Genomic DNA, 54,539 nt, shown 5'->3' with positions numbered 1-54,539 from the left:
CGGGCCGAGATCGGGAACGGGCCGGGCAGGACGGCGCCCGGGAGCACGACCACGACCTTGTCGCCGACCGCGAAGTTGGTCGCACCGCAGACGATCTCCTGCGGCTCGCCGGTGCCGTTGGCGTCGCCGACGTTGACGAAGCAGTGCCGGATCGGCTTCTTGAAGCCGGACAGCTCTTCGATGGACAGCACCTCGCCGACCACCAGCGGGCCCTTGAGGTCGACGCCGATCTGCTCGACGGTCTCGACCTCCAGGCCGGCCCGGACCAGCCGCTCGGCCACGTCACGGCCGGTCTCGCCCGCGGGCAGATCGACGTACTCGCGCAGCCAGGAAAGCGGGACGCGCATCAGATCTCCATCCCGAACGGGAGGGTGAAACGCACGTCACCCTCGACCATGTCGCGCATGTCGGCGACGTTGTGACGATTCATCAGGATCCGCTCCAGGCCGAGGCCGAAGGCGAAGCCGCTGTAGCGGTTCGGGTCCACGCCGCAGGCGACCAGCACCCGGGGGTTGACCACGCCGCAGCCGCCGAGCTCGATCCAGCCCTCGGAGGAGCAGGTGCGGCACGGGCGGTCCGGGTTGCCGACGCTCTCGCCGCGGCACACGAAGCACTGCAGGTCGATCTCGGCGCTCGGCTCGGTGAACGGGAAGTACGACGGGCGCCAGCGCAGCTCCAGGCCGCCGCCGATCAGCTTCTCGACCAGCACCTCGATGGTGCCCTTGAGGTCGGCGAAGGTGATGCCCTCGTCGACGGCGAGGCCCTCGACCTGGCGGAACACCGGGGTGTGGGTGGCGTCCAGCTCGTCGGTCCGGTAGACCCGGCCCGGGCAGACCACGTAGACGGGGGGCTCGCGGTCGAGCATGGTGCGGGCCTGGACCGGGGAGGTCTGGGTGCGCAGCACCACGCCGGAGTCGGCGGAACCGTCCGGGGCCTGGACGAAGAAGGTGTCCTGCATCGAGCGGGCCGGGTGGTCCGGGCCCAGGTTGAGGGCGTCGAAGTTCAGCCACTCGGCCTCGACCTCGGGGCCCTCGGCGACCTGGTAGCCCATCGCGACGAAGGTGTCCTCGATGCGCTCGGCCAGCGTGGTCAGCGGGTGCCGGGCGCCGCGCGGGGCGCGGTCGTAGGGCAGGGTGACGTCCACCGCCTCCTCGACCAGCACGCGGGCGTCCCGCTCCGCCTCCAGCTCGCCCTGCCGCTTGGCCAGGGCCTGGTTGACGGCTCCGCGGGCCTGGCCGATCAGCTTGCCCGCGGCGGCCTTGGCGTGCGGCGGGAGGGCGCCGATCTCGCGGTTGGCGAGCGAGAGCGCGGAGCGGTCGCCGGTGTGGGCGACCTTGGCCTGCTTCAGCTCGTCGAGCGTGGTGGCGGCGGCGAAGGCGGCGACGGCCTCGTCCCGCGCCTGCTCCACCACCTCGGGCTTGAGGGCCTCGACCTCGACCGGGTCGTACGACTTGTTGGGTGCCGACATCTCTATCTTTCCCGTGCTCCTGCTCGTCCGTGCTCAGGTGTGTGGGCTCGCCTTCGCGTCACGCCCGGCGGGGCCGGGGCACGGGCAGCCCGTCTCCGTACTGACGGGGAGGGGTGTCCGCGGCTCAGCCGCGCAGGGCGTTGCGCAACGCCAAAGGTCGAGTGTAGTCGCAGCGCGTAGCGCGGCTGCCGTCAAGCCCGTCCGGACCCCGACCCCGGCATGCCCAGAGCATGCCGGGTCTGTCGTTCATCCTCATTCAGAGCATGAAGTCGGGCACCCCGGCGGGCAGGATAAATCGGAACCGGGCCCCGCCGCCGGGCGCGCGGTCGACCCTGATCGAGCCGCCGTGGGCCTCCACGATGCCCTTCACGATGTAGAGCCCCAGGCCGGTGCCACCGCGCTTGGAGCCCCGCCAGAAGCGGGTGAAGACGCGCGGCATCGACTCCTCGGGGATGCCGCTTCCTTCGTCGCTCACGGTGACCGCTGTGCCTTCCACGATGCGGGGCGGGGTGCCGGAGCGCTCCCAGACGGGCGCCTCGACGACCTCCTTGGCCGGTGCCACCTCGATGGTGACAGTTCCCTCGCCGTGCCGCACCGCGTTTTCCAGCAGGTTGGCCAGTACCTGGTCGATCTTGTCCGGGTCCGCCCACAGCACGGTCAGCGGCTCGGTGATCCGGATGTCGAAGCGCTCCTCGGGGATGCCGGTGGCCACCTTGCGCTCGACGTGCCGGCGCACCGCGGCCGCCAGGTCCACGACCTGCTTGCGCAGCTCCAGCCGCCCGGCGTCGATCCGCGAGATGTCCAGCAGCTCGGCGATCAGCCGGGTGACCCGGTCGGCGTCGGCGTCCACCGTCTCCAGCATCAGCCGCTTCTGCCCGTCGGTGAACCGCTCCCACTTGGCCAGCAGCGTCGCCGTGAAGCCCTTGACGCTGGTCAGCGGGGAGCGCAGCTCGTGCGCGACCGTGGCGATCAGCTCGGCGTGGCTGCGCTCGGTACGGCGCCGGGCCTCGGTGCCGCGCAGGGCGATCACCAGGCGCTCCACCGGCCCCAGCGGCACCGCCCGGACGTACCGGGCGGAGACCAGCACCTCCCGGCCGCCGGGCAGCAGCAGGTTGCGCTCGGGCTGGCGGGTGCGGATCGCCAGGCCGCCGTACGGATCGGTCAGTTGCCACCAGCGGCGGCCGTCCAGGTCCTCCAGCGGCAGGACGTCCTCCAGCGCGCTGCCGAGCGCGGCTTCCGGGAGCACGCCGGTGAGCCGGGCCGCGGCCCGGTTGAAGCGGACCACCCGGCCCGTCGCGTCGGCGACCACCAGGCCGTCCGGCAGGTCGTCCGGGTCGAGCTCGGCTCCGCTGCCGACCATGGGTTGCCTCCCCGATTACCCACCGTGCCGTTCCCCCCACAGAGGCAGACCCTAGCGCCTCCCAGGCCCCGGCAGTAGGGCTTGCAACGTGGTGATCCCGGCGCGCCCGGGAGCGTGTCGGCCGTCGGACGGGGCACTCGGCCGCCGCCGTCGGGCGGGGCGTGTCAGCCGTTCGAGCGGCAGCCGCCGGGCGAGCGCTGCGCCCGGGCCGAGGCGTACAGGCAGACGGCCGCTGCGGTGGCCAGGTTGAGGCTCTCCGCGTGCCCGTGGATCGGGACGCGCACGACCTCGTCGGTGAGCGCGCGGGTCTCCTCCGGGAGCCCCCACGCCTCGTTGCCGAACACCCACGCGCCCGGCGCGCCCAGGGTGCCCTCGTCCAGCTCCTGGTCGAGGTCGCGCTCCCCCGCGCCGTCCGCGGCGAGCACCCGGACCCCGGCCGCGCGCAGCTGCCCGACCGCCTCCTCGACCGGCACCCCGACCGCCACCGGCAGGTGGAACAGGCTGCCGACGGAAGCCCGGACGGCCTTGGGGTTGTACAGGTCCACCGAGGCGTCGGTGAGCACCACGGCGTCCGCGCCGGCCGCGTCGGCGGTGCGCAGCACGGTGCCGGCGTTCCCGGGGTCGCGCACGTGGGCGAGGATCGCCACCAGCTTCGGCCGGGCCGCGAGCACCTCGGCGAACGGGGTGTCGATGAAGCGGCACAGCGCCACGATCCCCTGCGGGGTCACCGTGTCGCAGATGTCGGCGATCACCTCGTCGGTGGCGGTCAGCACCGGCAGTCCCTCGGCCAGCGCGGCCTCGACGATGTCCGCGTGCCGCTCGGCGGCCTCCAGGCCCACGTACACCTCGACCACGGCGTGCTCGGCCGTCCCCGGCAGCTTGCCGAAGGAGATGGCCTCCCGGACGGCCTGCGGGCCCTCGGCCAGGAAGCGGCGCTCCTTGGTGCGCTGGTTCCGCTTGGCGAGCCGACGGGCGGCGACGACGCGCGGCGAGCGCAGGGAGGTGAGCAGGGGGGTCTCGGTGCTCGGCATGGTCTCGTTCTCTGGAGGCGCTGACTCGGGCTGACTCTGGCGGTGCTGGGGGGTGGAACGCAGAACCGGACCCGCAGGAGAGCCTGCGGGTCCGGTCGGAGCTCAACCGATCTCGGAAGATCAGGCGGCGTCGGCGGCAGCCTTCGGGGCGTTCACGTCGGCCGGCAGCGCCTTCTGGGCGACCTCGACCAGGGAGGCGAACGCACCCGGGTCGTTGACGGCCAGGTCGGCCAGCATCTTGCGGTCGATCTCGACGCTGGCGGCCTTCAGGCCCTGCACGAAGCGGTTGTAGGTGATGCCGTTGGCACGGGCCGCAGCGTTGATGCGCTGGATCCACAGCTGACGGAAGTCGCCCTTGCGCTTCTTGCGGTCGTTGAAGTTGTAGACCAGCGAGTGGGTGACCTGCTCCTTGGCCTTGCGGTACAGGCGCGAGCGCTGGCCACGGTAGCCGCTGGCGCGCTCCAGGATGACCCGGCGCTTCTTGTGGGCGTTGACTGCCCGCTTGACGCGTGCCACTTGATTACTCCTTGGGTTGGACCACGGACTACTTCACGTGGTCCGTCATTCGAATGGGTCGGGAAGGATCAGCTGCCCCGCACACGGCTCGCGCCGGGCGGGAGGGCGATCACTTGCCGAGAAGCTTCTTGATCTTCTTGGCGTCAGCGGGGGCCATCTCGATCGTCCCGGCCAGCTTGCGGGTCAGCGTCGAGGGCTTGTGCTCCAGGAGGTGGCGGCGGCCGGCGCGCTCGCGCAGCACCTTGCCAGAGCCACTGATCTTGAAGCGCTTGCTGGCGCCACTGTGCGTCTTCTGCTTCGGCATTTCGCCGTATCTCCTCGTCGGTCCCGTTCACGCCCGCGCGGCCTGCGCCACGCGGGCGTGAACTGGATGGATCTGCGGTGACCGGGCGGGTGCCCCGTCACCGTGGGGGCCGACCCCGGACTGCCGTGAGCCTCGCGGCTCAGGCGCCCTGGGGAGCGGCCGGCTGCTCGACCGGAGCCTCGGCCTCGGGGGCCTCGGCCTCGGCCGGAGCGTCCTGCGCCTCGGCCACGGCGTCCTCGGTCACGACGTCCTCGTCCTCGGCGGCGGCGTCGGCGTCGGAACCGGTGGTCCGACCCAGCCGCTCGGCCTTGCGGGCGTCCGCGAGGGCGCGGGCCTCGGCCATCGCCTCGGTCTTCTTCTTGTGCGGGCCAAGAACCATGATCATGTTCCGGCCGTCCTGCTTCGGCGAGGACTCGACGAAGCCCAGGTCCTGGACGTCGTCGGCGAGCCGCTGCAGCAGACGGAAGCCCAGCTCGGGGCGGGACTGCTCACGACCACGGAACATGATCGTGATCTTGACCTTGTCACCCTGCTTGAGGAACCGGACGACGTGACCCTTCTTGGTGTCGTAGTCGTGCGGGTCGATCTTCGGCCGGAGCTTCATCTCCTTGATGACCGTGTGCGCCTGGTTCTTGCGCGCCTCACGGGCCTTCATGGCCGACTCGTACTTGAACTTGCCGTAGTCCATGAGCTTGCACACCGGCGGCCGGGCGGTCGCCGCGACCTCGACCAGGTCGAGGTCGTACTCCTGCGCGAGCTCCAGCGCCTTGGCAAGCGGCACGATGCCGACCTGCTCGCCGCTGGGACCGACGAGTCGCACCTCCGGGACGCGAATCCGGTCGTTGATGCGGGGCTCGGTGCTGATGGGGCCTCCTCGGTTGCACCTTCTGCGATGCGGCCGTCGGACGGCGGTCGCACGTAGTGGACTCGACCACTGGGCGGGGCTTCATTCGTGCTGCGCTGCCCGGTGCTGGTTTCGACACCATGTGCACCGCGACACGAAAAAAGCCCCGCTCGGTACAAGCGGGGCTCCACACAACCGGGGGCGGCGTCCGGTGAGGGACGCTGCGGGCGACTCGACGCCGTGGCGTCCGTCGCGGACCGGACCCGTCGACCGCGAGGCCGATCAGGTGGGAGACTTTCGCGGTTGCCCTCTCGGGCCTCCTGTGGTGGAGCCTCCACTTGCTGGCCAGGTGCCCATGAGGGATCCCGGCCGGTCAGTCTCGAAGCTTACAGCGTCGCGCGGTCGAACGCTATTCCGCCCCGGCGCACCGGTTTCGCGGCGCACTGCCCTCCCGGCCGCTCCGGGGCCCCCTTGTACGCTCCACGTGTACCCACACCGCACGACGGAACGAGCCACCCTTGAGCAGCGAGCCCACCCAGAACCCCGGCGCGGACGACGACGCGATCGGCTTCGACGACCTCACCCGCGACATCGCCGAGGTCCCGGCCGTCGAGGTGATCACCACCGTCGCGGTGCACCTGATGAGCGCGGCCGCGGTCAAGTGCGGACTGGCCGAGGGCGGCGAGAAGGACAAGGACCTCGACGAGGCCCGCAAGCTGATCACCGCGCTCGCCGGGCTCGTCACCGCGGGCGCCCCGGAGATCAGCAACTTCCACGCGGCCCCGCTGCGGGACGGGCTGCGCTCGCTGCAGCTGGCCTTCCGCGAGGCCTCGCTGGTGCCGGACGCGCCGGGCGCGGGGCCGGGCGAGAAGTTCACCGGGCCGGTCTACAGCTGAGCCGTTCCCGCAGCGGGGACCTCAGGTACGACATTTCGTACCTGAGGTCCCCGTTCGCTTCCTCACCGCCGGTAGAGCGGCTCCCCCGGCAGCTGCGCACTCGCCGGCAGCACCGCGAGGTCCAGCCCCCGGTCCAGCCGCACCCGCAGCACCGGATCCCCGGCCACCGCCCGGCCGACCCGCTGCGCGGCCGCCTGCAGCCCCGGCTGGTCCAGCGCCGGGTCGAACACCACCGCGAGCACCCCGTCCGAGTCCTCCGACGGCGCCAGCAGTCCGCTCAGCACCTGCGGCTCGGCCGCCAGCAGCGCCCGGACCGCCTCCCGCACCTCCGGGTCGCGCACCGGCGGCAGGTACGGGCGGTTCTCCGCCAGCGCCCGCAGCCGGGCGCCGCTCAGCAGGAAGGGCACCGGGCCGGCCGGGTCGATCAGCAGGGTGTCGGCACGCTCGGAGAAGGCCACCATCGCGGCCTGCGGGGCCGCCGTCGGCGCCGGACGGGCGTCGGCCCGCCAGCGGGTGAGCGACTCCAGCGAGGTGAAGGCCGGCAGCGCGCGGCGCCCGTCCGGGGCCTCCAGCACCGGGACGGCCATGTCGCTGCTCTTGTCGTGCTTGTGCCCGTGGTCGTCCACCTCGACCTCGCCGAGGATGGCGACGATCGGCACCATCAGCCGGGTCGGGGGCAGCGCCGCCAGCACCTCCGGCTCGGCCGCGCGGTCCTGCGACCAGCGGGCGAGGGCCTCGGTCAGTGCCGGGTCCGCCGTGCCGTCGTCGTCGGAGAAGCCGGGATTCGGGATGCTCTTGCCGACGAACGCCGGGTTGGAGAAGTCTTTGCGGTCCACCCGGCCGACCCTATGCCACCTCGGACCACCGCCCCCATTTCCCCGCACGCGCCCCCTACCCAGCGGTAGCCCCCTGTGGCACCCTGCGCGCATGGTCATCCTCGTAACCCGCACTCCGGTATCCGACCGGCACCGGTACGACCGGGCCACCGCCCACCTGGACGGGCCGGTGGCCGTGGTGGACCTCGCCGCCTTCGACGCCAACGCCGCCGACCTGGTGCGCCGGGCGGGCGGCAAGCCGATCCGGGTGGCCAGCAAGTCGCTGCGCTGCCGCGCGCTGCTGGACCGGGTGCTGGCCATGGAGGGCTTCGCCGGGGCGATGGGCTTCACCCTGGACGAGTCGCTCTGGCTGGCCCGCACCGGTGTGCGCGACGTGCTGCTCGCCTACCCCTCCACCGACCGGGCCGGCTACGCCGAGCTGACGGCCGATCCCGAGCTGGCCCGCCGGGTCACCGTCGTGCTGGACGACCCGGCCCAGCTGGACCTGATCGACAGGGCCCGCTCCGGCGACGCCGAGGTCCGGGTCTGCCTGGAGCTGGACACCGCGCTGCACCTGCTCGGCGGGCGGGTCCGGGTGGGCGCGCGGCGCTCGCCGCTGCGCACCCCGGAGGAGCTGGGCGCCTTCGCCGAACTCGTCCAGCGGCGCCGGGGTTTCCGGGTGGTCGGCCTGATGGCGTACGAGGGGCACGTCGCCGGGGTGGGCGACCGGGTGCCGGGGCGGCCGGTGCGCTCACAGCTGATCCGGCTGATGCAGGCGAGGTCCCGGACCGAGCTGGCCGAGCGGCGCGCGGCGGTGGTCCGGCGGCTGCGGCAGGTGGCCGAGCTGGAGTTCGTCAACGGCGGCGGCACCGGCAGCGTGGAGTCCACCGTGGCCGAGCGCGCCGTCACCGAGGTGGCCGCCGGCTCCGGGCTCTACGCGCCGCGGCTCTTCGACAACTACCGCTCCTTCCGGGGCCGTCCGGCCGCGCTGTTCGGGCAGCCGGTGGTGCGACGCCCCGGCGTCGGGGTGGTGACGGTGCTCGGCGGCGGCTACCCGGCGTCCGGCGCCGCCGGGCCGGACCGCTCGCCGGTGCCGTACCTGCCGCCGGGGCTGCACTACGACCCGATGGAGGGCGCGGGCGAGGTGCAGACCCCGCTGATCGGCCCGGCCGCCGACGACCTGCTGATCGGCGACCGGGTCTGGTTCCGGCACGCCAAGGCGGGCGAGCTGTGCGAGCGCTTCGCCGAACTGCACCTGATCGAGGGGGACCGGGTCGTCCGGAGCGTCCCCACCTACCGGGGTGAGGGAAGGACGTTCCTCTGACCGACCGTCGGACCGTGCCCTACCGTGGAGTCGACAACGCGGTAGCGACGAGGGAGCGTTATGGAAGCCGAGTTGGTGGAGCTTGCGACCAGGGGCGCGACCACGGTGGTCGGCCTGATGGCCACCGAGGCCTGGGCACAGCTCAAGCCGCGCTTCGCCGCCCTGTTCGGACGGGGCCAGGAGGAGGAGGTGGCGCAGGAGCTGGACGAGATCCAGGCCGAGATCGTCGAGGATCCGGAGAGCCTCGACGCCCATGTGCCGGAGTGGCAGGCTCGGTTGCGCCGGCTGCTGCGGAACAACCCGGAGGCGGTCGCCCAACTCCGTGACCTCCTGGACGAGTTCACGCCGAAGTCGCCGTCCCGGGCAGCCAACGTGCTCCACAACCAGCTCAGCGACATGACGGTCCACGGCGATGTCATCCAGGGCGGCAAGGTCGTCCGGGCGGAGACGATCAACGGCAACCTGAACTTCTGAGCCCGACCTTTCGACAGCCTTAAGCAGGCCCGATGGAACACCTAACCCGGGTGTCCCGTCGGGCCTTTGCGCTGCTCGGAGCCGATGCTCCGTCAACAATGGCCACATGCAGGGCTATTGCCTTCTGGTCCAGACCAATCCTACGCTCTGGCCGGGGGTCCGCGATCCGGGCCGGCGGCCCCCGAACGGGCAGGCGTGTCCGCTCCCCCACACCCGCCCGGAACGACGGCCGAGGAGTCCCCACCCCATGTCCATCAAGCGAAGCGCCCTGTCCGTCGGCGTGGTCGGCGCCGCGGTCCTCGCGGTGGCCGCGACCACCGCCGGTACCGCGAGCGCCCACGGCACCATGACCGGCCCGGTCAGCCGGATCGCCGCCTGCTACGCCGAGGGCCCCGAGCACCCGGTGTCCCAGGTCTGCAAGGACCTCGTCGCCGCCGGCGGCACCCAGCCGCTGTACGACTGGAACGAGGTCAACATCGCCAACGCCGACGGCAACCACCAGGCGCTGATCCCGGACGGTCGGCTCTGCTCGGCCAACCGCGACAAGTACGCGGCCCTGGACTGGCCGCGCACCGACTGGCCGGCCACCCCGGTCGGCGCGGGCAGGTTCACCTTCCAGTTCCGCACCACCGCGCCGCACGTGGGCACCCAGACCGTCTACATCACCAAGCCCAGCTACGACCCCGCCAAGCCGCTGAAGTGGTCCGACCTCGACCCGACCCCGGTGGCCCAGGTGCAGGTCGACCGCACCGCGGTCAACGGGTACTACACCTACTCGGGCACCCTGCCGCAGCGCACCGGCCGCCAGCTGCTCTACACGATCTGGCAGCGCAGCGACAGCCCGGAGGCCTTCTACAGCTGCTCCGACGTCGACTTCGGCACGCCCGGAACCGCCGCCGGCGCCCCGGCCGTCTCCTCGCTCGCCGCCCCGGCCGCCCCCGCCGACGCCCAGATCGCCGCCGACGCCTCCAGGTCGACGGTCGCCCACCACGGCCACGGCGGGGACCCGAACGCCCCGGCCGGGCAACCGCTCCCGACCAGTTCCGCGGCCGTGGTCGGCACCTCCGCCACCGGTCCGCTGCTGCTCGCCGGTGCCGCCGCGCTCGGCGTCGGCTGGGCCGGCATGGTGCTCCGGCGCCGTCGCGTCGAGGCTGTTCGACGCGACTCCTGACGCCGGACGACGCGGGGCCGGGCCGGTCCACCCCCGTCCGGTCCGGTTCCGCGGCTCCCACGCCCTGACGAACGGAGACGGCCCGCCCGGGAGGATCCCTCCCGGGTGGGCCGTCGCGGTGTGAGGAGCCGGGGGGCTCAGGTGTTCTCGGTCCCGGAGCCGTCGGGGCCGCTGCCACCGGAACCCGAACCGCCGCCGGCGCCGGAACCGGAACCGGAACCGGAACCGCCAGAGCCCGGCATGCCCGGCATCCCCGGAATCTTGCCCTTGAAGTCGGCGATGCCCTTGACGATGGTGTCCATCACCCCGATGTCCGGCGCCTTGTCGGCGATGTCGAAGCCGAAGTGCACCGAGATCAGGTTCTTGCCGTCGCCGGACGGGAAAACCACGGTCTCCACGTAGCCGTTGTTGCCCTTGGCGACGTCGACCTTCCAGCGGACCAGGTAGCCGTCCTGGCCGTTGACCTTCACGGCCTCGGACTTGAGCTCCTGGTGGCCGGTGATGTCGCCGTAGGCGGCCTTGGCGGCCTTGTCGATGTCGGCCTTCGCCGCCGCCTGGGCGTCCGTGCCCCCGCCGTCGATCCGGCCGGTGTTCACCCCGCCGAGGGTGCACTTGTCGGAGCCGTCCGGGCACTTGTAGTCGCCGACGGTCAGCGCGGCGTAGCCGTCGCCGGTGGTGCCGGCCCGCCAGCCGGAGGGCACGGGCAGGGTGAGGCCGTTCACCATGTCGATCGCCTTGTTGGCGCCCGGCTTGGCCTTGCCGCTGCCACCGCCGCTGCCACCGCCGTTGCCGCCGCCGCCCTTGCCCTTGCCGCCGCCGAGGCCCGGGAAGCCGAACAGCCCGTCGCCGCCGTCGTTCGGCGCCGGCTGGGGCCGGGCGGCGCTGCGCTGCGATCCGCCGTCGTGCTTCCCGTCCATCGCCAGGTAGGTGATCCCCGAGCCGGCACCCAGCCCCAGCACGGCGGCCACGGCGGTGGCCACGACCAGCCGGGAGGGCTTGCGCCAGGCCTTGCGCGGCGGGCCGCCGGGCGCGCCGTACGCGGTGCCGAAGGGCGGAGGCTCCGGGTAGCGGACCGTCGGCCCGCTGTCCAGGACCTCGCCCTCCAGCACCCTGGGCTGTTCCGCCGTCTCCGGCCCCGGGGCCGCGGCGGCCGGGGCGTCCGGCCGCGGGGCGTCCGAGGGTGCGGGCCGGGTGTCGGCCGTCCAGCCCTTGCCGTCCCACCAGCGCTGCGGTCTCGGGTCGCCGGTGTTCTTCGGGTCCGGGTACCACCCGGCGGGGATCTGCTCACTCACAGCAAAGAATCTAAAGGTAGCCGGATAAACGCGAAATCAGCGCAGCCGGGGATTCCTCCGGTTTTCGATGAAATTACGGTGAGAAGCCCCCGGCGGCCCGGTGCGGCCCCCGGCGGCGCCCTCACGCCCCGCCCCTACAGCGGGGTGACGTACGCCCCGGAGATGCCGCCGTCCACCAGGAACTCGCTCGCGGTGATGAACGAGGAGTCGTCGCTCGCCAGGAAGGCCACCGCGGCGGCGATCTCCTCGGCCCTGGCGAACCGGCCGAGCGGGATGTGCACCAGCCGGCGGGCCGCACGCTCCGGGTCCTCGGCGAACAGCTCGCGCAGCAGCGGGGTGTCCACCGGCCCGGGCGACAGGGCGTTCACCCGGATCCCCTCCCGGGCGAACTGGACGCCCAGCTCGCGGGACATCGCCAGCACCCCGCCCTTGGAGGCGGTGTACGAGATCTGCGAGGTGGCCGCGCCCATCCGGGCCACGAAGCTCGCGGTGTTGATGATCGAGCCGCGCCCGTGCCGGCGCATGTAGGGCAGCGCGGCCTTGCAGCACAGGAAGACCGAGGTCAGGTTGACCTCCTGGACCTTGTGCCAGGCGTCCAGGCCGGTGGTCAGGATCGAGTCGTCCTCCGGGGGCGAGATGCCCGCGTTGTTGAAGGCGACGTCCACGCTGCCGCAGGTCTCGTACGCCTCGTCGAACAGCGCCTCGACCATGTACGGGTCGGTGACGTCGGTGTGCACGAACAGTCCGCCGACCTCCTTGGCGGCCGCCCGCCCGGTCTCCTCGTCCAGATCCGCGCAGACCACCTTGGCGCCCTCGGAGGCGAGCCGGCGGGCGGCCGCCAGGCCGATCCCGCTGCCCGCGCCGGTGACCACGGCGGTGCGGCCGACCAGGCGGCGGCAGACGAGGTCGTTGCCGCTCATCGGACTGGCGCTCATCGGACTGTCACTCCTCGCTGGGGATGAAGACGTTCTTGGTCTCGGCGAAGTGGCGGGGTAGCGGAGTTGCGGGGTAGCGGACGGCGCTCCCCGGCGAGTCCACGCCTCACATCCGTTCGAAGGACCGGTAGCGCTCCCAGTCGGTGACGGCGCCGTCGTAGGCGGCCTGCTCGACCCGGGCCATGTTGAGGTAGTGCTCGACCACGTCGTCGCCGAAGGCCGTCCGGGCCAGCTCACTGCTCTCCCACAACTCGGCGGCCTCGCGCAGCGATCCGGGCACCCGCGGGTACTCCTCGACCGCGTAGGCGTTGCCCAGGCAGGGCGTGGGCAGGTCGAGCTTGTGCTGCAGGCCGTACAGCCCGGCCGCGATCATCCCGGCCACCGCGAGGTACGGGTTGACGTCGCCGCCGGGCACCCGGTTCTCCATCCGCAGCGCCGGCCCGTGGCCGACCACCCGGTAGGCGCAGGTGCGGTTGTCCCGGCCCCAGGCGACGGCCGTCGGGGCGAAGGAGCCGGGGCGGTAGCGCTTGTAGGAGTTGATGTTCGGCGCGTACAGCAGGCTGAACTCGCGCAGTGCGACGAGCTGTCCGGCCAGGAAGTGCCGCATGGTGTCGGTCATCCGGCCGTCCCGGTCGGCGAAGGCGGGGGCGCCGACCGCGTCGCGCAGCGACAGGTGGATGTGGCAGCTGTTGCCCTCGCGCTCGTCGTACTTGGCCATGAAGGTGAGCGCGCAGCCCTGTTGGGCGGCGATCTCCTTGGCGCCGGTCTTGTAGACACTGTGCTGGTCGCAGGTGGTGAGGGCGTCGGCGTAGCGGAAGGCGATCTCGTGCTGGCCGAGGTTGCACTCGCCCTTGGCGGACTCGACGGTCAGCCCGGCGCCGGCCATCTCGTTGCGGATCCGGGACAGCAGCGGCTCGACCCGGGCGGTGCCGAGCATCGAGTAGTCGACGTTGTAGAGGTTGGCCGGGGTCAGGCCGCGGTAGCCGCCCAGCCAGGCCTGCTCGTAGGTGTCCCGGAAGACCAGGAACTCCAGTTCGGTGCCGATGTCCGCGGCCAGGCCGTACTCGGCGAGCCGGGCGATCTGGCGGCGCAGCAGCTGGCGCGGGGCGGCGTCCACCGGGTGGCCGCCGTGCCGGGCCAGGTCGGCGGTGACCTGGGCGGTGCCGGGCTGCCAGGGGGTCAGCCGCAGGGTGCCGAGGTCGGGGCGCATCGCGAAGTCGCCGTAGCCGGTGGCCCAGGAGGAGAAGGCGTAGCCGTCCACGGTGTTGAGGTCCACGTCCACGGCCAGCAGGTAGTCGCAGGCTTCGGCGCCGTTCTCCGCCACCTCGTCGAGGAAGAAGCGGGCGGCGAACCGTTTCCCCTGCAGGCGGCCCTGCATGTCGGTGAAGGCGAGCGCGACGGTGTGCACCTCGCCCGCGTCCACCAGGGTGCGCAGCTCGTCCAGGGTCAGTGGCGGCCGGGGCCGCGATCCCGCGGCGGCGTTCTCGGGCATGCCGGAACCCTCCTCCTCGATCACTCTTCGAGATCAAGCGGTCACAGCGAACCGTACGGCCTGCGGCTCGCGGGGCGGAAGAGGGCGGGCGGGTGTGGCGCGCCGACGCGCGCGATTGACGGGACATCAGACGGTCCGGGAGGAGAATGCCCGCCATGGATCGCAGGCCTTTCATCGGTGTCAGCACCTACCTGGTGGACGCGAGTTGGAACGACTGGCGGGGCCGTCGCGTCGCCCTGCTGCCGGAGCGGTACACCGCGTACGTCCAGGCGTCCGGCGGCATCGCCGTCCTGCTGCCGCCGGACGCCCCCGAGCGCGCGCCCGAGGTGCTCGCTCGGCTCGACGCCCTCGTCATCGCCGGCGGGCCGGACATCGACCCGGCCTACTACGGGGAGCCGGCCCACCCGTTGACCGACGTGTCCTCGCCGGAGCGGGACGTCTGGGAGGTCGCCCTGCTGCGCGGCGCCCTGGCGGCCGGCATGCCGGTGCTGGGCATCTGCCGGGGGATGCAGGTGCTCAACGTGGTGTGCGGCGGGACGCTGGTGCAGCACCTGCCGGACGTCGTGGAGGTCGACGTCCACGGCGGTTCGCCGGGCTGCTACGGCGCCCACGTGGTGCGGCCGGTGCCCGGGACGCTGGTGGGCGGGCTGCTGCCGGAGAGCGAGCTGGAGGTGCCGACCTTCCACCACCAGGCGATCGGCCGGCTCGGCGCGGGCCTGCGGGTGAGCGCCCTCGCCCCGGACGGAACGGTGGAGGCCGTCGAGGGGCCGGGGTTCACCGTGGGGGTGCAGTGGCACCCGGAACAGGGCCACGACCTGCGGGTGATGCAGGCCCTCGTCCAGGCCGCCACCGCGGCGGTGCTGGAGGCGGTGGCACTCGGCTGAGCGGGGCCGCGGCGCTCGGCGCGTTGGCATCGCGGCGCTCGGGTTAGCGACACCGCGGCGGTGGGTTGAGCGGCAACGACAACGGTCACCAGTACAGCCTTTGGATCTTTGTCGATTCTGCGGTTCACTTCGAGTGCGGGGCGATCGCGCCCGCCACCTCCCACCCGTGCGTCCAGAGAGGACTTCGATGGCCGGGCACGAGCATTCCCACGATGATCATGCGCATGACCACCAGAACGCGCCCGGCCGCAGCCACAGCCACAGCCACAGCCACGGGCACGGGGGTCACGGCGGGCACTCGCACGGCGTCGCCGCGGATGCCGACCGCCGCTGGCTGGTCACCGCCCTCGCCCTGATCGTCGTCTTCATGGCCGGCGAGGTCGCGGTCGGCTTCGCCGCCCGGTCGCTGGCCCTGATCTCCGACGCGGCGCACATGCTCACCGACGCCGCATCGATCGTGCTCGCCCTGGTCGCCATGCGGCTCGCCGCCCGCCCGGCCCGCGGCGGCTACACGTACGGGCTCAAGCGCGCCGAGATCCTCTCCGCCCAGGCCAACGGCGTGACACTGCTGGTGCTGTCGGCCTGGCTGGGCTACGAGGCGATCACCCGGCTGATCGAGCCGCCCGAGGTGACCGGCTCGCTGGTGCTGGTCACCGCGCTGGTCGGGATCGTGGTCAACCTCGCCGCCGCCTGGTGCATGTCGAAGGCCAACCGCAGCTCGCTGAACGTGGAGGGCGCCTTCCAGCACGTGCTCACCGACCTCTACGCCTTCATCGCCACCGCCGTGGCCGGTGCGGTCATGCTGACCACCGGCTTCGTCCGGGCGGACGCCATCGCCTCGCTGATCGTGGTCGCGCTGATGCTCAAGGCGGGCGTCGGACTGGTCCGGGACTCCGGGCGGATCTTCCTGGAGGCCGCGCCCGCCGGGATCGACCCGGACGCGGTGGCCGACCGGCTGGTCACCCAGCCGCTGGTCGAGGAGATCCACGACCTGCACATCTGGGAGATCACCTCCAACCAGCCGGCCCTGTCCGCGCACATCCTGGTCACCCCCGGCGGCGACTGCCACGCCGTCCGGCGCGAACTGCAGCGCCGGCTGGCCGCGGAGTACGGCATCACCCACAGCACCCTCCAGGTCGACCACGTCGGCGAGGACGAGACGGGCGCGCTGCTGCAGATCGCCGGCCCCGGCGAGCCACCGGCCGAACACTGCGCCGACGCCCACGGCCCGGTGCACCGCGCCGGACCGCACGAGCACTGAGAACCGGGCCTCCGTCGGCGCGGTGCGGCATGATCTGAGGCGTGACCGCACCGCGACTGATGCTGCTCGACTCCGCCAGCCTGTACTTCCGGGCCTACTTCGGCGTACCGGACACCCTGCGCTCGCCGCAGGGTGAGCCGGTCAACGCCGTCCGCGGCCTGCTGGACTTCATCGCCCGGCTGGTCCACGACCACCGGCCCGACGAACTCGTCGCCTGCATGGACGCCGACTGGCGCCCCCAGTGGCGGGTGGACCTCGTCCCCTCCTACAAGACCCACCGGGTCGCCGAGACGGCCGTCGAGGGCGAGGAGGAGGTACCGGACACCCTCGCCCCGCAGGTCCCGGTGATCGAGCAGGTGCTCGACGCCCTCGGCATCGCCCGGGTCGGCTCCCCCGGCTACGAGGCCGACGACGTCATCGGCACCCTCACCGCCCGCGCCAAGGGCCCGGTGCAGATCGTCACCGGCGACCGCGACCTCTTCCAACTGGTCGACGACGCACGGCAGATCACCGTGCTCTACCCGGTCAAGGGCATGGGCAACCTGCAGACCACCGACGACGCCCTGCTGCTGGAGAAGTACGGCGTGCGCGGCGCCCAGTACGCCGACATGGCCGCCCTGCGCGGCGACCCGTCCGACGGCCTGCCCGGCGTCAAGGGCATCGGCGAGAAAACCGCCGCCCAGCTGATCAACGAGTACGGCGACCTCGCCGCCGTTCGCGCCGCCGCCCTGGACGCGGGCTCCAAGCTCACCCCGGCCCGCCGCCGCAACATCGTCGAGGGCGCCGCCTACCTCGACGTCGCCCCCACCGTCGTCCGCGTCGCCACCGACGCCCCCCTCCCCGACTTCGACCCCGCCCTCCCCCGCGAGCCGTTGGACCCGATGACTCTCGAACACCTCGCCACCCGCTGGGGCCTTGGCACCTCCCTCGACCGCCTCCTGGAATCCCTCGCCACCCGCTGAGCCCGCACACGCGGAAGGGGCCCGCGCGTTCGCGTCGAACGTGCGGGCCCCGTCGGTCCCCGGGGTCAGCCCACGGAGGAGTAGGCGATGATGCCGCGGCGGAGGCCGTCGACGGCCTTTCGGGCGGTCTTGCGGAGTTCGGGGTCCTGGGCGGCGGCGTCCTGGATCTGGCCGAGGACGTCGATCAGTTGCTTGGTCCAGCGGACGAAGTCGCCGGCCGGCATGTCGGCGTCGCGCAGGACCTGGTCGAGGTTGTGGCCGAGGGCCCAGCGGTAGGCGGCCCAGGCGAAGCCGAGGTCGGGTTCGCGCTGTCCGACACCTTCGGCGGTGTTGATCCGGTGCTGCTCCTCCAGGGCGTCGAGGTGGCCCCAGATGCGGACCATCTGGCCGAGCGCCTCCTTGGCCGCGCCCTCCGGCACCCGGGGGGCGCCGGCGTCGTCGGACTGGCGCGACTCGTAGACCAACGCCGAGGCGCAGGCGGCGAGTTCGGCGGCGGCCAGGCCGCTCCAGACGCCCTCGCGGATGCACTCGGAGGCGAGCAGGTCGAGTTCGCCGTAGAGCCGCCCGAGGCGCTTGCCGTCGTCGGTGACGGTGTCGCCCTGGAGGTAGCCGAGGTCGGTGAGCAGCGCGCAGACCCGGTCGAAGGTGCGGGCGATGGTGTGGGTGCGGGAGCGCATCCGGCGTTCCAGCAGTTCGGTGTCGCGGTGCAGCCGGTGGTAGCGCTCGGCCCAGCGGGCGTGGTCCTCGCGGTCGGTGCAGCCGTGGCACGGGTGCCGGCGCAGTTCGGTGCGCAGCCGGGTGATCTCCGGGTCGTCGGCGGCGGCCGCGCGGCCGCGCCGGAACCGCTCGGGTTCGAGGTGGCCGGCCTTGGTGCGCAGCGCGGAGGCGAGGTCGCGCCGGGACTGGGGGCTGCGGGGGTTGAAGGACTTGGGGATGCGCACCCGCTCGATCGCGGCGACCGGGTGCGGGAAGTCGATCATCGCGAGCCGCTTGACCTGCCGTTCGGCGGTGAGCACCACCGGGCGCGGGCCGTCCTGGAAGTCGGGGTGGCGCGGGCCGCCCCGGCCGGAGCGGCTGACCGGCGGCAGGCCCGGGTCGAGGACCAGCGCGAGGCCGGCGAACTTGCCGGTGGGGACGTGGATGACGTCGCCCGGCTTGAGCTGCTCGATCGACTCGACGGCGGCGGCCCGGCGCTGGCTGGTGCCCTCGCGGGCCAGCTCGTTCTCGCGGTCCTTGAGCCGGCGGCGCAGCTCCATGTACTCGTCGAAGTCGCCGAGGTGGCAGGTCATCGACTCGCGGTAGCCCTCCAGCCCCTCCTCGTTGCGCTGCACCTGGCGGGCGATGCCGACCACCGAGCGGTCCGCCTGGAACTGGGCGAAGGAAGTTTCCAGCAGCTCGCGCGAGCGGTGCCGGCCGAACTGGGAGACCAGGTTGACGGCCATGTTGTACGACGGCCGGAACGAGGACTTGAGCGGGTAGGTGCGGGTGCCCGCCAGACCGGCCAGGGCCTCCGGCTCGAGGCCGCGCTGCCAGAGCACCACGGCGTGGCCCTCGACGTCGATGCCGCGCCGCCCGGCCCGGCCGGTGAGCTGGGTGTACTCGCCGGGGGTGATGTCGGCGTGGGTCTCGCCGTTCCACTTGACCAGCTTCTCCATGACCACCGAGCGGGCGGGCATGTTGATGCCGAGGGCCAGGGTCTCGGTCGCGAAGACGGCCTTGACCAGGCCCTTCACGAAGAGCTCCTCGACGACCTCCTTGAACCGCGGCAGCATCCCGGCGTGGTGGGCGGCGATGCCGCGCTCCAGCCCGTCCAGCCACTCGAAGTAGCCGAGGACGTGCAGGTCCTCGTCCGGGATGTCGGCGCAGCGCTCCTCGACGATGGCGCGGACCAGGGCGCGGTCGGCGTCCTTGTTGAGGCGCAGGCCGGAGCTCAGGCACTGCTGGACGGCGGCCTCGCAGCCGGCCCGGCTGAAGATGAAGGTGATCGCGGGCAGCAGGCCCTCGGCGTCGAGCCGGTCGATGACGTCGACTCGGCCCGGCGTCCAGACCCGGCCGGGACGGCCGTTGGGCATCGAGCGGCCCCGGCCGCGGCCGAAGCGGTCCCGCGGGTTGCGGTCGAGCTCGGAGCGGGCGAGCCGGACCAGTTCGGGGTTGACGGCCTTGCCGGGGTTCTTGAGGCTGTTCTTGGGGCGGCCGTCCCGGTCGGGGTTGGCGAACAGGTCGTACATCCGGTTGCCGGCCATCACGTGCTGCCACAGCGGCACCGGGCGGGTCTCGGAGACGATCACCTTGGTGCCGCCGCGGACGGTGTCCAGCCAGTCGCCGAACTCCTCGGCGTTGGAGACGGTCGCGGAGAGCGAGACGAGGGTGACCGACTCGGGGAGGTGGATGATGACCTCCTCCCACACGGCGCCGCGGAAGCGGTCGGCGAGGTAGTGCACCTCGTCCATGACGACGTAGCCGAGGCCGTCGAGGGTGCTGGAGCCCGCGTAGAGCATGTTGCGCAGCACCTCGGTGGTCATGACCACCACGGGGGCGTCGCCGTTGACGGTGTTGTCGCCGGTGAGCAGGCCGACCTTGGCGGCGCCGTAGCGCTTGACCAGGTCGCCGTACTTCTGGTTGGACAGCGCCTTGATCGGCGTGGTGTAGAAGCACTTGCGGCCCGCGGCGAGGGCCAGGTGCACGGCGAACTCGCCGACGATGGTCTTCCCGGAGCCGGTGGGGGCGGCGACCAGCACGCCGGATCCGGCCTCCAGCGTCTCGCAGGCCTCCAACTGGAAGTCGTCCAGCGGGAAGTCGTACAGCTGCTGGAAGCCGTACAGGGCGGAGGCCTGCTCCTTGGCCCGGCGACGGCTGGCCGCGTACGCCTCGGCGGGGCTGAGCTCCCGGTCTTCCTGGAGCTCTGGATCGGGGGTGTTCATCGCCGTCCGGGTGTGGTTGGTGTGATCTCGCATCTCAGCGAGAGGTTACCCGGGTGGAGTGACATCGATAGCACCGTTTTCCGCGCCAGGAGATCACTCCTCTCCCAAATCCATAGTTGCAAATGTCTTCAACTGATCAGAAGGGCACCAGATCCGAACGTCTCCGGTCATCTGCGGTGGAAGGCGGGGATCGCTCCCTACCTTCGAGGCCATGGCACCCGCGGGTGCCCCGGTCACCGACTCACGGGAGGACAGCCACGATGGCAAACCTGGAGATGTCCCTCAAGGAAGCCATGGCGATCGACGGCGCGATCGGCGTCGCCCTGGTCGACTACGGCAGCGGGATGGCCCTCGGCAGCCTCGGCGACGGCGGCGAGATGGACCTCAACGTCGCCGCGGCCGGCAACACGGACGTGGTCCGCGCCAAGATGCGGGCGATGGAGATGCTCAACCTGCACGACAACGAGATCGAGGACATCCTGATCAGCCTGACCAACCAGTACCACCTGGTCCGGCCGATCACGACGCCCAGCGGGCGGGGTCTGTTCCTGTTCCTCGCCCTCAACCGCAGCCGCTCCAACCTCGCGATGGCCCGCCACCAGCTGAAGCGGATCGAACTCTCGCTGGAGATCTGAGCCCGCCGACACCAGGGAAGGGGGGCCTCGTGACGGTAGCGATCTACCAGGCGAAGGCCGAGTTCTTCCGGATGCTCGGCCATCCCGTCCGGATCCGGGTGCTGGAGCTGCTCCAGGCCGGACCGACGCCCGTCCGCTGTCTGCTCGCCGAGCTGGGGGTCGAGCCCTCCAGCCTGTCCCAGCAGCTCGCGGTGCTGCGCCGGTCCGGCATCGTCACCGCCACCCGGGAGGGCAGCACGGTGGTCTACGCGCTGGCCGGCGGCGACGTCACCGACCTGCTGCGGGCAGCCCGGCGGATCCTCACCGGGCTGCTCGCCGACCGGGACGTCCTGCTAGCAGAGCTGCGGGCGGCCGGCGACCAGGACAGACCCTAAATCTTCAGAACCTCCGCCAGCCCGTCCGCGAGCCGTTCGTACTCCGCCGCCCGGTTGTACAGCTGGGCGCTGACCCGCAGCACCCCGCCGCCGGCCCACGGCCGGACCGCCACCCGGACTCCGAGCCGCTGCCACACCCCGGTCACCAGCGCCCGGGCGGACTCCTCGGTCTCGAACCGGCCCTCCGGCAGCCGTACGGAGCGCATCCACACCCCGGGCGTCGCGGGCAGCGCCCGCAATCCCGCGCGCTCGACCAGCGCCCGCTGACCGTACGCGGCGAGCGAGGAGTTGTGTACGGCGACCGCCTCCGTGCCCAGTTCGCGCAGCAGCTCGAATCCGGCCGGGGCGGCCAGCCAGGGGGTGTAGTCGACGGTGCCGCGCCACTCGACGCTGTACGGGAAGCCCCGGTGGTGCTCCCAGGACAGGGTGAGCGGGCGCACCCGCGCCGTCCACTCGGGGCGGACGGACAGCACGCCGGTGGCCCGCGGGGCGAAGGCCCACTTGTGCAGGTTGCCGAACCAGAAGTCGGCGTTCGGGTCGACCGGATCGGGCAGCATGCCGGGCGCGTGGGCGCCGTCGACCAGGGTGGTCACCCCGCGCTCGCGCAGCTCGGCGACCAGGGCCGGGGAGGCGACCGCACGGGCGGTGGGCGAGGTGATCCGGTCCAGGACCGCGACGGTGGTGCGCCCGTCCACCGCGGCGAGCACCGCCTCCCGGACGGCCTGCTCGTCCGGGGCGTCCACCGGCAGCTCGGCCACCACCAGTTCGGCGCCGGTCTCGGCGGCCTTGCGGGCGGCGGCCCGGGTGACGGCGCCGTAGCCGTGGTCGGTGACCAGGATCCGGTCGCCGGGGGCGAAGGGGACGCTGTCCAGGGCGATCGCGGCCGCCTCGGTGACGTTGGCGACCATCGCCAGCCGGTCCGGGTCGGTGGCCAGGTCCGCGGCGATCCGCCGCCGGGCCGCGGCGATCCGGTCCGGCAGGTCGGCGAAGAAGAGGTCCGGGTCCAGCTCGTGTTCGGCGCGCAGCGCCTCCTGGGCGCGCTGGACCGGGAGCGGCACGGCGCCGAAGGAGCCGTGGTTCAGGTGCGCGGCGCGCGGCGAGACGCTGAACAGGCCCTCGGCGGCCGGCAGCGGGACGGGGGGCTCAACGCTGCTCAGGTCCTCGGTCACTACGGCCTCCCCATGGTGATGTGTGACATTTCATAGCACTGTAGCGGCTGCGGGCGGACGATCCGTTGAGTCCGCACGGCCGGACTGGGACACTCCGCACAACCGCCGCCCGGTCCGGGCGGCTCGGCGGGACGGGGAGAGTAGGGGATGAAGATCACGAGACCGGGCCCGGTCGGCCGGCGCCAGTGGACCCCACTGACGGCGACCAACGCGGGCCTCGCCTTCGGACTGGAGCTCGCCATGCTGGCGGCGCTCTGCTACTGGGGGTTCAGGACCGGGTCCACCCTGGCCACCCGGTTGCTGCTGGGGATCGGCGCGCCCGCCCTGGCGGCCACCGTCTGGGGCCTGTTCCTGGCCGCGGGCGGGCCGATGTTCCGCCAGCCGCTGGGAGTGGAGATCGCGCTCAAGGTGCTGGTCCTGGAGACGGCGGCGCTCGCGCTGCACGCCGCCGGCCGGTCCACCCTGGCGGTGGTCTTCGCGGTGCTGGTGGTGGTCAGCGTGGCCGTGGAGTACACCGCGAACTGACGCGCCGCGGACGTACGGCAGTGGCCCCGGATCCCCCCGACGAGAAGGGATCCGGGGCCGGTCCGCGGGAGGGGGCGGTACAGGCGCCCCGCTACCCCGCCCGGCGGGCGGTGAGCCCGGCCGTCCCCGGCCCGAGCACGGCGATCGCCGCGGCCCCGAACCCTCCGGTGGCCCCGGCGGGCGACGACTGCGGTGGGCAACTGCCCTGCTCGGCAACGCTGGTGGCGGTCTTCACCGTGGTTGATCCGGTCACGTCCGATACGCTAGGACTTCAACAGAACTTGAAGTCAAGGAGCGGCCATGACCACGGCACCGGTGGATCTGCTGAGCGTTGGCGAGGTGGCCCGACGGGCCGGGATCGCCACCTCCGCGGTGCGCTTCTACGAGGAACAGGGGCTGATCTCCTCCGAACGGTCGGCGGGCAACCAGCGCCGCTACCGGCGGCACGTGCTGCGCCGCATCTCGCTCATCCTGGTCGCCAAACGGCTCGGCATCCCCCTCGCCGAGGTCGCCGAGGTGTTCACCGGCCTGCCCGAGGACCGGATGCCCGGCAAGCACGACTGGGAGCGGATCTCCCGCCGCTGGGCCGAGCAACTGCGCGCCCGACGCGATGAGTTGGAACGACTGGAGGCCGAACTGACCGGCTGCATCGGCTGCGGCTGCGTGTCGCTGCGCCGCTGCCGGGTGCTCAACCCGGGCGACGAGCTCGCCACCGAGGGGCCGGGGCCCCGGCTGCTACTGCCGCACGAGGAGCAGTAGCGGAATCCCGGCAGTGGTACCCGGCCGGACGCGGTCCTCGTGAGGCTCCCCACCGCGTCCGACCGGGGGCTTGTGGCGGACCCGTCGAGCCCGCAGGCCCCCCAGGCCTCGTAGGCCTCGTAGGCCCCGCAGGCCCCACAGGCCTGGTAGGCCCCGGAGGACTCCCCGCCGCAAGGCCCTCAGGCCTCCGGGAAGTGGCAGGCCGCCTGGCGGCCGCCCGTACCGACGAGCTCCAGCAGTGGCCGCTCCGTCCGGCAGCGCTGCTGCGCCTTCGGGCAGCGCGGGTGGAAGCCGCACCCGGTGGGCGGGTCGGCCGGGCTCGGCGGGTCGCCGAGCAGCACGATCCGCTCCCGGGCCCGCTCGGCCGCCGGATCCGGCAGCGGGACGGCGGACAGCAGCGCCCGGGTGTACGGGTGCGCCGGGTTGCCGTAGACCTCCGCCTTGTCGCCGATCTCCACGATCCGGCCCAGGTACATCACCGCGACCCGGTCGCAGACCCGCTTGACCACCGAGAGGTCGTGCGCGATGAACACGTACGCCAGCCCCAGTTCCCGCTGCAACTGCTCCATCAGGTTGACCACCTGGGCCTGGACGGAGACGTCCAGCGCGGAGACCGGCTCGTCCGCGATCACCAGCTTCGGCGAGGTGGCCAGCGAGCGGGCGATGCCGATCCGCTGCGCCTGGCCGCCGGAGAACTCGTGCGGGTAGCGGTCGAGGTGTTCGGGGATCAGCCCGACCAACTCCATGAGTTCACCCGCCCGTTGGCGCGCCTCCTCGGCGCCCGCGCCCTGGACGAGCAGCGGTTCGGAGATGATCCGGGCCACCGTCTGCCGGGGGTTGAGCGAGGAGTACGGGTCCTGGAAGACCATCTGGAGGTGCCGTCGGTGCGGCCGCAGCCGGGCCTGGGAGAGGCCGCCGATCTCGGTGCCGTCGAAGGTGACGGTGCCCGAGGTCGGGTCGAGCAGCCGGACGATCATCCGCCCGGTGGTGGACTTGCCGCAGCCGGACTCGCCGACCAGGCCCAGCGTCTCGCCCGCGCCGAGGTCGAAGCTCACCCCGTCCACGGCCCGGATCGGCGCACCGGCCCGGCCGGTGCGCCCGCGTCGCCCGGCGAAGGTCTTCACCAAGTCCCTGACGGAGAGCAGTGGTTCGGCCATCAGACGATCCCTTCCGGCACCAGGGGCAGATGGCAGGCGGCCAGGTGGCCGGCGGCGGGCGGGCCGAGGCGGTCGAGCGGCGGGCGCTCGGCCAGGCAGCGGGCGTGCTCCTCGGCGGACGCGGCGGTGGTGCGGGCGCAGCGCGGCGCGAAGGAGCAGCCGGGGGCGGGGGCGAGCAGGGACGGCGGGCTGCCGGGGATGGCCCGCAGCGGGGCGTCGTCGGTGTCGTCCAGTCGCGGCAGCGAGTCCAGCAGGCCGCGGGTGTACGGGTGCGCGGGCGCGGCGAACAGCCGTTCCGCCGGGGCCTGTTCGGCCGCCCGACCGCCGTACATGACCAGCACCTCGTGGGCGACCCGGGCGACCACGCCCAGGTCGTGGGTGATCATCACGACGCCGAGGCCGCGGTCCTGCTGGATCCGGGCGATCAGCTCGAGGATCTGCGCCTGGACGGTGACGTCCAGGGCGGTGGTGGGCTCGTCGGCGATCAGCAGGTCGGGTTCGCAGGCGAGTGCCATGGCGATCATGACGCGCTGGCGCATCCCGCCGGAGAACTGGTGCGGGTACTCGTCGACCCGGCGGGCCGGTTCCGGGATGCCGACCTCGGCGAGCATCTCGACCGCCTTGGCCCGTCCGGCCTTCCGGCCGGCCCGGAAGTGCACCCGGTAGTGCTCGGCGATCTGTTCGCCGACGGTGTAGAAGGGGTGCAGGCTGGACAGCGGGTCCTGGAAGATCATCGCGATCCGCCGGCCCCGGACGGCGCCCAGCTCCCGCTCCCCCAACCCGGTCAACTCCTGTCCGTGCAGCCGGATCGAGCCGCTGACGGCGGCGCCCGGGTGCAGGCCCATGACGGCCAGCGAGGTGACCGACTTCCCGCTGCCGGACTCGCCGACCAGCCCGAGGGTGCGCCCGGCCTCGACGGCGAAGGAGATGCCGTCCACGGCCCGGACGGTGCCGCGCGGGGTGTCGAAGGCGACCTTGAGGTCCTCGACCTCCAACAGGACGGCCATCTCAGTACCTCACTCTCGGGTCGACGTACGCGTACAGCACGTCGACCAGCAGGTTCGCGACGACGATGAAGGTGGCCGCGAGCAGGGTGACGCCGAGGATCACCGGCTGGTCGGAGCGCACCAGCGCGTCGTAGAAGAGCCGCCCGACGCCGGGCAGTCCGAAGATCGACTCGGTGATGACGGCGCCGGCCAGCAGCCCGCCGAGGTCCATCCCGAAGATGGTCAGGATCGGCGTCATCCCGGAGCGCAGTCCGTGCTTGACCGTCACCGTGCGCGGCGGCAGCCCCTTGGCCCGGGCGGTGCGGATGTACGGCTCGGCCATCGCCTCGATCATCGAGTTCCGGCTCTGCCGGGCGTACATGGCCGCGTACAGCAGGGCGAGGGCGATCCAGGGCAGCAGCAGGTTGGAGGCCCAGGCGACCGGGCCGTCGGTGAACGCGTGGTACGACGGGTAGGGCAGCAGCCCGGCCGTCCTGACCACGCCCCAGATCAGCATGATCGAGGTGAAGTAGACCGGCAGCGAGGCCGCCCCGACCGAGAACACCATCAGCGCCTTGTCGACGGCCTTGCCCTTGCGCAGCGCCGAGGTGACGCCCGCGCCCAGGCCGAGGACCAGCCAGAGCAGGGAGGCGCCGACGGCCAGCGAGACGGAGACCGGCAGGCGGTCGGTGAGCAGCCCCCAGACCGGCAGCGAGTACTCGTAGGAGTAGCCGAGGCAGGGGAAGCCGCAGTGGGTGGCACCGGCTCCGGCGCCGTAGTCGCGTCCGGCGAAGATGCCGGTCACGTAGGTGGCGAACTGCTCCCAGACCGGCTTGTCCAGCCCCATCGCGGCCTTGACCTCGGCGACCCGCTCGGGACTGCAGGTCTTGCCGCAGGCGGCCACCGCCGGGTCGGCGGGCAGCAGGTAGAAGATGGTGAAGGTGATCGCGCAGATCGCCAGCAGGATGCCGAGCGCGCCGAGCAGCCGGCGGCCGAGGTAGAGGGTCACGACCGCCCTCCCCTGGGGTCGAGGTGGACGATCACGACCGGCCTCCCCGGGGGTCGAGGATGTCGCGCAGCGCGTCGCCGAGCAGGGTGAAGGCGAGCACGGCGAGGAACAGGAAGGCCGTCGGGATCAGGAAGTAGGTCGGGTCGGTCTCGTAGAAGCTGATGCTCTCGGCGATCATCTGGCCCCAGGAGGGGGTCGGCGGGCGCACGCCCACGCCGAGGTAGCTGAGCGCGGCCTCGGTGGCGATCATGCCGGGCACCAGCAGTGTGGTGTAGGCGATGACCGGGCCGGAGACGTTCGGGAGGATCTCCCGGGTGAGGATCCGCCAGGGGCGGGCGCCGCCGACCCTGGCGGCCTCGACGTACTCGCGGTGCTTGAGCGAGAGGGTCTGGCCGCGCACCACCCGGGCGATGCCGGGCCAGGTGAACAGCCCGATCACCAGGGTGATCAGCAGGATCCGGTTGACGTCCTTGGCCACCGACATCATCGAGATCATGAAGATCAGCGAGGGGAAGGACATGGTCAGGTCCATCAGCCGGGACAGCACGGTGTCGGTGCGCCCGCCGAAGTAGCCGGCCGCGATGCCCACCAGGGTGCCGGTGACCACCACCAGGGCGGTGGCCGTGAAGGCGATCAGCAGCGAGACCTGGCCGCCGTGCAGCACCCGGGCGAACAGGTCGCGCCCGGTGGCGGGTTCGACGCCCAGCCAGTGCCGGGTGCCGATGCCACCGAAGTCGCCGATCGGCTGGCCGCCCAGGTACGGGTCCACGGCGCGCTTGTCGAACTCCTCCGGGGTCCAGCCGCCGAGTTCGCTCAGCGGCTCGGCCAGGGCCGCGAGCAGGACCAGCAGGGCGACGGTGACCAGGGCGAAGCGGGCCGAGCCCTTGGCCCGGAGCTGGTCCCAGACCAGCCGCCAGGGTCCCCTGCCGGAACGTTTCGCCGGGGTCGGTGGCGCTTCGGCCGTAGTGGTTTCGAGGGTGGCGCTCATCGGACGGTCCCTCAGCCCTTGCCCTTGGAGGGGTCCTTGAGACCGATCGTGGCGAAGTCCCACTGACCGGTCCACACCGGGGAGCCGAACGCCCCGGCCACGTTCGTCCCGGCCAGCAGCGGGCGGCGCTGCCACAGCATCGGCACGGTGGGCGCCTTCTTCAGCAGGTCCTCGTTGAGCTGCTGCCACGCCTTGTTGGCCTCGGCGACGTCGGACATCGCGGTGATCCGGTCGATCCGCTCCGAGGTGGCCTGGTCGCGGAACTGCTCGACGTTGCCCTGATTGCCCTTCTCCTTGATGGTGCGGCCGTCGAAGACCTGCGGCAGGAAGGTCGCGCCGGACGGGTAGTCCGGACACCAGCCGAGGATGGCCAGGTCGGGAGCGTTCTTGGTGTCGCCGATGGTGTCGTAGTAGACGGACGGGTCGGCGGTGGTGATGGTGACCTGGATGCCGACCTTGGCCAGCGACTGCTGCAGCGCCTCGGCCCGGGTCTTGTCGCCGGTGGAGACGGTCAGCGAGACCTTGAGGTCGGTCCTGCCCGCGTCCTTGAGCAGCTGCTTGGCCTTCTCCGGGTCGCCGGTGGACGGGATCTTCAACGGGTCCAGCTTGGTGCCGCCGGTCAGCGCGGGCGGCAGGTAGGAGGTGGCCACGTCGCCCATCGCCGGACCGCCGTTCGCCGTCACCTGGGCGTCCCGGTCGACGGCGTACATCAGGGCCTCGCGCACATTGGGGTCGTCGAAGGGCGCCTTGGAGGTGTTGGGGTACAGCATGTCGGTGCAGCCCTGCTGCTCCGCGATCAGCCGGGACCGCACGTCCGCCTTGGGCAGCACCTTGGAGACGGACTCCGGTCGCAGGTTCATCCACTCGACCGAGGAGGCGTCGGCGCCGTCGCTGGCGATGATCCGGTCGTCCACCTGGCCGGCCTTGAGGCCCTGGGTGACCACGATCCTGTCCGGGTACGCCTTGCGCACCGGGTCGGTGGACCGGTCCCAGTTGGTGTTGCGGACCAGGACCAGCTGCTTGCCGCGGTCGTAGGTCTCGATCTTGTACGGCCCGGAGGAGAACGGCCGCAGGTCGTACTGGGGGCCCTTGTCCTGGGACTGCGGCACAGGGGCGAAGGTCGGCAGGGTCGCGGTGTACGAGAACTCGGCGACCGGGCGCCTGAGGTGGAAGACCACGGTCCGGTCGTCCGGGGTCTCGATGCTCGCCAGGTGCTCGCCGCTCAGCGGGCCCTTGTAGTTGTCGTCGTCGGCCAGGTACTGCTGGGCGTAGTCGGGGCCGCCGGTGAGGTCGGGGGCGAAGGAGCGCTCGACGTTGTACTTGATGTCGGCGGACTTGATCGGCGTGCCGTCCTCGTACTTGACGCCCTCCTTGAGGGTGAAGGTCCAGGTCTTGCCGCCGTCCGAGGGCCGGCCGAGGTCGGTGGCGAGGTCCGGGACGATCTCGCTGCCCGCGGCGCCCGGCTCGGCCTTGAAGGTGACCAGGGTGCGGTAGAGCAGCCGGATGCCGAAGTCCATGTTCGGCATGGTCCAGTTGCGGGCCGGGTCGAGGTGGGCGAAGTCCTGGTTGGACAGCACCGTCAGGGTGCCGCCCTTCACCGGGGTGCCGCCGACGATCGTCCCGGACTCGGCGCCGGGGGCCCGGGTGCTTCCGGCCGCGGCCTCGGCGCCGCCGCTGTCGCTCTTGTCGTTCTTGCAGGCCCCGAGGCCGAGGGTGAGGGCCGCCGCGAGGGCGGTGGCGAGGATGGCATGGGTGCGCCTGGTCATGTGGCAACTCCGCTGTGGGGGGCCTGCGTTGGCCGGCCCTGGGCCTGGTTCGGTCGCGCGGCTCGGCTCTGGCCGCACCGCCGTGTGACCCGTAACATAGTAATGTGAAATTGCACTGCACAAGAGGTGGCGACCGCCGTTACCCAGCTGTGTCCGTGCGCCCCAGCTGCCCACCCCCGCCTAGGAGTTCACCGGTGACCCTCCCGCAGCCCGGACTCACCACCGGAAGCCATGACCTCCCGGTCTCCCCCGCCCTGGACGCCTTCATGGCCGCCCACTGGGCCGCCACCCCGCTCCCCGCCGACCGACGCGTCCCCGGGTACGACCGCTTCCCCGGCCGCCGCGCCCGACTCTCCGCCGCCTTCCCCGGCGAACGCCTCATCGTCCCGGCCGGGCGGCTCAAGGTCCGCTGCAACGACCTCGACCACCGCTTCCGCCCGCACAGCGCGTACGTCTGGCTCACCGGGCTCACCGGCGAGGACCAGGCCGACCACGTCCTCGTCCTCGAACCGGCCGGCGCCGCCGGGCACGAACCGGTGCTCTACGTCCGGCCCCGCTCCCCGCGCGACGGCGGCGAGTTCTACCGCGACCGCCGCTACGGCGAGTTCTGGGTCGGCCGCCGCCCCGACCTCGCCGAGGCCGCCCAGCTCACCGGCCTGCGCACCGAACACCTCGACGACCTGGGCAAGTTGCTCACCGGCCCGCAGCCGCCCACCCGGGTACTGGTCGGCACCGACCCCTTCGTCGACTCTGCGCTCGACCTGGACGGCGACTCGCTGCGGAACGGCGAACTCGCCGCCGTGCTCTCCGAGTTGCGGCTGATCAAGGACACCTGGGAGGTCCAGCAGCTGCAACTCGCCGTCGACCACACCGTCAGCGGCTTCGAGGACGTCGTCCGCGCGCTGCCCACCGCCCTGCGCCACCACCGCGGCGAACGCTGGATCGAGGGCGTCTTCGACCTGCGCGCCCGCGCCGAGGGCAACGGCCCCAGCTACACCACCATCGCCGCCTCCGGCGCCCACGCCTGCGTCCTGCACTGGATCCGCAACGACGGCGCCCTCGACCCGGACGCCCTGCTCCTGCTCGACGCCGGCGTCGAGACCGACACCCTCTACGCCGCCGACATCACCCGGACCCTCCCCCTCGGCGGCACCTTCACCCCCGTCCAACGCCAGGCCTACGAACTCGTCCTCGCCGCCCAGAGCGCCGGCATCGCCGCCCTGCGCCCCGGCGCCCGCTTCCGCGACTTCCACCGGGCCGCCATGCGCGTCATCGCCGAAGGCCTCGCCGACTGGGGCGTCCTGCGCGTCCCCGCCGAACAGGCCCTCGCCGAGGACAACGGCCTGTACCGCCGCTACACCCTCTGCGGCAGCGGCCACATGCTCGGCCTCGACTACCACGACTGCGCCAAGGCCCGCGCCGGCCGCTACGTCGACGGCACCCTGGAAGCGGGCATGGTCCTCACCGTCGAACCCGGCCTCTACCTCCAGCCCGACGACGAGACCCTCCCCCTGGAGCTGCGCGGCCTCGGCATCCGGATCGAGGACGACCTCGTCATCACCGAGGACGGCGCCCACCTGATGTCCAGCGCCCTCCCCCGCACGGTCAGCGACATCGAGTCCTGGATGGCGGACCTGCTCAGCTGAGGACGGTCGAGTGGACGATCAAGCCACCTTGATCGTCCGCTCCCCCTGGCGCACGGCCACCTCAACCTCCCCGCCGATCGCGGCAGCGTAGGCCCGGAGGTTGTCCAGGCTGTCCACCTGCCCGTGCTCGATCTGGGACACCCTGGCCTGACTGACCCCCATAAGCCCGGCAACCTCCTTCTGCGTCAGCCCGGCCGCCTTCCGCAGTTCGGCGAGCTCGTGCCCGCGAATCCGCGCCAGCGTGTCCTGTCGCATCCGCGCCCGCTCGGCCTCCGCCTCCGGCGAGGCCAACCACGGGTTGATCTGCTGCGCTTCGGCCCACACCTCGGTCCAACTACGGCCCTTCATGCGCGTGCTCCCTTGTCCTTCCCGCTGACGTACTGCTCATAGCGCGCCTCCGCCAGCGGGATATTGATGTCGTACCACCTGGACCAGTCCCCGTTCTTGTCACCGGCGACCAGGAAGATGGCTTCTCGCTCGGCATCGAAGACGAACAACATCCGAATCTCCGAGCGCCCCGCCGAGCCCGGCCGAAGTTCCTTCAAGTTGTGCAGCTTGCTCCCGTGAATCCGGTCCACAACCGGGCGCCCGAGCAGCGGCCCCCTCCTCTCCAGCAACATGATCGCGTGCGCGATCTGGTCGGCGGTCTGTGGATCTTTGACACAAATATCCAGGAACCAATCGTTCACCGGACCAAGAAGCGTGATCTCCCACATGAGACCAACTTAAGTTACCTCTTATACCTTACTGCGCGCTTTCCCGCTCGATCCACCCCTGCGAGCGACAACACGCCCCGCGCGGCGCGCGCCGGGCGCACTACCCCCGCGCGCTCCGCCACAGCTCCGCCACGATCTCCTCCGCTGGGCCCGTGCGGGCCAGCCGGTGGGCGGTGCCCGCCCAGAGGTGCATGGCGGTGGTGTCGGCACGGCGGGCGGCGGCGGCCCGCAGGGGCGCCGTGAGGTGGTGGACCTCGGGGTAGGCGGGCGGGGCGTACGGGCCGTGGCGGTCGATGAAGGCGTTGCGCAGGCCGCGGGCCGGGCGGCCGGTGAAGGCGCGGGTGACGACGGTCTCCGGCAGTTCGGTGAGCGCGGCCCGGTGGGCGGCCGAGGCGCCGGACTCGTCGGAGCGCAGCAGCGCCGTCCCCAGCTGCACCGCGACCGCCCCGGCCCGCAGCGCCGCCGCGACCGCCGCACCGTCGCCGAGTCCGCCCGCGGCGACCAGCGGCAGCGACGTCACCGCCCGTACGGCGGCCAGCAGTTCCAGCAGCGGCAGCTCCCCCGGCGGGTCCGCCGCCCGGTGGGTGCCGCGATGTCCGCCGGCCTCCGGGCCCTGCACGCACAGCGCGTCCATCCCGACCGACTGCGCCGCCCGCGCCTCGTCCGGCGTGGTGACGGTACCGACCTGCGTCGTCCCCGCCGCCCGCAGCGCCGCCGCCTCCTCGGCCGTCGGCAGCCCGAAGGTGTACGAGACCACCGGCACCGGGTCAGCGAGCAGCACGGCGAGCTTGGCCTCCCAGTCGTCCCGGTCCGGCCCGATCTCCTCCGGCAGTGCCACGCCCCACCGCTCGGCCTCCGGTCGCAGCCGCTCCCGGTAGGCCGCGACGGCCTCCGGATCCCCGGGCGGCCCCGGCACGAAGAGGTTCACCCCGTACGGCCGGTCGGTCGACTTCCGCAGGGCGGCGATCTGCTCGGCCATGCCCTCCGCGCTCCTGTAGCCCGCGGCCAGGAACCCCAGGCCGCCGGCCCGGTTCACCGCCGCCGCCAGCTCGGGCGTCGAGGGCCCGCCCGCCATCGGGGCGCCGATCACCGGTACGGCGAGTTCGTCGAGACGCACGGCCATCGGGGACTCCTCCCACTCCTACGGGTGTCCCACTCACCCTACGCTCGGCGGATCAGCCGCGGATCAGCCCCCGCCCGCGCGCCTCCCGCACCGCCGCCGTGCGCGACTCCACCCCCAACTTGGTGTAGATGTGCACCAGATGGGACTTCACCGTGGCCTGGCTCAGGTGCAGCCGCTGGCTGACCTGCTGGTTGGTCAACCCGTCCGCGACCAGCCCCAGCACCTCGGTCTCCCGCGCGCTGAGCGCCGCCGCGGGCGTCCGCATCCGCTCCAGCAGCCGGTCCGCGACGCTCGGCGCCAGCGCGCTGCGCCCCGCCGCGGCGGCCCGCACCGCCTGGGCCAGCTCCTCGGGCGGGGCGTCCTTGAGCAGGTAGCCGGTCGCGCCGGCCTCCAGCGCCGGCAGGGTGTCCGCGTCGCTGTCGTAGGTGGTGACCACCAGCACCCGCGGCGCGCCCGCCCTGGCGGTGATCGCCGCGGTGGCCTGGGCCCCGTTCATCGCCGAAGCGGGTCCGAACTGCAGGTCCATCAGGACCACGTCCACCTCCGGTCCGGCGGCCAGCTCGACGGCCCGCTCGGCGGTCGCCGCCTCCGCCACGATGGCGAAGTCCGGCTCGCTCTCCAGCACCGCCCGCAGCCCGGCCCGCACCACCGGGTGGTCGTCGGCGATCAGCAGCCGGATCACGGCCCGACCTCCGGGGTGACGGGCAGCTGCACCGCCAGCGCGGTGCCCTCGCCGGGCGCCGACTCCACCGTGAAGCTGCCGCCGAGCGCCCGCGCCCGGGCCCGCATCGAGGGCAGCCCGAAGCCGCCGTCCCCGCCGGTGCGGCCGGCCACCGCCGCCGGGTCGAACCCCGCCCCGTCGTCGAACACGTCCAACGCCACCTCACCCTCCATGTAGCTGAGTGTCACCTCGGCCCGCGTGGCCTTCGCGTGCCGCACCGTGTTGCCGAGCGCCGACTGCGCGATCCGCAGCAGCGCCACCTCCTGCGCGGCCGGCAGCCGGACCGGGTCCCCGGAGACGTGCAGGTGGACGGGCAGCGCGCCGTGCGCCGTGGTGGTCGCGCACAGCCGCTCCAGCGCGACCGGCAGCGGATCGCCGTCCAGCGCGGGCGGGGTCAGCGCCCGGACGAACCGCCGCGCCTCGTCCAGGTTGTCCTGGGCGGCCTGCCGCGCCTGCTCCACGTACCCGGCCGCGGCCTCGGTGCGCTCGGGCAGCGCCCGCTGGGCGGCCCGCAGCAGCAGCTGGATGGAGCTGAGGCTCTGCGCGAGGGTGTCGTGGATCTCCCGGGCGAGGCGCTCGCGCTCGGCGAGCACCCCGGCCGCGTGGTGGGCGGCGGCGGCGTCGGCGCGGGCCGCGGTCAGCTCGTCGATCAAGCGGCGCCGCTCCTCGCTCTCCCGGTACAGCGCCTGGTAGCCGAGGACGGTGGCGGTGGCGACGGCCGCCCCGAGGGCGGGCCCGATCGAGGCGGCGAGGCCGAAGCTGTGCTGGTGCCAGGACCACGCGGCGATCGAGGCCGCGGCCGTCAGCCCGACCGCGGTCAGGCCGCTGCGCCGGCCGAGCAGGTGCAGTTCCAGGAAGTACAGCGGGAAGGCCAGCCACACCCCGTCCTGGGTGGCGACCAGCAGGCCCGCCCAGGTGACGCCGAGCAGAGCCAGCCAGAGCGCCGCGCCCCGGCGCGAGCCGCGGACGGCGGCCAGCCGGGGGCCGACGGCGTACACGGCGGCCATCGCCGAGGCGGCGGCTGCGACGGCGGCCGGATCGGCGCTGCGGTCGACGAGGGCGGAGCGGGCGACGGCGAGCGCCAGCAGGCCCGCCACGAGCAGGTGCAGGCAGATTTGGAGGACGCGGGCGACGGGGGTGGTTCTGGATCGTTCGGTCGCCATCCCTCCAGCCTAAGTTCCGCGCCCGGGGTCGGCATCAATCAAAAGGTTGAGCTCCGCCTCGGCCCTTCGATGCCCAGGATGCAACCCCCGGCGCGATGCCTGCCGGGCCCCCTTTCCCGGACCGTGTGACCATCACCCGTCTCATCCGCAGGAAGGCCCACCGTGTTCGTCGCCTGGAGGGACCTGAGGTTCGCCAAGGGGCGGTTCGCCCTGATGGGAACCGTCATCGTGCTGATCACCGTGCTGGTCGGCCTGCTGTCCGGGCTCACCGCCGGGCTCGGCCGGCAGAACATCTCCGCGATCACCGGCCTGCCCGCCGACCACCTGGTGTTCGCCGAGCCCGCCGACGGGCAGCCACTCTCCTTCACCGACTCCCAGCTCACCCCCGGCCAGTGGCAGGCCTGGGCGCACGAGCCCGGCGTGACCTCCGCCCAGCCGCTCGGCATCACCACCACCAAGGCCGCCGCGGGCACCCGCACCGCCGCGCTCTCCGCCTTCGGCGTCCCGGACGGTTCCGACCTCGCCCCGCAGGGCGCCCGGATCACCACCAGCCGGGCCGTGCTCTCCACCAGCGCCGCCGAGAAGCTCGGAAACCTCACCGCCGGCGCCGACTTCACCATGGCCGGGCACCACCTCACCGTCGCCGCCGTCGAGGGCGACGCCGCGTACAGCCACACCCCGGTGATCTGGACCAGCCTCACCGACTGGCAGCAGTTCGCCCCCGGCGGCACCGGCCACGCCACCGTCATCGCCCTGCGCACCACCGCGGGCGCCGACCTCGCCGCCGCCGACAGCCGCCTCGGCACCGAGACCCGGACCAGGGACGACGCCCTCGCCGCGATCGGCTCCTACACCTCCGAGAACGGCTCCCTCCAGCTGATGCGCGGCTTCCTGTTCGCCATCTCGGCCCTGGTGATCGGCGCCTTCTTCACCGTCTGGACGATCCAACGCAGCGGCGACATCGCGGTGTTGAAGGCCCTCGGCGCCTCCACCCGCTACCTGCTGCGCGACGCCCTCGGCCAGGCCGTCCTGCTGCTGCTCCTCGGCACGGCCGTCGGCACCGCGATCGCCCTCGGCGCCGGCTCACTGATCGGCTCCGCCGTCCCCTTCGTCCTGGACGCCCCGACCCTGCTGCTGCCCGCCGCGGTCATGATCGCCCTCGGCGCGGTCGGCGCGGCCCTGTCCATCCGCCGGATCACCTCCGTCGACCCGCTGACCGCCCTGGGGAGCGCCCGATGAGCCTGACCCTCGACCGCATCACGTTGACCTACCCGGACGGCGACGACCGGCTGACCGCCCTGGACGAGGTCTCCCTGACCGTCCCCAAGGGCTCGCTCACGGCCGTCGTCGGTCCGTCCGGCTCCGGCAAGTCCAGCCTGCTGGCGGTCGCCGCGACCCTGATCGGCCCGGACTCCGGGCGGGTGGTGGTGGACGGCACCGACACGGCGGGCCTCGGTCGCGCCGAGCTCACCGCCCTGCGCCGCACCAAGATCGGCATCGTCTTCCAGCAGGCCAACCTGCTGCCCTCGCTCACCGCCGTCGAACAGCTCCAGGTGATGGCCCACCTCGACGGCCGCTCGCCGCGCAGTGCCCTCCCCCGTGCCCTGGAACTCCTCGACGCCGTCGGCCTGCGCGACCAGGCCCACCGCCGCCCGCACCAGCTCTCCGGCGGACAGCGCCAGCGGGTCAACATCGCCCGGGCCCTGATGAACGACCCCACGGTCCTGCTGGTGGACGAGCCGACCAGCGCCCTCGACCACGAACGCGGGGCGGCGGTACTGGAGTTGATCACCGAGCTCACCCACCAGCGGGCCACCGCGACCGTCCTGGTCACCCACGACCGCACCCACCTGACGGCGGTGGACCAGATCGCCGAGGTCCACGACGGCCGGCTGGCCCTCCCCGCGGCGTTCTGAACTACTTCTTGGCAGCGAGCACGTCGTCCACCGAAAGCGTCACCGTTGCCCCGATCGATTGGGGCAACGTGAACGACTGCCCGAACGAGTGGTTTAACCCCTACCGGGCCCGCAGTCGCAGTGCCGGCCGCTCCGCCTCCGCCGCCTCGTCCTGGCCTGCCCACAGCGAGCGCACGTGGCTGAGGTGCCGGGTCATGCAGGCCTCGGCCGCCTCCGCGTCGCCGCTGAGCATCAGGTCCAGCAGCTCCACGTGCTCCTCCGCCGAGGAGACCAGCTGCCCCTGCTCGTCCAGGCGCGTCAGCCCGTACAGCCGGGAGCGCTTGCGCAGGTCCCCGACCACGTCCACCAGGCGCGCGTTGCCCGCCAGCCCCAGCAGGTCGAGGTGGAACTGCCGGTCCGCCTCCAGGTAGCCGATCAGGTCGTGCTTGCGGGCGGCCGCGACGATCGCCTCGGCCTGGGGGCGCAGCCGCTCCAGCTGCTCCTTGGTCGCGGTGCGGGTGACCCGGCCGACGGTCGGGACCTCGATCAGGGCGCGGATCTCGGTGTAGTCGTCGAGGTCGCGCTCGGTCAGCTCGGTGACCCGGAAGCCCTTGTTGCGAACGGCCTCCACCAGCCCTTCCCGGGCGAGATCGAGCATGGCCTCGCGCACCGGGGTCGCGGAGACGCCGAAGTCGGCGGCGAGCGCGGGGGCGGAGTAGACCACGCCGGGGCGCAGTTCGCCGGAGATGAGGGCCGCCCGGAGGGCGTGGGCGACCTGGTCGCGGAGCCGCTCCTGCACGGAGATCAGGGTGCGGGATTTGAGCTCGGCCATGGTGTTCCTCCGGGTGGGTGCAGAACACCAGCGTACAATGTCACGTTACGTTGAGCGTGCAACAGTCCGGGAAACGAACATTCCGTCAAACACGTCACGCCCGTCGACCCCGCCAGAGGCCATGGTGACAGCGGCCGCCGGCCGTGACAACGGCCGGCGGCCCCCCATCTGCCACCGCGCGCGACGACTACGCCCCGCGGAACTGCCCCACCAGCGCCGTCAGGCGTAGCCGGCGTCCAGGTACGTCCCGGCCATGGCCTGCCCCATCGGGCCGAGTCCGATCACCGTCACGGACCGCTTCGCCTGCTGCTCGGTGGACACAGGGATTCCCCTCCTCTGGAACGAACGCTCTATCCGGCGCCGACGGCGACGCTGGCACAACTCTGGAACGAACGCTCTACTCAGAACCTCGGCTAGGATTCGGCCCGTGAAGACCGCCGAGAAAACCGCTGAGAAGACCGCCGAGAAGACCAGCAGCGTCGGCACCCGCGAGCGGATCGTCCGGGCCACCTCCCGGCTGCTGCAGCGGCAGGGCTACGAGGGCACCGGGATCAAGCAGATCTCCCGCGAGGCCCAGGCCACCCTCGGCTCCGTCTACCACTTCTTCCCGGGCGGGAAGCAGGAGTTGGCGGCCGAGGCGATCCGGCACGGGGACCAGGAGTTCGCCGTCATCCTGCGCGCCGGCCTCGGCTCCGCCGAGGACCTGACCGAGGCGGTCACCACCTGCACCACCCTGCTCGCCACCGAACTGCGCACCTCCGACTGGCAGGACGGCTGCCCGATCACCACCACCGCTCTGGAGACCGTCGGCCGCGCCCCGGTGATCGAGCAGGCCGTGACCGAGGCCTTCGCCAACTGGCGGGCCATCGTGGAGGAACGGCTGCGCGCCGCCGGCATCGGCCCGGAGGACGCCCGCGAACTGGCCGGCACCGTCATCAACACCCTGGAGGGCGCCGAACTCGCCGCCCAGGTCGCCCGCAGCGAGGAGCCGCTGCACATCGCCGGCCGCCACCTCGCCCGGCTGCTCGCCACCTACCGGCCCTGAGAGCACAGAAGGAGCCGGCCCGGTGGGGGATCCCTTCCCACCGGGCCGGCTCCGGCTCCGCGACCCTGCCGCTGCCCAAGGCAGTTGACCCACGCGCTACGGCGACCGGTGCCACCCGGCCCGGTACACCTCGGCCGCCACGGCCAGGTCCTCCCAGGCCATCCCGACGCTCTTGAAGAACCGCGGCCGCCCCTCCGGCACCAGCGCGTCGCCACGCACCAGCTCGGCCAGGTTCCACAACTGCCGTCCGCCGACGCCCGCCATCAGCAGGTCCCCGGCCTCGCGGGCCGCGACCGTCCGCGCCTCGACGTACAGCTCGGCCCGGCCGACCAGCACCTCGTCCACCTCCCGCGCCTCCGGCTCGTGCGAACCGACCGCCGCGACGGCGGCGTGGGCGGGCACCAGCGCGCCGTCGAACAGCGGGGTGCGCGCGGTCGTGCAGCACACCAGGATGTCCGCCCGCCCGACCGCCTCCGGCCCGCCTACGTCGGCCGCGAGCCCGAGACCCCGCCCGTACTCCACCACCGCGGAAGCCCGCCCGGGATCGCGCGCCACCACGGTCAGCCGGGTCAGCGGCCGCACCGCGAGCAGCGCGTCCAGGTGCCCGTACGCCTGCGGCCCGGAGCCGAACACCACCAGGTGCTCGGCCTCCGGCGCCGCAAGCCGCGCCAGCGCCGCCGCCGTCACGGCGGGCGTGCGCAGGGCCGTGAGGGCCGCGCCGTCCAGCACGGCCAGCGGCTGGAGCGTCGGCCCGTCCAGCAGCAGGTAGCTGCCGGTGATCCGGGGCAGCCCGCGCGCCGGGTTGTCCGGTGCGACCCCGGCGATCTTGACGCCCGCGTACGGCCCGGCGGCGGCCGGCATCAGCAGCAGCTCCCCGGCCGGCACCGGTACGGCCGACCGGGCGGGCGCCGCCTCCGGGTCCAGCCCGTCCAGCAGCACCCGCTCGATCGCCCGCACCGCCCCGGCGGGCTCGACCCCGCCGGTGCCCGGCACGGTGTACTGGAGCGGCTCAGCCCCCGTACCGGGCAGCACAACAGCGCCGAGCGGTCCGGCACCCGGCAGCCCGGCACCCGGCAACGCCGCGCCCGACGGCCCGGCACCGGGCCTCCCCGCACCGGCCGGCCCGGCAGCAGGAGCTCCGGCGCCGGGCAGCGCAGCGCCACTCACAGCAGGAACCCCGTCCCGAGCGAGTCCCCCGGCTCCAGCACGAACCGGTGGTCCCCGGTGCGGAACGCCACCCCGCCGACCTCGGTGACGATCCCGTCCCCCAGCGGGTCGCCGCCGGCCACCGCCCGACCGGTGAACACCGTGCCGGTGATCGACTCGTGCAGCAGCTCCTCCCCGGGCGCGAGCCGCCCCTCGGCGACCAGCACCGCGAGGCGGGCGGAGGTCCCGGATCCGCAGGGCGAGCGGTCGATCTGCCCGTCCGCGAAGACGGTGACGTTCCGCTGGACCAGGGCCCGCCCCTCCGAGGGGAGTTCGTCGTACAGCACGACGCCGTACACCCCCGACAGCCGCGGGTCCGCCGGGTGTGAGACCTCCTCGGCGCCGGCCAGCAGCTCCCTGATCTCCCGCCCCACAGCGGTGAGTTCGGGGAGCTGCTCGGCCGACACCGCCAGGCCCAGCGAAGCCGCCGGCACCGAGACGTAGCACGCCCCGGCGTGTGCCACGGCGACCTCCACCACCCCGCGCGAGGTGGCCAGCGGCAGCTTCAGGGCGCTGACCCGGCTGGGCACGTTGCGGAAGGTGACCCCGGTGGTGCGCCCGCCCGCCCGGTGGACCAGCGCGGTGACCCGACCCGAGGGCACGTCGATCCGCACCCGGGCCACGCCGTCCTCAGGGGCCGGGACCAGCCCGGAGTCGACGGCCCAGGCACCGAGCGCGATGGTGCCGTGCCCGCAGGCGGTCGAGTAGCCGTCCTTGTGCCAGAACAGCACGCCCAGGTGCGCCTCCTCGTCGTCCGGAGGCACCAGGAACCCGCCGTACATCCCGGCGTGCCCGCGCGGCTCCCGGACGAGCAGCCGGCGGATCTCGTCCAGGGCGCTCGGCCGGGGCGCGGTCGCACTGCCGCCCGCGCCGATCGCGATGGCCCGCCGCTCGGCGACGCTGTCACCGGGGATCGGGGGCGCCCCGTCCAGCACGATCCGGAACGGCTCCCCGGCCGTGTGGTAGTCGACGGTGCGGACGTGGAGCATCACAGGCCCCCGCCCGGCAGGACGCTGACCGTCCGGCTGGCCGTGTAGAACTCCAGTGCCGCCCGGCCCTGTTCGCGCTCGCCGTGGCTCGCGCCCTTGGTGCCGCCGAACGGCAGGTGGAAATCGACGCCGCTGGACGGGGCGTTGACCCGGATCATGCCCGCGTCCAGCCGGTCGGCGGCGGCCAGTGCCGCGTCCAGGCTGCGGGTGTGCACCGAGGTGGCGAGGCTGTGCGGGGTGTCGTTGGCGAGCGCGATGGCCTCGTCCAGGTCGGCCGCGGCGTGCAGCACCGCCACCGGGCCGAAGAACTCCTCACGCGCCAGCGGGTGTTGGGCGGGCACCTCGGCGAGCAGGGTCGGCTCGACGTACCAGCCGGCCCGCTCGGGCACCCCGCCGCCGACCAGGACGCTCGCCCCGGCCTCGACGGCCGAGGAGACCGCCCCGACCATCCGCTCCCGCGCGGCGGCGTTGACCACCGGCCCGCACACCGAATCGTCCACCGCCGCAAGGGCCTTGACCAGCGCCTCCCGCAACGGCTGGTACGCCGCACCCACCGCGATCACCCGGCTGGTGGCGGTGCACTTCTGCCCGGCGTACCCGGCGATCGCGGCCGCGACGTGCCCGGCCGCCAGCTCCACGTCCGCGTCCGGCAGCACCAACGCCGCGTTCAGCCCGCCGAGTTCGGCCTGCACCGGCACCCCGCGCCCGGTGGCGGCCCGCACCACGGCCCGGCCGACCCCGGTCGAGCCGGTGAAGGACACCACGTCCGCCGCGTCGACCAGCGCCGCCCCCTCCTCGGCCCCGCCGGGCACCACCGTGAACACGTCCTCGGGCAGCGAGGCCCGCGAGACCAGCTCGGCCAGCCGAAGCGCGCACGCCGTCGCCTCCGGCGCGGGCTTGAGCACCGCCGTGTTCCCGACCGCCAGTGCCGGAGCGGCCTTCCAACTCGGGATCGCCAGCGGGAAGTTCCACGGCGCGATCAGCCCGGCCACCCCGTACGGCCGGCGCCGGGTGAGCAGCAGCCCCGGCCCGGCGGCGGTCTCGTGCACCGCCCCGGAAGGGTCGTACGGCGCCTGGGCGTAGTAGCGCCAGATCGCCGCCGTCCGGGCGACCTCCCCCCGCGCCTCGACGAGCGGCTTGCCGACCTCGCGCACGATCAGCGCGGCCAGCTCCTCCGCGTGCGCCTCGACCGCCTCGGCGATCCGGCCGAGCGCCGCCGAGCGGGCGCCCGCACCGGCCGCGAGCCAGTCGCCCTGCGCGGCCCGGGCCCGCCCGACGGCGGCCCGCACGGCCTCGGCGCCGGGCGCCTCGACGGCGACCACCAGGTCGGCCGGGTCGGCGGGGTTGTACGAGGTGATGCTCACAACTACCAGCCCTTCGGAGCGAGTTCACAAAAACAGCGTCAGAGCAGGAAGCCCGCCGGGAACGGGTCGTCCGGGTCGAGGAAGTACTGGGCGGTGCCGGTGACCCAGGCCCGCCCGGTGACGGTGGGCACCACGGCGGGGTGCCCGGCCACCTCGGTCTCCTCGACCAGCCGCCCGGTGAAGGTCGTCCCGATGAAGGAGTCGTTGCGGAAGTCCCGCCCGAGCGGCAGTTCGCCGCGCGCGTGCAGCTGCGCCATCCGCGCCGAGGTGCCGGTGCCGCAGGGCGAGCGGTCGAACCAGCCGGGATGGATGGCCATCGCGTGCCGGGAGTGTTCGGCGGTGGAGCCGGGGGCGAGCAGCTGGACGTGGTGGCAGCCGTGGATGGACGGGTCCTCCGGGTGCACCGGCCGGTCGGGGCCCGCGTTGACGGCGGCCATCAGGGCGAGCCCGGCGGCCAGGATCTCCTGCTTGCGCTCGCGCTCGAACGGCAGCCCGAGCTCGGCGAGGGGCAGAATGGCGTAGAAGTTTCCGCCGTACGCGAGGTCGTAGCCGACCGTGCCGTAGCCGGGCACCTCGATCTTGCGGTCCAGCGCGACCGCGTAGGAGGCCACGTTGCGGATGGTCACCGCCTTGGCGGCGCCGCCCTCGACCCGCACCTCGGCGACGACCAGCCCGGCGGGGGTGTCCAGCCGCACCGTCGTCACCGGCTCGACCACCGGCACCATCCCGGTCTCGACCAGGACGGTGGCGACGCCGATGGTGCCGTGCCCGCACATCGGCAGCAGCCCGGACACCTCGATGTAGAGCACCCCGAAGTCGGCGTCCGGCCGGGTGGGCGGCTGCAGAACGGCACCGCTCATCGCGGCGTGCCCGCGCGGCTCGTACATCAGCAGGGTGCGGAAGTGGTCCAGGTGCTGCTGGAAGTGCACCCGGCGCTCGGCCATGGTCGCGCCGGGGATGACGCCGAAGCCCCCGGTGATGACCCGGGTCGGCATGCCCTCGGTGTGCGAGTCCACGGCGTGGAACACGTGACGGCTGCGCATTCCTCACAACTCCTCAATTGAAGCAGTCGAAGCAGTCGAAAGCGGTCGAAGCGGTCGAAGCGGCCGGTCGGGGCCGGCTGCCCGCACAGCCGGCCGGCTCCGAACGGCTACGCCAGGCCCTCGGCCAGCGCCTTCTCGGTGGCCGCGCGCACCGCCGCCTCGATCTCCGGCTCCAACGGCAGCCGGGGCGCCCGGACCGGCCCGCCGGGGCGTCCGGCGATGTCCATGGAGAGCTTGATGGCCTGGACGAACTCGGTCTTGGAGTCCCAGCGCAGCAGCGGGTGCAGCGACTTGTACAGCGGCAGGGCGGTCTCCAGGTCGAGCCCGACGGCCGCGTCGTAGAGCGCCACGCAGGCCTCCGGCAGCGCGTTCGGGTACCCGGCGATCCAGCCGACCGCACCGGCCAGCGCGAGCTCCAGCAGCACGTCGTCCGCGCCGATCAACAGGTCCAACCCGGGCGCCAGCTCGGCGAGTTCGTACGCCCTGCGGACGTCCCCGCTGAACTCCTTGACGGCCACGACCGAGCCCTCGCCGTGCAGCTGGGCGAGCAGCGCGGGCACCAGGTCGACCTTGGTGTCGATGGGGTTGTTGTAGGCGACGACCGGCAGCCCCGCCCGGGCGACCTCCGCGTAGTGCGCCCGCACCGAGGCGTGGTCGGCCCGGTAGGCGTTGGGCGGCAGCAGCAGCACGGACCCCGCTCCCGCCTCGGCGGCCTGCTCGGCCCAGCGGCGGGACTCGGTGCTGCCGTACGCGGCGACGCCGGGCATGACCCGGGAACCGTCGCCGGCCGCCTCGATCGCCACCTCGACGACCCGGGCGCGCTCCTCGGCGGTGAGCGTCTGATACTCGCCCAGCGAGCCGTTGGGGACGACGCCGTCGCAGCCGGACTCGATCAGCCAGCGGACGTGCTCGGCGTAGGCGTCGTAGTCGACTGAGAGGTCCGGGCGCAGCGGGATCGTGGTGGCGACCATGATGCCGCGCCAGGGACGGGTGGTGTCGTGCGGGGTGATGGACACGTTGAGCTCCTTGGTGAGGTGTGACATTTTATAAGCGGGAACAGGCCGGAGACAAGAGCCCCCGCCCCGCGCGTTCCGACGGCCCGGAACCGGCCCGGGCCCCGAAGGCCCGGGCCGGAGTCCGAGTCCGAGTTCGAGTCCGGGCCCGAGTCCGGGCCCGAGTCCGGTCCGGACTACTCCGACGCGCCCGCCGCCAGTTGCGACAGCGGCACCGGACAGGCCAGCGGCCGCCGGTCCGGCCCCGCCCCCGTGGCACCGGACAGACAGGCCACCGCCGGACCGCACATCCGCCCCTGGCACCAGCCCATCCCGGCGCGGGTGAGCAGCTTGACCGTCCGGGGATCACCCGCGCCGAGCTCCTCCACCGCCTCCCGGATCCGCGCGACCGGCACCTCCTCGCACCGGCACACGTCGGTGTCCGGCCTCAGCCACCCCGTCCAGCCGGGCCCCGGCCGGTGCGCAGCCGCCATGAGCCCGGCGAAGGCCCGCAGCCGCGCCCGGCGGCGCAGCAGCGCGCGCCCCGGCCGGGCGTCGGCGATCGCGTGCGCGGCCAGCTCCCCCTCGGCCAGCGCGAGGTCCGCGCCGCCCACGCCGTTGGTCTCCCCCGCGGACCACAGGCCGGGGACGGTGGTGCGCAGCCGGGCGTCGACCCGCAGGGCGACCGCGCCGTCCGGCCCGGTCCGGGTGTCCGCGCCGAGTTCGGTGGCCAGGTCGATCTGCGGCAGCAGCCCGTGGCCGACGGCGAGCGCGTCGCAGTCGATCCGCCGTTCGGTGCCGGGCAGCGGCCGCCAGTCGGCGTCCAGCCGGGCGACGGTGACCGCGGTGACCCGCTCGTCGCCGTGCGCCTCGACGACCGCGCTCCGCGGCCGCAGCCGCACGCCGTGGCGCAGCAGCGCGCTCCCGTGCCCGGCGCCCTCGACCAGCTTGGCGGGGACGGCCGCCAGCACGCCGGGGCGCCGGGCGTACCCGAGGTAGCCGCTCGCCTCGACCACCGCCGGGACCTCCGCGCCGGCGCTCACCAGCGAGGAGGCGGCAGCGAGCAGCAGCGGACCGCTGCCGGCCACCACGATCCGCCGCCCGGGCAGCACCAGCCCGGCCTTGAGCATCGCCTGGGCACCACCCGCGGTGACTACCCCGGGCAGGGTCCAGCCGGGGAACGGCAGCTGCCGCTCGTACGCACCGGTGGCGAGCAGTACCGTCCGGGCCCGGACGGTGGTCCGCTCGGCGGCCTCCGGCCCGAGGGTGACGTGCACCGCGAAGCCGTCCCCGGTCCGCTCCAGCGCCCACACCTGGTGGCCGCCGCGGAACTCCGCCCGCCGGTGGGCCGCGAGCCGCGCGGCGAGGCCGCTGTACGCCGCCCAGCCGTGGTGCAGCCGGTCGGGGCGGGCCGCGCCGAGCCCGGGCGCGGGGTGCCGGTAGTACTGGCCGCCGGTCCGGTCCGCGCCGTCCAGCAGGACGCAGCGCAGCCCGAGGTCGGCGGCGGTGACGGCGGCGGCGAGCCCGGCCGGCCCGGCGCCGACCACCGCGAGGTCGAAGGGCTCAGACGGCGAGGTCGGCACGGCCGTGTCCCTCCTGGGTGGTGACGACGGTGCCCGGCTCGGCGGGCAGCAGGCACAGGCGCTGGTTGGCCCGGCCGTTGACGGTGGCCAGGCAGTCGAAGCAGGCCCCGATCCCGCAGAACGCCCCGCGCGGCCGCCCGCCGATCCGGGTGGTGCGCCAGGCGAGCACGCCGTCGGCCCAGAGCGCGGCGGCGATCGACTGCCCGGGCAGGGCGCGGACGGGACGCCCGTCGAACTCGATCCGGTGGCCGGGCCCGGGTTCGGCCTCGACCAGGGCGGCAGGGGTGCGGCGACGCTTCACCGGCTTCTCCAATCCATCACCGGCTTCTCCAAATCCATCACCGGCCTCTCCGATCCGGAAGGAACGCCCCGGAAGAACACCCCGGAAGACGCCCCGGCAGAACACCCCGGGAGGACCTCCCGGGTACGCGGCACACGGTCACCCATCGGAGCGCCCCTCCCCCGGGAACCGGTCGGCCCGGAACGGCGCGAGGTCCAGCTCCGGCCGCTTCCCGGTCAGTTGCTCGCTGATCAGCAGCCCGGTGGCGGGCGCCAGCCCGATGCCGGCGCCCTCGTGCCCGCAGGCGTGGTACAGCCCGGGCACCCGGGGGTCCTCCCCGACGGCGGGCAGGTGGTCCGGCAGGTACGGGCGGAAGCCCCGGTAGGTGCGCATCACGGCGACCTGCGCCAGCACCGGGAACAGGGCCGCCGCCTCGGCCGCCAGCCGGCCGATCGCCTCGTGGGAGATGGTCCGGTCGAAGCCGACCCGCTCCCGGCTGGCGCCGATCAGCACCGGCCCGCCGGGGGTGCCCTCGATCACGGAGGAGGTCTGCAGCCCGGCCGACCCGCTGGCCACGTCGGCCACGTAGTCGGCCGAGTAGACCTTGTGCCGGACGACCCTGGGCAGCGGTTCGGTGACCAGGACGAAGCCGCGCCGGGGCAGCACCGGCAGGTGCACCCCGGCCAGCGCGGCCAGTTCGGCCCCCCAGGCGCCGGTGGCGTTCACCACGGCGGGCGCGGCCAGTCGGCGGCGGTCGGTGCGGACGCCGCGCACCGCGCCGTCCGGCCCACGCTCGACGGCCGTGACGGTCTCCCCGGTGCTCAGCTCGGCGCCCATCCGACGGGCCTCACGCAGCAGGTGGGCGGCGGCGAGCGCGGGCTGCACCTGGGCGTCCTGGGGGTAGTGGTAGCCGCCCGCCAGCCCGGGGGCGAGATGGGGCTCCAGTTCGTGCAGCCGCTCGGCCGGGACCTCCTCGGCGTTCACTCCGGCCGCGGTCTGACCGGCGGCGAAGTCCCGCAGCGCCTGCTGCCCGGCGGCCGTCGAGGCGACCACCACGCCGCCCTTGGGCTCGTACTCGACGGCCGGGCCGAGCTGTTCGGCGAGCTCGCGCCAGAGCCGGAGGCTGAGCAGGGCGAGGTCGAGCTCGGGCCCGGGCTCCTTGTCGGAGACCAGCAGGTTGCCCTCGCCCGCGCCGGTGGTGCCCCCGGCGACCGGCCCGCGGTCGACGACGGCGACGGCGAGCCCGGCGCGGGCGGCGTAGTAGGCACAGGCGGCGCCGACCACCCCGGCGCCGACCACGACGACGTCCAGGGGAGGTGTCCAGGTCTTCAGCACGCCAGTAATATGTCACATGCCATCGACCCTGCCAAGACCACGCAAACCCGCAAAGCCGCAAAGCCGCAAAACTCCGAAACCGGAAAGCCCGAGAACGGCGAAAGGCCCCGGCCCACCGCGGGAGGCGGCGGGCCGGGGCCTCAGGCCCTACCGGCTCAGGTGATGTCGTCCATCTGCTCATGGCGCGCGGCCGGCACCGGCGTGGGCCCGGCCGTCGGCGCCACCGAGGCGCTCACCGACTCCGCGCCGTCGACGGCCTGGACGCTGAGGTCGACGTGCGAGGCCTCCTCGTCGTCCAGGTCGGCGTCCGGGTTGTTGCGCCGCTTGCGCCGGTCGTTGAGCAGCGCGACCGCCACGGCGAGGAAGTACAGCGCCCAGATCGGCGCCGACAGCAGCAGCATGCTGACCGGGTCGGCGCCCGGGGTGGCGAAGGCCGCGAACACCGTGATGGCCATGACCATCCCGCGCCACCAGCTGAGCAGCCGCTTGCCGGTCACGATGCCGACCAGGTTGAGCATCACCAGCAGCAGCGGGAACTCGAAGGCGAGGCCGAAGACCAGCACCATCCGGGTGGCGATGTCGAAGTAGTCCTCGGGCGGGAGGATCGGCACCGTCTCGCTCGGCGTGAACGAGATCAGCATCTCGACCATGGTCGGCATCACCATGATCGCGCAGGCCACACCCGCCAGGAACAGCGGGGCGCCGCAGACCATGAAGACGATCGCGTACTTCTTCTCGTGCTTGTGCAGCCCGGGCGCCACGAACGCCCACACCTGGTAGAGCCAGACCGGGACGGCCGCCACCACGCCCGTGGTCAGCGCGACCTTCAGCATCCAGTTGAAACCGGCGGTCAGGCCGATGTTGGACACCTGGGCGCAGCGCCCGTGGTAGTTGCCCGAGGTGGCCTTGTCGCACTGGGGCAGCGGCTGGAGCAGGAAGTGCTCGATCTGCTTGTGGTAGACCGCCGCGACCACCGCGAACAGCACGATCGCCAGGACCGACTTGACCACGCGGTTGCGCAGTTCCCGCAGGTGGTCGGCTAGGGCCATCCGCCCCTCAGGATCCTTGGGCGCCTTCTGCGGCGCCTTGGAGAGCTTGCTCAACCCCGGTCCTCAACTCGTGCGTCGAGGCCCGCCGGTCGACGGGCCCCCGTGGTCTGGTGCGTCGCGTACGTCACGCAGGTCACGTAGGTCAGGTACGTCACGTCCGTCACGTGCGCCGCGCTCAGTGCGGCGCGTCGCCGTCGGGCCCGGCCACCGGACGGGCCGTGGCCGACGCTCCCGGGGCCGACTGGACGGTCCTGGCCGACGACCGCGCCGGACCGTCGACCGGCGGCGCCGCCGGCGGCACGCTCCCGCCCTTCTCGCCGTCCGAGCGCATCGCCTTGGCCTCGCTCTTCAGGATCCGCATCGACTGCCCCAGCGAACGCGCCAGCTCGGGCAGCCTCTTGGCACCGAACAGCACGATGGCGAGAACCACGATCACCACGATCCCGGTCATCGAGATGCGCACGTGCGACCACCTTCACTCACCGCGGCCCGGCAGGCCGCCCGCCGCGGATGGTAACCGCTGCGGATGACGCCCCGACGACGGCCGCCCGAACAGGACAGCGGCCCCCGGTTCGCAGTTCAGGAGCCACCTGAGAGCGTAACCCGCCCCTACCTCCGCACAGCAGCCCCCGTACCACCGGGTACCCCTGGTGTGCTAACGGCCACGGGACGCTAGGGGTGCGGAACCGCCGAGGCCAGCTCCCCCGCGGCCTCGGCCAGCGCCCGCGAGGCCGCGTCCACGCCCTTGGCCAGCGCCCGCACGTTCAGCCACAGCCGGATCGCGAGGACCCCGAGGACCAGCAGGCCCGCGGTGGCGAGCAGGACGGCGGCGACGAGCATCCAGGACATGCGCCCACCCTATACGGGGCGCGGGCGCGCTATCCCTCGGCCGGAACGAGCCGCATGGTGCGCACCCCCGCCGCGGTGAGCGCCTCGACGATCTTCTCCCCGGCCGGCTTGCGCACCGCCGCCCCGCAGAGCGGGCAGCCGAAGCTGTAGTGCGCCTGCGCCGCGCTCCGGCCGAGGGTCAGCCGGAACTCCTCGGCCGGGAGCTCGACCTTCTCGCGGCACTGCGAGCAGTACACCTTGAATCTCGTCCCGGGCTCCACCGCTCAGACCTGCCCCTCCCCGTAGGCGGCCAGCGCCTCCCGCGCGGCCGAGCGCGCCTGCTCGGCCAGCTCGGGCGGCGACACGATCCGGCCGTCCCGACCCAGCCGCAGCGCCAGCGGGCGCAGCTGGGAGGGGTCGGCGCTGCGCAGGGTGATCCGCAGTCCGCCGTCGGGCAGTTCTTCCGCCCGGTCGTGGGTGTAGTACTCGGCGACCCAACGACCGCCGGAGGAGACCTCGACCACCACCTCGGGGTCGTCCGCCGCCGGGTTGACCAGCCCGCCGCTGAGGTCGCGCGGCTCGCGCCGGGGCGGGTCGGCCGGGACGTCCAGGACGCGGATCTCGGCGACCCGGTCCAGCCGGAACATCCGGTGGTCCTCCGAGGTGCGGCACCAGGCCTCAAGGTAGGTGTGGCCCTCGGTGAGCAGCCGGATCGGGTCGACCTCGCGCTCGGTCATCCCGCCGCGCCCGTGCGAGTAGTAGCGCAGCCAGACCCGGCGGCCCTCGCTGAGCGCCCGGTCGATGTCGGCGAAGACGTGGCTCTCCGCCTCGAAGGTCACGCCGACCCGGGCGCTGCCCTCGGCGCTCTCCCCGGCCGCGTTCTCGATCTTGGCGACCGCCCGGGTGAGCGCTTCCCGGTCGCCGGCCCGCAGGCCGGGCAGCCCGGCCACCGCGCGGGCGGCCACCAGCAGCGCGGTGGCCTCGTCGGCGGCCAGCCGCAGCGGCTGGGCCACGTCGTCGACGTTGTGCCACCAGATCCGCTCGCCGTCGGTGTCGATGTCCAGCAGGTCGCCGCCGCGGAAACTGGTGCCGCACATCGGCAGCACGTTGAGGTCCCCGATCAGCTCCCGCTCGCTGATCCCGAACGCCCGGGCGACCTCGGCGACCTCGGCCCCGGGCCGCTCGCGCAGGTAGGTGACCAGCGACAGCATCCGTCGCGTCTGGTCGATCGCATTGCTCATGCGTCCACCTCGCTGCGCTCGGCGGGCGCTTCGCCCGATGCGCACCTTCCCATGGTTCGTTCGCTCCGCTCACTCACGCCCGTACGTCCTCCGAGTCCAGCCCCGCGACCGCCCGCAGCCGGTCGACCACATCCGCCCGCAGCTCCTCCGGCCCGAGCACGACCACGTCGGGCCCGAACTCGGCCAGGTCGGCGCCCAGCCCGTTGCCGTACGGGATCTCCAGCTCGTCCCAGGCCTCGTCGACCCGGGTGCTGTTCAGCGCCTTGGTGCGCAGCGGGAAGCCCGCGCCCCGGCGGACCCGGACGGTCGCGGTGGCGGTCGCGCCCTCGCCGGCGAACTTGGCCACGGTGGCCCGGACGTCCACGTGCTCGGGCACCGTGCCCAGGAAGGCGCCGCCCTTGGCCTTCACCTTGCCGGTGATCCGGCTGAGCCGGAACACCCGGGCGTCGCCGCGGTCCCGGTCGTACCCGGCCAGGTACCAGTGCCCGCGCCAGCACTCCAGCGCCCACGGCTCGACGCTGCGCTGCTCGACGGCGGCGGCCCCGGCCTTGCGGTACTCGAAGGTGACCGGGCGGCGGTCCCGGGCGGCGGTGAGCAGCGGCTCGAACGCGGCCTCCCGGGCGGGGATGCGCGGCTCCAGGGCGGTCCGGCCCTCGGCCTCGCCGAACGGCACCCCGGCCGCGCGCAGCTTCTGCAGCGCGCCACTGGCCGCGCCGGACATCTTGGCCTGCTGCCAGACCCGGGCCGCCAGGGTGAGCGCGGCGGCCTCCTCGGCGTCCAGCGCGATCTCCGGCAGCCGGTTGCGGTCGGGGCGGGCGAGGTAGCCGAGTTCGCCGTCCAGCGCGCTCTCGTCGACGTCGATCACCAGGCCGAGCTCGCGCAGGTCGTCCTTGTCCCGCTCGAACATCCGGTTGAAGGCGTCCTCGCTGCTGCTCTGCCAGGCTTCGCGGTACGCCTCGATGGATTCCCGCAGTTCCTTCTTGGAGAGCGGGCGTCTGGTGTTCATCAGGCACAGGGCGAGATTCATCAGCCGCTCTGCCTTGGCGATCGCCATCGGTGACCCTTCCGGTGTGCCGCGCCGTGCGCGGGGTGCGCCAACCGGGCGATCCTCACCCGGCGGGACCGACCGTACCGGTAGCGGTACGCACTGCAAAAGCCGCGTCCCGAGCCTGCCCACCGGCACGTGCCGTTCTGGCCCGAACACGGCCTCGGGCCGGGCCCCCGCAGGGGTCCGGCCCGAGGTCAGCGCGGGCTCAGACGGCCAGCAGGTCGACCACGAAGATCAGGGTCGAGTGCGGCGGGATCGCCGGGGTCGGCGACGCGGCGCCGTACGCCAGGTGCGACGGGATGGTCAGCTCGCGGCGGCCGCCGACCTTCATGCCGACGACACCCTGGTCCCAGCCCTTGATGACCTTGCCGGCGCCCAGCGGGAACTTGAACGGCGCGGTGCCCCGGTTCCAGCTCGCGTCGAACTCCTCACCGGTCGCGAAGGTCACGCCGACGTAGCGGACGCTGACGGTCTGGCCCGGCTTGGCCTCCTCGCCGTCGCCCACGACGATGTCGCGGATCTGCAGCTCCTTGGGAGCGTCGCCGATCGGGAAGTCGATCTCGGGCTTCTCGTTGAGGTTCACAGCCATGGTCCCTCTTCTCAGGTTCGCAAATTCCATAGACGACCAAGCGGCGGGCGCCCGCACCACGGTCCGTTCCTGGACCACGGTACGGGCGCCCGCCGCCCGTGGGGTGCGGCCACGCGGCCGACCCCGAAGGTCACACGTCCACCATTGTCACCCGAAAAGTGGATCAGCCCTGACCGGCGTCCAGGATGTCCACCACGAAGACCAGGGTCGCGCCGGGCGGGATGTCGCCCTGGCCCTTGTCCCCGTAGCCCAGCGAGGCCGGGATCACCAGCTCGACCCGGCTGCCGACGGTCTGGCCCGCCAGCCCCTGGTCCCACCCCTGGATGACCTGGCCGCCGCCGACCGCGAAGGAGAACGCCTGGCCCTTGCTGAGCGAGGAGTCGAAGACCTTGCCGTCCTTGGCCAGCGCGCCGGTGTACTGGACGACGACCTTCTCGCCCTTCTCCACCACCGGCCCGGTGCCCTTGATCAGGACGTGGGTCTTCAGCTCGGTCGGGTCCTTGGCGCCGGCCACCGGGGTGATGTCGGCCGGCTTCTTGCCGTTGTCCTTGACCTGCGGGAAGTCCGCCGGGGGCGGCGTGACGGTACCGCTCACCACGGCGTCCGGCGCGTTGGTGTTGCGGATGTCGATCACGAAGATCAGGTCGTCCTTGGCGCCGATCGACATGTCCGACTTGCCCTGCGAGCCGAACGCGGCGGCCGGCGGGGCCACCACCAGCAGCCGGCTGCCGGCCTTCTTCCCGATCACGGCCTGGTCCAGCGCCGGGATCAGCGCGTCGGTGCCGGCCTGGAAGATCTGCGGCTTGCCCTTGTCGTCGTACGAGCTCGGGATGTCCTTGCCGGTGTTCCAGTCCTTGGCGGTGTAGTCCACCGAGGTCCAGTTGTTCTTGTCGACCTTGGGGCCGCTGCCCTCGGACAGCACCTTCACCACGAAGGAGCCGTCGGAGGCCTCGCCGGGCACCTGGATCTCGGCCTTCTTGCCGAAGTCACCGGTGACCGTCGGCAGCACCTTGGCGCTGTCCTTGATCGGCGGCACCGGCTCGGCGCTCGGCGTGGGCCGCGCGGACTTGGTCGCGTCCGGCTGGGAGGCCGCGGAGGTGTCCTTGGAGTCGTCCTTGTTCACCATGTACAGCGTGACGCCGCTGCCGACCAGCAGCAGCGCCAGGATCGTGCCGAGGATCACGCCCAGCTTGCCGACGCCGGGAGGGTTCTCGTCGTACCCGGCCTCCGAGGTGTCCGTCTTGCGCACGTTGCTGGCGAAGATCTGCGGGGCGTCCTCGTCGTCCGCCTTGGTCCCGCCGATCGGCCGCGGCTTCTCGCCGGGCTGCGCCCAGCCCGCCTGCTGCGCGAGGATCGCCGGGGGGACGACGATCGACTCGCGGTCCGCCGCGATCGGGCCGCCGGGACGAGAGGCGGCCGGGTCACCCGCAGAGCTGTCGTTCGCCGCGGTGCCGGCCCCGCCCGGGCTCGGCGTCTTCTCAGTCATGACTCCCCATCCATCTCGCCACGAGGTCTTCCAGGTCTGCGCCCGGCGTGGTGAGCGCCGGCCTGCCGCCGTACCGCCCGCCCGGACCTCGGCGCCGGGCGGCGCCTGCCACAGTGCGAGGGCAGTATGACAGCTAAGGATGAGGGCGGACGCTTCGTTGTACGAGCGTCCGCCCAAGCGTACGGAATCCCCCCGGCGACTTCCTAGGGCGTGTCTAAACCGCTTCCAGAATGTCGATCACGAAGACCAGCGTGGAGTTCGGCGGCACCGACCCCTGCGCCTGGTCCTTGTAGCCGAGCGCCGGGGGCACCACCAGCAGCACCCGGCTGCCCACGTTCTGCCCGACCAGCCCCTTGTCCCAGCCCTCGATCACGCTGCCGGTGCCGATCTGCACCGCCTGCGCGCCACCGTGCGTCCAGGAGGAGTCGAACTGCTGCCCGTTGCTCCACAGCACCCCCGTGTACTGCACGACCAGCGTCTGCCCGGTCTTGACCTGCTTGCCCTCGCCCTTGATCAGCACGGCCTGCTGGAGGTCGGTGGGCGCGGCCTGCCCCGCCGGGATCGTGATGCCCACCGGCGCCTTGCCGTTGTCCTTGACCTGGGGCAGCGTCGCGGCCGCCTGGGTCATGTTCCCGGTCAGCGTCGAGTCCGGCGGCAGGCTCTCCACGATGTCCAGCACGAACACCACGGTGTCGCCCTTGTTGACGCCCAGCTCGGGGGAGCCCTTCTCCCCGAAGGCCGCCGCCGGCGGGGCCACCACCAGCAGCCGGGTGCCCACCTTCTTGTCGATCACGCTCTGGTCCAGCGCCGGCACCAGCTGCCCGCTGCCGGCCTGGTAGAGCTGCGGCTTGCCGTTGTCGTCGTACGAGCTCGGCAGGTCCTTGCCGGTGGTCCAGTCCTTCGCGGTGTAGTTCACGGTCACCCAGTCACCCTTGTTGACCGTCGACCGCTCCCCCTCGCTCACCGTGTTCACCACGAACTGACCGCTGGGCTGCTGGCCCTCGGGAATGGTGATGGTGGCCTTGCTGCCGAAACCGCCACCCGAAA

57 protein-coding genes (2 of these 57 only partly in view) are annotated in these 54,539 nt (G+C 73.1%); 15 read left to right on the top strand and 42 right to left on the bottom strand.

Features of this window, described 5'->3' with window-relative positions:
• From pheT to infC, 7 genes are all read right to left on the bottom strand, one after another.
• On the bottom strand, positions 1-347 hold the start of the coding sequence (pheT, locus tag ACZ6Z8_RS25055) for a phenylalanine--tRNA ligase subunit beta (RefSeq protein ID WP_465612306.1). The gene continues 2,155 nt to the left of window position 1, outside the view; the window shows 347 of its 2,502 coding nt (coding positions 1-347); its start codon is at positions 345-347; the stop codon falls past the left edge of the window.
• A complete protein-coding gene (pheS, locus tag ACZ6Z8_RS25050) occupies positions 347-1,468 on the bottom strand; it encodes a phenylalanine--tRNA ligase subunit alpha (protein ID WP_402816340.1) in 1,122 nt (373 codons plus the stop codon). The genes pheT and pheS overlap by 1 nt, the downstream gene beginning before the upstream one ends.
• Before the next feature lie 256 nt (positions 1,469-1,724).
• Positions 1,725-2,828: a sensor histidine kinase gene (locus tag ACZ6Z8_RS25045; RefSeq protein ID WP_465612305.1), complete on the bottom strand. Its 1,104-nt coding sequence runs from the start codon at positions 2,826-2,828 to the stop codon at positions 1,725-1,727.
• Positions 2,829-2,992: 164 nt separating this feature from the next.
• The gene (locus ACZ6Z8_RS25040) at positions 2,993-3,859 is read right to left on the bottom strand and encodes a TrmH family RNA methyltransferase (RefSeq protein ID WP_465612304.1); all 867 of its coding nucleotides are present in this window, start codon (positions 3,857-3,859) and stop codon (positions 2,993-2,995) included.
• 120 nt (positions 3,860-3,979) lie between these two features.
• Complete coding sequence (gene rplT, locus ACZ6Z8_RS25035; protein WP_030055649.1) at positions 3,980-4,375, bottom strand: 50S ribosomal protein L20; 396 nt, start codon at positions 4,373-4,375, stop codon at positions 3,980-3,982.
• A 109-nt stretch (positions 4,376-4,484) separates the two neighbouring features.
• On the bottom strand, positions 4,485-4,679 hold the full coding sequence (rpmI, locus tag ACZ6Z8_RS25030) for a 50S ribosomal protein L35 (protein WP_153460093.1): 195 nt from the start codon (positions 4,677-4,679) through the stop codon (positions 4,485-4,487).
• Between the two features lie 139 nt (positions 4,680-4,818).
• Positions 4,819-5,544 carry a translation initiation factor IF-3 gene (infC, locus tag ACZ6Z8_RS25025; protein ID WP_465612415.1) on the bottom strand — a complete coding sequence of 242 codons (726 nt, stop codon included), beginning with the start codon at positions 5,542-5,544 and terminating at the stop codon, positions 4,819-4,821.
• A gap of 497 nt (positions 5,545-6,041) precedes the next feature.
• On the opposite strand from infC, the gene ACZ6Z8_RS25020 reads away from it, so the two are divergent.
• Positions 6,042-6,419, top strand: a complete 378-nt coding sequence (locus ACZ6Z8_RS25020; protein WP_270148261.1) for a DUF1844 domain-containing protein — start codon at positions 6,042-6,044, stop codon at positions 6,417-6,419.
• Positions 6,420-6,481: 62 nt separating this feature from the next.
• Here ACZ6Z8_RS25020 and ACZ6Z8_RS25015 read toward each other — a convergent pair whose 3' ends face one another.
• Positions 6,482-7,255: an SseB family protein gene (locus ACZ6Z8_RS25015; RefSeq protein WP_465612303.1), complete on the bottom strand. Its 774-nt coding sequence runs from the start codon at positions 7,253-7,255 to the stop codon at positions 6,482-6,484.
• A 91-nt stretch (positions 7,256-7,346) separates the two neighbouring features.
• Between ACZ6Z8_RS25015 and ACZ6Z8_RS25010 the strand changes: the two genes are divergently transcribed.
• The 3 genes from ACZ6Z8_RS25010 (at position 7,347) to ACZ6Z8_RS25000 (ending at position 10,203) form a co-directional block, all read left to right on the top strand.
• Positions 7,347-8,558 carry an alanine racemase gene (locus tag ACZ6Z8_RS25010; protein WP_465612302.1) on the top strand — a complete coding sequence of 404 codons (1,212 nt, stop codon included), beginning with the start codon at positions 7,347-7,349 and terminating at the stop codon, positions 8,556-8,558.
• Positions 8,559-8,618: 60 nt separating this feature from the next.
• On the top strand, positions 8,619-9,032 hold the full coding sequence (locus tag ACZ6Z8_RS25005; protein WP_465612301.1) for a hypothetical protein: 414 nt from the start codon (positions 8,619-8,621) through the stop codon (positions 9,030-9,032).
• A gap of 247 nt (positions 9,033-9,279) precedes the next feature.
• Complete coding sequence (locus ACZ6Z8_RS25000) at positions 9,280-10,203, top strand: lytic polysaccharide monooxygenase auxiliary activity family 9 protein (RefSeq protein WP_465612300.1); 924 nt, start codon at positions 9,280-9,282, stop codon at positions 10,201-10,203.
• Positions 10,204-10,340: 137 nt separating this feature from the next.
• On the opposite strand, the gene ACZ6Z8_RS24995 is transcribed toward ACZ6Z8_RS25000, so the two are convergent.
• From ACZ6Z8_RS24995 to ACZ6Z8_RS24985, 3 genes are all read right to left on the bottom strand, one after another.
• Positions 10,341-11,495, bottom strand: coding sequence for a DUF2510 domain-containing protein (locus tag ACZ6Z8_RS24995; protein WP_465612299.1), 1,155 nt, complete (start codon positions 11,493-11,495; stop codon positions 10,341-10,343).
• A 134-nt stretch (positions 11,496-11,629) separates the two neighbouring features.
• On the bottom strand, positions 11,630-12,430 hold the full coding sequence (locus ACZ6Z8_RS24990; protein ID WP_465612298.1) for a 3-oxoacyl-ACP reductase: 801 nt from the start codon (positions 12,428-12,430) through the stop codon (positions 11,630-11,632).
• A gap of 106 nt (positions 12,431-12,536) precedes the next feature.
• Positions 12,537-13,922: a glutamine synthetase family protein gene (locus ACZ6Z8_RS24985; RefSeq protein WP_465612297.1), complete on the bottom strand. Its 1,386-nt coding sequence runs from the start codon at positions 13,920-13,922 to the stop codon at positions 12,537-12,539.
• Positions 13,923-14,077: 155 nt separating this feature from the next.
• Between ACZ6Z8_RS24985 and ACZ6Z8_RS24980 the strand changes: the two genes are divergently transcribed.
• From ACZ6Z8_RS24980 to ACZ6Z8_RS24970, 3 genes are all read left to right on the top strand, one after another.
• Positions 14,078-14,806: a gamma-glutamyl-gamma-aminobutyrate hydrolase family protein gene (locus tag ACZ6Z8_RS24980; RefSeq protein WP_465612296.1), complete on the top strand. Its 729-nt coding sequence runs from the start codon at positions 14,078-14,080 to the stop codon at positions 14,804-14,806.
• A gap of 187 nt (positions 14,807-14,993) precedes the next feature.
• Positions 14,994-16,067, top strand: a complete 1,074-nt coding sequence (locus tag ACZ6Z8_RS24975; RefSeq protein ID WP_465612295.1) for a cation diffusion facilitator family transporter — start codon at positions 14,994-14,996, stop codon at positions 16,065-16,067.
• 59 nt (positions 16,068-16,126) lie between these two features.
• On the top strand, positions 16,127-17,029 hold the full coding sequence (locus ACZ6Z8_RS24970) for a 5'-3' exonuclease (RefSeq protein WP_465612414.1): 903 nt from the start codon (positions 16,127-16,129) through the stop codon (positions 17,027-17,029).
• A gap of 65 nt (positions 17,030-17,094) precedes the next feature.
• Here ACZ6Z8_RS24970 and ACZ6Z8_RS24965 read toward each other — a convergent pair whose 3' ends face one another.
• A complete protein-coding gene (locus ACZ6Z8_RS24965; protein WP_465612413.1) occupies positions 17,095-19,950 on the bottom strand; it encodes a DEAD/DEAH box helicase in 2,856 nt (951 codons plus the stop codon).
• 260 nt (positions 19,951-20,210) lie between these two features.
• Between ACZ6Z8_RS24965 and ACZ6Z8_RS24960 the strand changes: the two genes are divergently transcribed.
• Together ACZ6Z8_RS24960 and ACZ6Z8_RS24955 are read left to right on the top strand one after the other, a co-directional pair.
• The gene (locus tag ACZ6Z8_RS24960) at positions 20,211-20,585 is read left to right on the top strand and encodes a hypothetical protein (RefSeq protein ID WP_030286200.1); all 375 of its coding nucleotides are present in this window, start codon (positions 20,211-20,213) and stop codon (positions 20,583-20,585) included.
• Positions 20,586-20,614: 29 nt separating this feature from the next.
• Positions 20,615-20,959: an ArsR/SmtB family transcription factor gene (locus ACZ6Z8_RS24955; RefSeq protein WP_465612294.1), complete on the top strand. Its 345-nt coding sequence runs from the start codon at positions 20,615-20,617 to the stop codon at positions 20,957-20,959.
• On the opposite strand, the gene ACZ6Z8_RS24950 is transcribed toward ACZ6Z8_RS24955, so the two are convergent.
• Positions 20,956-22,128, bottom strand: a complete 1,173-nt coding sequence (locus ACZ6Z8_RS24950; protein WP_465612293.1) for an aminotransferase class V-fold PLP-dependent enzyme — start codon at positions 22,126-22,128, stop codon at positions 20,956-20,958. The two genes, ACZ6Z8_RS24955 and ACZ6Z8_RS24950, sit on opposite strands and share 4 nt — an antisense overlap.
• Before the next feature lie 147 nt (positions 22,129-22,275).
• On the opposite strand from ACZ6Z8_RS24950, the gene ACZ6Z8_RS24945 reads away from it, so the two are divergent.
• Complete coding sequence (locus ACZ6Z8_RS24945) at positions 22,276-22,653, top strand: YrdB family protein (protein ID WP_465612292.1); 378 nt, start codon at positions 22,276-22,278, stop codon at positions 22,651-22,653.
• A gap of 91 nt (positions 22,654-22,744) precedes the next feature.
• Here ACZ6Z8_RS24945 and ACZ6Z8_RS24940 read toward each other — a convergent pair whose 3' ends face one another.
• Positions 22,745-22,906 carry a hypothetical protein gene (locus ACZ6Z8_RS24940; protein ID WP_465612291.1) on the bottom strand — a complete coding sequence of 54 codons (162 nt, stop codon included), beginning with the start codon at positions 22,904-22,906 and terminating at the stop codon, positions 22,745-22,747.
• Between the two features lie 47 nt (positions 22,907-22,953).
• Between ACZ6Z8_RS24940 and soxR the strand changes: the two genes are divergently transcribed.
• Positions 22,954-23,412, top strand: a complete 459-nt coding sequence (gene soxR, locus ACZ6Z8_RS24935; RefSeq protein WP_465612290.1) for a redox-sensitive transcriptional activator SoxR — start codon at positions 22,954-22,956, stop codon at positions 23,410-23,412.
• A 179-nt stretch (positions 23,413-23,591) separates the two neighbouring features.
• Here the strand turns inward: soxR and ACZ6Z8_RS24930 are convergent, their stop codons facing one another.
• Genes ACZ6Z8_RS24930 through ACZ6Z8_RS24910 form a run of 5 tightly spaced genes read right to left on the bottom strand, consistent with a single transcriptional unit; the run spans position 23,592 to position 29,318 of the window.
• Positions 23,592-24,569, bottom strand: a complete 978-nt coding sequence (locus tag ACZ6Z8_RS24930; RefSeq protein ID WP_465612289.1) for an ABC transporter ATP-binding protein — start codon at positions 24,567-24,569, stop codon at positions 23,592-23,594.
• Positions 24,569-25,576, bottom strand: coding sequence for an ABC transporter ATP-binding protein (locus ACZ6Z8_RS24925; protein WP_465612288.1), 1,008 nt, complete (start codon positions 25,574-25,576; stop codon positions 24,569-24,571). Before ACZ6Z8_RS24925 ends, ACZ6Z8_RS24930 begins: the two co-directional genes overlap by 1 nt.
• 1 nt (position 25,577) lies before the next feature.
• On the bottom strand, positions 25,578-26,564 hold the full coding sequence (locus tag ACZ6Z8_RS24920) for an ABC transporter permease (RefSeq protein ID WP_465612287.1): 987 nt from the start codon (positions 26,562-26,564) through the stop codon (positions 25,578-25,580).
• A 31-nt stretch (positions 26,565-26,595) separates the two neighbouring features.
• Entirely contained in the window at positions 26,596-27,552 is a 957-nt protein-coding gene (locus tag ACZ6Z8_RS24915) for an ABC transporter permease (RefSeq protein ID WP_465612286.1), read from the bottom strand.
• Between the two features lie 11 nt (positions 27,553-27,563).
• Positions 27,564-29,318 (bottom strand): ABC transporter substrate-binding protein, encoded by a 1,755-nt coding sequence (locus tag ACZ6Z8_RS24910; protein WP_465612285.1) that lies wholly within the window; start codon positions 29,316-29,318, stop codon positions 27,564-27,566.
• Between the two features lie 194 nt (positions 29,319-29,512).
• On the opposite strand from ACZ6Z8_RS24910, the gene ACZ6Z8_RS24905 reads away from it, so the two are divergent.
• The gene (locus ACZ6Z8_RS24905; protein WP_465612284.1) at positions 29,513-30,964 is read left to right on the top strand and encodes an aminopeptidase P family protein; all 1,452 of its coding nucleotides are present in this window, start codon (positions 29,513-29,515) and stop codon (positions 30,962-30,964) included.
• Positions 30,965-30,982: 18 nt separating this feature from the next.
• Here ACZ6Z8_RS24905 and ACZ6Z8_RS24900 read toward each other — a convergent pair whose 3' ends face one another.
• From ACZ6Z8_RS24900 to ACZ6Z8_RS24880, 5 genes are all read right to left on the bottom strand, one after another.
• Entirely contained in the window at positions 30,983-31,312 is a 330-nt protein-coding gene (locus tag ACZ6Z8_RS24900; RefSeq protein WP_465612283.1) for a helix-turn-helix domain-containing protein, read from the bottom strand.
• Positions 31,309-31,680, bottom strand: a complete 372-nt coding sequence (locus tag ACZ6Z8_RS24895; protein WP_465612282.1) for a type II toxin-antitoxin system RelE/ParE family toxin — start codon at positions 31,678-31,680, stop codon at positions 31,309-31,311. Before ACZ6Z8_RS24895 ends, ACZ6Z8_RS24900 begins: the two co-directional genes overlap by 4 nt.
• A gap of 100 nt (positions 31,681-31,780) precedes the next feature.
• Positions 31,781-32,803, bottom strand: a complete 1,023-nt coding sequence (locus tag ACZ6Z8_RS24890; protein ID WP_465612281.1) for a nitronate monooxygenase — start codon at positions 32,801-32,803, stop codon at positions 31,781-31,783.
• 52 nt (positions 32,804-32,855) lie between these two features.
• Complete coding sequence (locus ACZ6Z8_RS24885) at positions 32,856-33,485, bottom strand: response regulator transcription factor (RefSeq protein WP_465612280.1); 630 nt, start codon at positions 33,483-33,485, stop codon at positions 32,856-32,858.
• The gene (locus ACZ6Z8_RS24880; RefSeq protein WP_465612279.1) at positions 33,482-34,687 is read right to left on the bottom strand and encodes a sensor histidine kinase; all 1,206 of its coding nucleotides are present in this window, start codon (positions 34,685-34,687) and stop codon (positions 33,482-33,484) included. The genes ACZ6Z8_RS24885 and ACZ6Z8_RS24880 overlap by 4 nt, the downstream gene beginning before the upstream one ends.
• 162 nt (positions 34,688-34,849) lie before the next feature.
• Here ACZ6Z8_RS24880 and ACZ6Z8_RS24875 point away from each other — a divergent pair, with 162 nt between their 5' ends.
• Together ACZ6Z8_RS24875 and ACZ6Z8_RS24870 are read left to right on the top strand one after the other, a co-directional pair.
• Complete coding sequence (locus ACZ6Z8_RS24875) at positions 34,850-35,926, top strand: ABC transporter permease (protein ID WP_465612278.1); 1,077 nt, start codon at positions 34,850-34,852, stop codon at positions 35,924-35,926.
• Entirely contained in the window at positions 35,923-36,603 is a 681-nt protein-coding gene (locus ACZ6Z8_RS24870; RefSeq protein ID WP_465612277.1) for an ABC transporter ATP-binding protein, read from the top strand. Before ACZ6Z8_RS24875 ends, ACZ6Z8_RS24870 begins: the two co-directional genes overlap by 4 nt.
• A 100-nt stretch (positions 36,604-36,703) precedes the next feature.
• On the opposite strand, the gene ACZ6Z8_RS24865 is transcribed toward ACZ6Z8_RS24870, so the two are convergent.
• On the bottom strand, positions 36,704-37,414 hold the full coding sequence (locus ACZ6Z8_RS24865; protein ID WP_465612276.1) for a GntR family transcriptional regulator: 711 nt from the start codon (positions 37,412-37,414) through the stop codon (positions 36,704-36,706).
• 427 nt (positions 37,415-37,841) lie between these two features.
• On the opposite strand from ACZ6Z8_RS24865, the gene ACZ6Z8_RS24860 reads away from it, so the two are divergent.
• Positions 37,842-38,459 (top strand): TetR/AcrR family transcriptional regulator, encoded by a 618-nt coding sequence (locus ACZ6Z8_RS24860; protein ID WP_465612275.1) that lies wholly within the window; start codon positions 37,842-37,844, stop codon positions 38,457-38,459.
• 96 nt (positions 38,460-38,555) lie between these two features.
• Here the strand turns inward: ACZ6Z8_RS24860 and ACZ6Z8_RS24855 are convergent, their stop codons facing one another.
• The 17 genes from ACZ6Z8_RS24855 to ACZ6Z8_RS24775 all read right to left on the bottom strand — a co-directional run.
• A complete protein-coding gene (locus ACZ6Z8_RS24855; protein ID WP_465612274.1) occupies positions 38,556-39,626 on the bottom strand; it encodes an ornithine cyclodeaminase family protein in 1,071 nt (356 codons plus the stop codon).
• The gene (locus ACZ6Z8_RS24850) at positions 39,623-40,654 is read right to left on the bottom strand and encodes a proline racemase family protein (RefSeq protein WP_465612273.1); all 1,032 of its coding nucleotides are present in this window, start codon (positions 40,652-40,654) and stop codon (positions 39,623-39,625) included. Before ACZ6Z8_RS24850 ends, ACZ6Z8_RS24855 begins: the two co-directional genes overlap by 4 nt.
• A complete protein-coding gene (locus tag ACZ6Z8_RS24845; protein WP_465612272.1) occupies positions 40,654-42,018 on the bottom strand; it encodes an aldehyde dehydrogenase family protein in 1,365 nt (454 codons plus the stop codon). The genes ACZ6Z8_RS24850 and ACZ6Z8_RS24845 overlap by 1 nt, the downstream gene beginning before the upstream one ends.
• Before the next feature lie 38 nt (positions 42,019-42,056).
• Complete coding sequence (locus ACZ6Z8_RS24840) at positions 42,057-43,061, bottom strand: proline racemase family protein (RefSeq protein ID WP_465612271.1); 1,005 nt, start codon at positions 43,059-43,061, stop codon at positions 42,057-42,059.
• A gap of 107 nt (positions 43,062-43,168) precedes the next feature.
• Entirely contained in the window at positions 43,169-44,032 is an 864-nt protein-coding gene (locus ACZ6Z8_RS24835) for a dihydrodipicolinate synthase family protein (RefSeq protein WP_465612412.1), read from the bottom strand.
• Between the two features lie 218 nt (positions 44,033-44,250).
• Positions 44,251-45,636, bottom strand: a complete 1,386-nt coding sequence (locus ACZ6Z8_RS24830) for an FAD/NAD(P)-dependent oxidoreductase (RefSeq protein ID WP_465612270.1) — start codon at positions 45,634-45,636, stop codon at positions 44,251-44,253.
• Positions 45,617-45,937, bottom strand: a complete 321-nt coding sequence (locus ACZ6Z8_RS24825) for a (2Fe-2S)-binding protein (protein WP_465612269.1) — start codon at positions 45,935-45,937, stop codon at positions 45,617-45,619. Before ACZ6Z8_RS24825 ends, ACZ6Z8_RS24830 begins: the two co-directional genes overlap by 20 nt.
• Positions 45,938-46,075: 138 nt before the next feature.
• Complete coding sequence (locus tag ACZ6Z8_RS24820) at positions 46,076-47,248, bottom strand: NAD(P)/FAD-dependent oxidoreductase (RefSeq protein ID WP_465612411.1); 1,173 nt, start codon at positions 47,246-47,248, stop codon at positions 46,076-46,078.
• Between the two features lie 158 nt (positions 47,249-47,406).
• On the bottom strand, positions 47,407-48,300 hold the full coding sequence (gene tatC, locus ACZ6Z8_RS24815) for a twin-arginine translocase subunit TatC (protein WP_465612410.1): 894 nt from the start codon (positions 48,298-48,300) through the stop codon (positions 47,407-47,409).
• Between the two features lie 175 nt (positions 48,301-48,475).
• Positions 48,476-48,763: a Sec-independent protein translocase subunit TatA gene (tatA, locus tag ACZ6Z8_RS24810; RefSeq protein WP_465612268.1), complete on the bottom strand. Its 288-nt coding sequence runs from the start codon at positions 48,761-48,763 to the stop codon at positions 48,476-48,478.
• Between the two features lie 209 nt (positions 48,764-48,972).
• Positions 48,973-49,149, bottom strand: coding sequence for a hypothetical protein (locus ACZ6Z8_RS24805; RefSeq protein ID WP_465612267.1), 177 nt, complete (start codon positions 49,147-49,149; stop codon positions 48,973-48,975).
• Positions 49,150-49,178: 29 nt separating this feature from the next.
• Positions 49,179-49,409, bottom strand: coding sequence for a hypothetical protein (locus ACZ6Z8_RS24800; protein WP_465612266.1), 231 nt, complete (start codon positions 49,407-49,409; stop codon positions 49,179-49,181).
• Positions 49,410-49,412: 3 nt separating this feature from the next.
• Positions 49,413-50,369, bottom strand: coding sequence for a helix-turn-helix transcriptional regulator (locus ACZ6Z8_RS24795; protein ID WP_380417799.1), 957 nt, complete (start codon positions 50,367-50,369; stop codon positions 49,413-49,415).
• Positions 50,370-50,442: 73 nt separating this feature from the next.
• Positions 50,443-51,423, bottom strand: a complete 981-nt coding sequence (locus ACZ6Z8_RS24790; RefSeq protein WP_465612265.1) for a helix-turn-helix transcriptional regulator — start codon at positions 51,421-51,423, stop codon at positions 50,443-50,445.
• Between the two features lie 199 nt (positions 51,424-51,622).
• Positions 51,623-52,006 carry an FKBP-type peptidyl-prolyl cis-trans isomerase gene (locus ACZ6Z8_RS24785; protein ID WP_465612264.1) on the bottom strand — a complete coding sequence of 128 codons (384 nt, stop codon included), beginning with the start codon at positions 52,004-52,006 and terminating at the stop codon, positions 51,623-51,625.
• A gap of 163 nt (positions 52,007-52,169) precedes the next feature.
• On the bottom strand, positions 52,170-53,492 hold the full coding sequence (locus ACZ6Z8_RS24780; protein ID WP_465612263.1) for an FKBP-type peptidyl-prolyl cis-trans isomerase: 1,323 nt from the start codon (positions 53,490-53,492) through the stop codon (positions 52,170-52,172).
• Positions 53,493-53,706: 214 nt separating this feature from the next.
• Positions 53,707-54,539, bottom strand: the 3' portion of a protein-coding gene (locus ACZ6Z8_RS24775; protein ID WP_465612262.1) for an FKBP-type peptidyl-prolyl cis-trans isomerase. 157 nt of this gene lie beyond the right edge of the window; only the last 833 of its 990 coding nucleotides appear in the window; its start codon lies beyond the right edge, outside the window; it ends in the stop codon at positions 53,707-53,709.

This window comes from Kitasatospora sp. NPDC101108, from assembly GCF_055584725.1.
The sequence above is the reverse complement of the archived record's forward strand: the minus strand, read 5'-3'. Positions and strand labels throughout refer to the sequence as shown.

Excerpts from the sequence above, each read along its gene's own strand:
- ACZ6Z8_RS25000 (WP_465612300.1), top strand. The coding sequence starts at position 9,280 with ATGTCCATCAAGCGAAGCGCCCTGTCCGTCGGCGTGGTCGGCGCCGCG.
- ACZ6Z8_RS24915 (WP_465612286.1), bottom strand. The coding sequence starts at position 27,552 with ATGAGCGCCACCCTCGAAACCACTACGGCCGAAGCGCCACCGACCCCG.
- ACZ6Z8_RS24890 (WP_465612281.1), bottom strand. The coding sequence starts at position 32,803 with ATGGCCGTGCGTCTCGACGAACTCGCCGTACCGGTGATCGGCGCCCCG.
- ACZ6Z8_RS24930 (WP_465612289.1), bottom strand. The coding sequence starts at position 24,569 with ATGGCCGAACCACTGCTCTCCGTCAGGGACTTGGTGAAGACCTTCGCC.
- ACZ6Z8_RS24835 (WP_465612412.1), bottom strand. The coding sequence starts at position 44,032 with ATGGTCGCCACCACGATCCCGCTGCGCCCGGACCTCTCAGTCGACTAC.
- ACZ6Z8_RS24965 (WP_465612413.1), bottom strand. The coding sequence starts at position 19,950 with ATGAACACCCCCGATCCAGAGCTCCAGGAAGACCGGGAGCTCAGCCCC.
- ACZ6Z8_RS24790 (WP_465612265.1), bottom strand. The coding sequence starts at position 51,423 with ATGGCGATCGCCAAGGCAGAGCGGCTGATGAATCTCGCCCTGTGCCTG.
- pheS (WP_402816340.1), bottom strand. The coding sequence starts at position 1,468 with ATGTCGGCACCCAACAAGTCGTACGACCCGGTCGAGGTCGAGGCCCTC.
- ACZ6Z8_RS24925 (WP_465612288.1), bottom strand. The coding sequence starts at position 25,576 with ATGGCCGTCCTGTTGGAGGTCGAGGACCTCAAGGTCGCCTTCGACACC.
- ACZ6Z8_RS24795 (WP_380417799.1), bottom strand. The coding sequence starts at position 50,369 with ATGAGCAATGCGATCGACCAGACGCGACGGATGCTGTCGCTGGTCACC.
- ACZ6Z8_RS24975 (WP_465612295.1), top strand. The coding sequence starts at position 14,994 with ATGGCCGGGCACGAGCATTCCCACGATGATCATGCGCATGACCACCAG.
- ACZ6Z8_RS24895 (WP_465612282.1), bottom strand. The coding sequence starts at position 31,680 with ATGTGGGAGATCACGCTTCTTGGTCCGGTGAACGATTGGTTCCTGGAT.
- ACZ6Z8_RS24870 (WP_465612277.1), top strand. The coding sequence starts at position 35,923 with ATGAGCCTGACCCTCGACCGCATCACGTTGACCTACCCGGACGGCGAC.
- tatC (WP_465612410.1), bottom strand. The coding sequence starts at position 48,300 with ATGGCCCTAGCCGACCACCTGCGGGAACTGCGCAACCGCGTGGTCAAG.
- ACZ6Z8_RS24880 (WP_465612279.1), bottom strand. The coding sequence starts at position 34,687 with ATGGCGACCGAACGATCCAGAACCACCCCCGTCGCCCGCGTCCTCCAA.
- ACZ6Z8_RS24865 (WP_465612276.1), bottom strand. The coding sequence starts at position 37,414 with ATGGCCGAGCTCAAATCCCGCACCCTGATCTCCGTGCAGGAGCGGCTC.
- ACZ6Z8_RS24850 (WP_465612273.1), bottom strand. The coding sequence starts at position 40,654 with ATGCTCCACGTCCGCACCGTCGACTACCACACGGCCGGGGAGCCGTTC.
- ACZ6Z8_RS24785 (WP_465612264.1), bottom strand. The coding sequence starts at position 52,006 with ATGGCTGTGAACCTCAACGAGAAGCCCGAGATCGACTTCCCGATCGGC.
- ACZ6Z8_RS24970 (WP_465612414.1), top strand. The coding sequence starts at position 16,127 with ATGCTGCTCGACTCCGCCAGCCTGTACTTCCGGGCCTACTTCGGCGTA.
- ACZ6Z8_RS24780 (WP_465612263.1), bottom strand. The coding sequence starts at position 53,492 with ATGACTGAGAAGACGCCGAGCCCGGGCGGGGCCGGCACCGCGGCGAAC.
- ACZ6Z8_RS25005 (WP_465612301.1), top strand. The coding sequence starts at position 8,619 with ATGGAAGCCGAGTTGGTGGAGCTTGCGACCAGGGGCGCGACCACGGTG.
- ACZ6Z8_RS24980 (WP_465612296.1), top strand. The coding sequence starts at position 14,078 with ATGGATCGCAGGCCTTTCATCGGTGTCAGCACCTACCTGGTGGACGCG.
- ACZ6Z8_RS25040 (WP_465612304.1), bottom strand. The coding sequence starts at position 3,859 with ATGCCGAGCACCGAGACCCCCCTGCTCACCTCCCTGCGCTCGCCGCGC.
- ACZ6Z8_RS25010 (WP_465612302.1), top strand. The coding sequence starts at position 7,347 with ATGGTCATCCTCGTAACCCGCACTCCGGTATCCGACCGGCACCGGTAC.
- ACZ6Z8_RS24945 (WP_465612292.1), top strand. The coding sequence starts at position 22,276 with ATGAAGATCACGAGACCGGGCCCGGTCGGCCGGCGCCAGTGGACCCCA.
- rpmI (WP_153460093.1), bottom strand. The coding sequence starts at position 4,679 with ATGCCGAAGCAGAAGACGCACAGTGGCGCCAGCAAGCGCTTCAAGATC.
- ACZ6Z8_RS24805 (WP_465612267.1), bottom strand. The coding sequence starts at position 49,149 with ATGTCCTGGATGCTCGTCGCCGCCGTCCTGCTCGCCACCGCGGGCCTG.
- soxR (WP_465612290.1), top strand. The coding sequence starts at position 22,954 with ATGACCACGGCACCGGTGGATCTGCTGAGCGTTGGCGAGGTGGCCCGA.
- ACZ6Z8_RS24960 (WP_030286200.1), top strand. The coding sequence starts at position 20,211 with ATGGCAAACCTGGAGATGTCCCTCAAGGAAGCCATGGCGATCGACGGC.
- ACZ6Z8_RS25045 (WP_465612305.1), bottom strand. The coding sequence starts at position 2,828 with ATGGTCGGCAGCGGAGCCGAGCTCGACCCGGACGACCTGCCGGACGGC.
- ACZ6Z8_RS24900 (WP_465612283.1), bottom strand. The coding sequence starts at position 31,312 with ATGAAGGGCCGTAGTTGGACCGAGGTGTGGGCCGAAGCGCAGCAGATC.
- ACZ6Z8_RS24985 (WP_465612297.1), bottom strand. The coding sequence starts at position 13,922 with ATGCCCGAGAACGCCGCCGCGGGATCGCGGCCCCGGCCGCCACTGACC.
- ACZ6Z8_RS24840 (WP_465612271.1), bottom strand. The coding sequence starts at position 43,061 with ATGCGCAGCCGTCACGTGTTCCACGCCGTGGACTCGCACACCGAGGGC.
- ACZ6Z8_RS24910 (WP_465612285.1), bottom strand. The coding sequence starts at position 29,318 with ATGACCAGGCGCACCCATGCCATCCTCGCCACCGCCCTCGCGGCGGCC.
- ACZ6Z8_RS24990 (WP_465612298.1), bottom strand. The coding sequence starts at position 12,430 with ATGAGCGCCAGTCCGATGAGCGGCAACGACCTCGTCTGCCGCCGCCTG.